The sequence below is a fragment of the Candidatus Competibacter denitrificans Run_A_D11 genome, from assembly GCF_001051235.1.
In the GTDB taxonomy this organism is placed as follows: Bacteria; Pseudomonadota; Gammaproteobacteria; order Competibacterales; family Competibacteraceae; genus Competibacter_A; species Competibacter_A denitrificans.
In genome coordinates this window covers 1-57,281 of the sequence record NZ_CBTJ020000071.1, presented here as the reverse complement: position 1 = coordinate 57,281, position 57,281 = coordinate 1, and the positions used below count along the sequence as shown (strand labels likewise).

Genomic DNA, 57,281 nt, shown 5'->3' with positions numbered 1-57,281 from the left:
CGATCTCCTGACCATCTTGCAGCAGGCTTACGATTATCCAGTTGATGTTGAATTTACGGCTAATTTTGTCGATGAGACACGCTATAAGATCGATTTAGTCCAATGTCGACCGTTCCAGGTGCGCGAGGCGGGCACTATCGCTAATCCACCGGCGCGGATCGAACCGGAGCGGCTGGTTTTGGAAGCGCATGGGGCGGTGATTGGCCATAGCCGGATCGGCACCATCGACCGGCTGATTTATGTAGCGCCAGCGGTTTATGGGCAATTACCGCTCAACGAGCGGCACCAGATTGCCCGGCTGATTGGGCAGATCACGCGCTTACGTGGACCCAACGCAGCGAAGTCCTTGATGCTGATCGGGCCGGGTCGCTGGGGAACGACTTCGCCGGAATTGGGCGTGCCGGTGCGGTTTGCAGAAATCAATAATGCAGCGGTGCTGTGCGAGCTGGTGGTGATGCACGAGGGCCTGGTGCCGGATGTATCGCTTGGCACGCATTTCTTCAGTGATTTGGTGGAAACCGATATTTTGTATCTGGCGGTTTTTCCGCAACGGCAGGATAACCGATTGAGCGAAGACTTTTTTGAGCAACAGCCCAATCGGTTGGCTGAATTGTTGCCGAACGCGGCGAACTGGGCTGAATGTGTGCGGGTGATTGATTTGCCGAATGATCAATGCCGGATGCTGTTGCGATTGAACGCCAACACGCTTAAACAGGCGGTGCTTTGTTATTTGGAAGCGCCTGGGGCGGTGGAATCCTAAATCTTCGATTTTCATCAGTTGCGATTCCCGCCATTTTGTTGATAGCTCATCGCAGAACGGCGGGTTTGGCAGCACTTTTAGGTCAATTTTTAGAGAAAATGCAATTCATGATTATGAGAATAATCTTGAATTTTTCTTTATTTTAGGTAAAAAAATACATGTTATGTAATGATTTATTAATGGTAAAATTACTAATCCAAAATAATCATTACGGATTTTTCTCTATGGCTCGTACCGGTATCACCTTCGAAGACGTTCACGCCGCTGCCGAATCTCTATTGGGTCGCGGTCTGAATCCCACCATCCAGCGCGTGCGCGAAGTCCTGGGTACAGGCAGCAACACCACCATCAGTGAACACTTAAAAAATTGGCAACAACAATTGGCCCAGGCGCCAAAGATCGTACTCCCACCGACCGTTCCCGAAGCCGTCGCGCTCGCCTTGGATACGTTCTGGAAAATTGCCGTGCAGCACGCCGAAGCAGCTTTTGATGAACAGCGCACGCGAGCCGCTCAAGCAGCAGCGGCAGCCGAACAGGCACGCGACGCCGCCATAAGCGAACAGCGGCAAATCCAAGCCGAAATCGAACAACTGCGCCGTCAACTTGAAACCGCTCAAACCACCGCCCGCGATTTCGCCGACCGTTTGTTGGTCGAACAAGAACGCCGTGCCAATGCTGAAATGGCTATCCAAGCAGCCGAACAACGGGTTCAAGCCGCCAACGATGCACTGGATCAAATCCGCGCCGAAACTGCCGCGCGCGTCGTCCAACTGGAGACTATGCTCCAACAAACCCGCACCGATGCCGAAAAACAACTAACCGATGCCCAGCAGCGTTTTGAAGCGGAAAAACAGCGCGCCGCTGCTAGCGAAGCGCGGTTGGCTAATCTATTGGACCAACTGCGTGCTGAACAGACGACCGAACGTCAGAACTTTGCCCATGAACGCCAGGCGTGGCGCCAGCATGAGGCGGACTGGCGCGAACAACAGAAATTACAATCTACTGAAAATATTCAACTAAAAGCCAATCTAGCAGTTTTCGAAGAGCAGCGAAATGCAATAGGCGTTGAACTAGAGCAAACTCGTCTTGCCCTCGAAAAAGCGCAAACTGACCATCTGGCAACGGTGCGCGAGGCCGAAGCGCTACGGGGCGAGTTAAAGGTTGTGCTGGCAGAGCGGGAACGACTGCAACCAGAACGTCAGATCAATCCATCACCCAACCTACCCGATGCCGATGCGCCGACTCATGCGCAGCGCTCCTCCTCACTGCGTAAGCCTCGCGCAAAACGCGCAAAACCTGTTGAGTAGTAAGGATAGCTGCTACCATTTATTTCATTAATCTCATTAGAAATGTCGTATCACTCACACCATGAGCCAGTAGCGGGTCGCGTTTAAAGCCCGCTGGCCACCGATCAGGATCAACGAGGTCTGCACTGATTATGAATGCCGTGGTTCAAGCCCAGGCCGAAAGCCGCCATCTCCTATCCGGTAATGAAGCGGTGGCTCGCGCCGCCTGGGAAGCCGGTGTCCGGGTTGCCGCTGCTTATCCCGGCACACCCGCCACCGAAATTCTCGAAAATATCGCGCTGTATCCTGATATTCATTCCGAATGGTCGGTCAACGAAAAAGTGGCGGTAGAAGTTGCTATCGGTGCTTCCCTGGCCGGATCGCGCGCGCTGGCGGCGATGAAACACGTCGGTATGAATGTCGCCTCCGATGCCTTCATGACCCAATCGCTGGCCGGTGTGGTCGGTGGCCTGGTCATCGTGGTGGCCGATGATGTCGGTTTGTCCTCCTCGCAAAACGAACAGGATTCCCGCTACTGGGGCCGCTTCGGCCACATGCCGGTGCTGGAACCGGCCGATTCTCAAGAAGCCTACGAGATGGTCAAGCGCGCTTTCGCCTTGTCCGAGGCATACGAAACGCCGGTGATCCTGCGCATGACCACCCGCGTTTGCCATGTCAAAGCCATGGTTACGGTCGAAGGCGACCGCATCGAACATCGCGCCGCCGGCTTTCAGAAAAACCCCCAGCGCTGGGTGATGACCCCGGCCAACGCCAAACCACGCCTGCCGGTGATGCACGAGCGCGACCAGCAACTGCGCACATTGAGCGAAACCAGCGATCTCAACATCGCGTTTTCCGGCAGTGACCGCCGGGTGGGCTTCATCACCTCCGGCCCCGCGTTCATGCACATCCGCGAGACCTTCCCCAACGCACCGGTGCTCAAGCTCGGCTTCAGCCACCCAGCCCCGCTCGACCAAATCCGTACCTTCGCCGCCGAAGTGGATACGCTGGTGGTGGTCGAGGAAACCGAACCGCTGCTGGAAACCGAAATCCGCGCCGCCGGTCTGGCGGTGCGTGGCAAGGATATTCTGCCGCGTTTTGGCGAGTTGGCCCCCAGCGTGTTGCGTCCCGCCATCAAAGCCCTGTTAGGCGAACCCTATGAAGTGGCGACGCGCGCCCCAAGCAAGGTGTTTCCACGCCCGCCGACCATGTGCGCCTCCTGCCCGCACCTTGGCCCCTACTTCGCCCTCTCCCACATTCGCAACCTCAACATCATTGGCGACATCGGTTGCTACACTCTCGGCGCGGGCCATCCGTGGAACGCGCTGGATACCTGTATCAGCATGGGCGCGTCGCTCAGCATGGCCCACGGCATGGACAAAGGCCGGGGCGAGTCCGATGAGAAGAAAAGCATCGTCGCGGTCATCGGCGATTCGACCTTCCTGCACATGGGAATGCAGGGCCTACTCAATATGATCTACAACCGGGGTAACGTTACCGTGTTGCTGCTGGATAATCGCTCGGTCGGCATGACCGGCGGTCAGGAAAATCCCGGCACCGGCCAGGATTTACACGGCTTGCCCGCGCCACGGCTGGATTTTGCCAAGCTGGTCGAAGCCTTGGGCGTGCGTCCCGAACGCATCCGCATGGTTGATCCCTACCAACTGCCGGTCATGGTCAAGCTGGTGCGGGAAGAAACCAAGATGGAAGAGCCGTCGGTCATCATCACCAACCGCCCCTGCTCGCTCACCGACCGCTTTGAACACCTGAAGCCCTATACCGTCATTGACGATAAATGCACCGGTTGCGGTAACTGCATCGACCTCGGCTGCCCGGCGATCTCCGTCGCCCGCCGCGAAACCGTCACCGCCAAAAGCGGCAAGAGCAAGGAATTAGTTTTCGCCAGTATCGATAGCAATGCCTGCACCGGTTGCCACATGTGCGTCGAGACCTGCGCGCCCGATGCCATCATCCAACCGCAGCCGACCATAAAAGATCGCGTCATTCGGATTCAGCCCCATGCTTGAAGGCGTCACCAACATTCTCGTAGTCGGCATCGGCGGCCAAGGCGTGATGACGGCCGCTGAAATGCTGGCCCGCACCGCGCTCAGTCAAGGCTACGATGTCAAGAAAACCGAAGTCGCCGGTATGGCCCAGCGCGGCGGCGTCGTCTCCTCCCATGTCCGTTTCGGCCCCAAAGTCTACTCGCCACAGATCGACCCCGGCGAAGCCGATTTGCTGATCGGTTTTGAAGTCGCCGAAAGCCTGCGCTGGCTCTCGTACTTGCGGCCTACGGGCGTGGCCATGGTGAACACCTTGCGCATCGCCCCACCAGTCGTTTCGGTGGGCCTCTACGACTATCCCGCCGATCCCATCGGCGAACTGGCCGCGACTGGCATTGAAGTCCATGCCTTCGACGCCGGCGCAATTGCCGAGCAACTAGGCAATCTCAAATTAGTGAACACCATCATGCTCGGCGCCATCAGCGAGCACTTACCCTTCCCCGCTGATGTGCTCAAAACCAACATCGTCGATGGCTTCCGCGCCTATAAACCCAAACTGGCGGATGTGAATGCTAAAGCGTTCGATGCCGGGCGTGAGGCGGGCCATATCAAGGCGGTTTCCTAAACTATTGAGTGGCTTAACCCTTGTTGGACAGATAAGCCCAAAGGAGAAGAGACAATGAAGGCTAGTTGGTGGAAAACCTTTTTAGTATCAACCTTGCTATGGGCAGGCGTAAACCTCGCCCAAGCCGCCGATCCGATCAAAATCGGCTCGTTCCTCACCGTCACCGGCCCCGCCTCGTTCCTGGGCGATCCTGAATTGAAGACCTTGCAGATGTATGTTGAGGAAATCAACGCCAAGGGTGGCGTCAAAGGCCGCAAAATCGAACTGATCCACTACGACACCGGCGGCGACGCCAAGGATGCCGTCAGCTTCGTCAAGCGGCTGATCAAAAGTGACAAGGTGGACCTCCTGATCGGTGGCACCACCACGGGCGATACCATGGCGGTCGTTCCCGACGTTGAAAAGGAAGGCATTCCCTTCATTTCGCTGGCGGGTGCGGTGGAAATCATTGAACCGGTTAAAAAATGGGCCTTCAAAACCCCGCACACCGACCGCATGGCTGCCGCCAAAATCTTTACAGATTTACGCAAGCGCGGGTTGAGTAAAATCGCGCTGATCACTGGCGATGGCGGCTTCGATAAATCTGGCCGCACCCAGATTCTCAAGCTGGCCCCTGAATACGGCATGACGCTGGTCGCCGATGAATCCTACGGCAACAAAGACACCGATATGACCGCGCAGTTGGCCAAGATTCGCGCAGCGGGTGCGGAAGCCATCATCAACTTCGGCCTCGGCCAGGCCCCGGCCATCGTGACTAAGAACATCAAGCAACTGGGGATCACCTTGCCGGTTTATCAATCGCACGGCGTCGCCTCCAAAACCTTCATTGATCTGGCCGGCGATGCGGCGGAAGGCATCCGCCTACCAGCGGCGGCCCTGGTGGTGGCCGAACAGCTACCGGATACCGACCCTCAAAAACCGGTATTACTCGCTTATAAAACCAAATACGAAGCCAAGCATGGCCCCGTTTCGACCTTTGGCGGCCATGCCTACGACGGCTTGCTGATCGCCGTCGCCGCGTTGGAACGAGCAGGCAGCGCCGATAAAACCAAGGTGCGCGATGCCATCGAGCAAACCAAAGGGCTGATCGGCACCGCTGGCGTCTTCAACATGACGCCTGAAGACCACATGGGCTTGAACGTGGACGCTTTCAAATTGCTGGAAGTCCACAACGGCGCTTGGCGGATCGTCGAATAAGCGCCCGCGCCGCTCATGCCTGAGCTGTTATTGCAGTTTCTGGTCACCGGCATCACGGTCGGTTCGCTTTACGCCTTGGTCGGCTTGGGCTTTGCCCTGATTTACAACGCCTCCGATGTCGTAAATTTCGCCCAGGGTGAATTCGTGATGCTGGGGGCAATGACCGCCATCGCCCTGCTCAACGCTGGAATGCCGCTACTGCTGGCGGCGATCATTGCTACCAGTCTGACCGTTCTGGTCGGGCTGCTGCTGGAGCGTTTCGCCATCGAACCGGCCGCCGGCGCCTCGGTGGTGACCACCATCATCATCACCATTGGCGCGGCGATTTTCCTGCGCGGCGTCGCCTTGTTGCTCTGGGGCAAGGATTTCCACGCCCTCCCCCCCTTTAGCGGCGAGGCGCCCATCCGGCTGGGCGGTGCTACCGTGTTGCCGCAAAGTCTCTGGGTACTCGGCGTCACCGTGGCATTGGTGCTACTGGTCCGCGTTTTCCTCAACCGCACCTTGCTCGGTAAGGCGCTGTTGGCCTGCTCTTTCAATCGCACTGCGGCCCAAGCGGTCGGCATCAACGTCAAGGCCATGCTGCGGTTGGCCTACGGCCTGTCCGCCGGGCTGGGCGCGCTGGCCGGTATCCTCATCGCACCTATCACCTTCAGCTCCTACGAAGCCGGTGTCATGCTTGGCCTCAAGGGCTTTTCCGCCGCTATCGTCGGCGGTATTGGCAACCCGATGGGCGCGGTTGCTGGCGGTTTGTTGCTGGGCGTCTTGGAAGCCTTGGGCGCGGGGCTGGTGTCCTCCGGCTACAAGGATGCCATCGCCTTTCTATTCGTGCTGATGGTGCTATTTTTTGAGCCGACCGGCCTGTTCGGCCATAAAGCGGCGGAGCGGGTCTGACTCATGCGGCTGGCTGGTTTTTATCTGTTTGCGCTCGGCGTGGCGTTGCTCCCGATTCTGTTTCCCGATAACTATTTCGTTATCGTGGTCGGCGCATCGGCTGGCCTGCACGTCATTCTGGCGGTTGGCCTCAATTTGCTGATGGGCTACGCGGGCCAAATTTCTCTGGGTCATGCCGCCTTTTTCGGCATGGGCGCTTACGCCTCGGCGATTTTGACCACCCGCTTCGGCTGGCCTTCTTTGCTGGCTCTCGCTGCCGGTCTTTTGGCGACTGGTGCGCTCGCTTGGTTATTCGCTCGGCCGATTTTGCGTCTACGTGGTCACTATCTGGCGATGGCAACCCTCGGTTTCGGCGTCATCGTCCACGTCATCCTGGTGCAGGCCACCCAGTGGACCGGCGGCCCAGATGGCCTATCCGGCATTCCTGCACTGAATCTGCTGGGCTGGCGGGTAGACGGCGACGAACAATGGTACGGCGTCATCATGGCCGCCATGCTGCTGGTGGTCTGGTTGACGCTGAATCTCGTCGATTCCCAAGTGGGCCGCGCTCTGCGCGCCGTGCACGGTTCCGAATTCGCCGCGCAAATGATGGGGGTCGATACCGGTCGCGCCAAAACTCAGGTGTTCGTCATCTCCGCCCTGTTCGCTGCCTTCGCCGGTAGTTTGTTCGCCCATCAGCAAGCCTTTGTCAGCCCAGATTCCTTCAATCTGACGGTTTCAGTCGAACTGGTCACCATGGTGGTGCTGGGCGGTCTGGCTTCGACCTTCGGCGCAGTCTGCGGCGCCATCGCCCTAACCCTGCTGCAACAGGGCTTGGTGGTGTTTGAAGATTACGAGATGCTGATTCACGGTGCCTTACTAATGGCGGTGATGATTTTTATGCCGCAGGGGCTATTTGTCGGCTTGAGTCAAGCAGCCCGCCGTGTGAGGCATAGGCTGAAGCGCCGTCAACCTCTACCGTCCACTTGATGCAGCCATGACCGCCCTCTCCTCAGCCCTGCTGCCTTCACCTTTGCTGGCCGTGACGGGGCTGGAACAAAGCTTTGGCGGCGTGATGGCCTTAGCCGGCGTCAGTTTCCAAGTGGCGGAAGGGTTGATCTACGCTGTCATTGGCCCCAACGGCGCCGGTAAAACCACGCTATTCAACGCCCTATGTGGTTTTTACCAACCTTCGGCCGGGTCGATTCGCTTCGCTGATCAGGAATTGCTGGGCCTGCCGCCGCACCGCATCGCCGCGCGCGGCATCGCCCGCACCTTCCAAAACCTGCAATTATTTTTCAACATGACCGTGGTCGAAAATGTCATGGTCGGCTGCCATTTGCGCGCTCGCACCCACCTGTTGGCCGCTGCGTTACGCTTGCCTTGGGTACAGCGACAGGAGCAGCAGTTACGGGAGTGGGCCATTGCAGCACTGGAATTATGCGAGTTGGCCGACCGCGCTGGCCAGCCAGCCGGCTCCCTGCCCTATGGTCTGATGAAGCGGGTCGAAATCGCCCGCGCGCTGGCCGCCAAACCCCGACTGTTGCTGCTCGATGAACCTGCTGCGGGCCTCAACGACACCGAAACCATGGCCTTGCGCGATTTGATCGGCCGCATCCGCGCCAACGGCGTTACCGTGCTACTGGTCGAACACCACATGCCACTCGTGATGGGCGTTTCCGACCGCTTGCTGGTGCTGGATTACGGCAGCGTGCTGGCTGAAGGTGCGCCAGCCGATATTCAAGCCGACCCGCGTGTGGTCGCTGCTTATTTAGGTGGAGCGGTCAATTATGCCGTCTGATCCGCCCCTTACCTCTGACCCCACGCCGGCTCCGGGCGCGGCAAGTTTGCTTGAAGTCACCGGACTGAGTAGCTACTACGGGCCGGTGCGCGCCATCCAGCAGATTGACTTGCGCGTCAGCGCGGGTGAATTGGTCGCCATCGTTGGCGGCAACGGCGCGGGTAAAACCACCCTGCTTCATGCTCTGTCTGGCCTGCAATCCGCCAGCGCCGGGCAAATTCGGTTCGATGGCCAAGACATCACCCGCTGGTCACCGCATCGCATCGTTGCTGCGGGTATCTGTCAAGTGCTAGAAGGCCGTCAGGTGTTCGCCCCGCTCAGCGTCGCGGATAATCTACGGCTAGGCGCTTACCGTCAGCACGGCGATCCGGTTTGGCTACGAGAAACGCAAGAGTGGGTCTATACATTGTTCCCGATTCTTGCCGAACGTCGCCGCCAACCCGCCGGCACCCTATCCGGCGGCCAGCAGCAAATGCTCGCCATTGGCCGCGCCCTGCTCGGCCGTCCGCGCCTGTTGCTGCTCGACGAACCCTCGATGGGCCTGGCGCCGCTGCTGGTCGAGGAAATCTTCCGGGTCATCGTCGAATTAAACGGTCGCGGTGTCACCATTCTACTCGTTGAACAGAACGCCCGTGCGGCTCTGGCTATCGCCGGGCGTGGTTATATTCTCGAAACCGGCCGCATCGCCAAAACCGCCCCAGCGGCGGAACTACTGGCTGATGACGACGTGCGGCGGGCTTATCTGGGTTACTAACGGAGGCAAATCATGTACGTGGATCGGATCATGACCCGTGAGGTGGTACAGGTCGCCGAGGACGCCCGCGTCACCCAACTGGCGGCGCTGATGCGGGATCGCCATATCCGCCATCTGCCGGTGGTGCGCGAGGGTCATTTGATCGGACTCATCACGTCCCACGATCTCGAACGAGTGGGGCCTTCACCGGTCACTACGCTCTCGGTGGGTGAAGCCAACTATCTGTTAGGCAAGCTGACCGCTGCCAAGGTGATGCGCCCCAAGGTCATTACCTGCACTCCCGATACGCTGGTCGAAGAAGCCGCCCGCCTGCTGCGGCAGGAAAAAATCGGCTGCCTGCCAGTGGTCGAAGGCGGCGGAAAACTGGTGGGCATCCTCACCCACGAGGATTTGCTGGATTTCTTCCTCGACATCACCGGTTGCCTAGCGGAAGACACCACCCGAATCGCCGTCCATTTGCCAGACACCATTGGCCAACTGGGGCGGTTTCTGACCGCGATCAACGACGCGGGTGGCTATATCGCCACGGTTGTCTCACCGGTGCATCCCGATCAAACCGGCCTGCGGATCGTGGTCGTGCGCTATCGGGCCGCCGATCCCCATGCCCTGAACCGACACTTACGCGATCTCGGCTACGACCTGCTAACGGAAACCTTCCCGGCCACCGGCCCCATGGTCTGATCTTTTTTCTTAATCACGAACCTGAGACCCACCATGATCCTCGACACCGAACAAGAAACCCTGCCCCGTGAGGAATTGCAGGCGTTACAAGTACGCCGACTGCGTGCAACCGTTGAGCGTTGCTATCAAACGATCAAATACTACCGGGACGCCATGGATGAATTGGGTGTTAAACCCCATCACTTGAAATCTGTGGCCGATGTTCAACTACTCCCGTTCACCAAAAAAGAAAACCTGCGTGAGAACTATCCGTTCGGCATGTTCGCGGTGCCGACCGATCAGGTGGTGCGCATCCATGCCTCCAGCGGCACCACCGGCAAGCCCACCGTGGTCGGCTACACCCGTCGCGATATCCGCACTTGGGCGCGGGTCATGGCGCGCAGCCTAGCCGCCGCCGGCTTGCGGGCTGGGGATCGGTTACACAACGCCTACGGCTATGGCCTATTTACCGGTGGTTTGGGCTTCCATTACGGTGCGGAAGAACTGGGCGTCATGGTTACACCGATCTCCGGTGGCCAGACTCAGCGCCAGATCATGCTGATCCAGGATTTCGAGCCAACGGGCCTGTCCTGCACGCCCTCCTATGCCCTCAACCTCGCCGAAGCAGCGGCGGACATGAATATCGATTTGCGCAAGCTGCCGCTCAAAGTCGGTGTTTTTGGTGCGGAGCCATGGACCGAGGAAATGCGCTACGAATTGGAATCACGCCTTGGCATTGACGCTGTGGATATTTACGGCCTGTCCGAGGTCATCGGCCCCGGCGTCGCCACCGAGTGCATTGAAGCCAAAAATGGCCTGCATGTTTTCGAGGATCATTTTTTAGTCGAAGCCGTCGATGTGGACACCGGCCAACCGATTCCTTACGGCGAACCTGGCGAGATCGTCATTACCTCGCTCACCAAGGAAGCGTTTCCCGTTCTTCGCTACCGCACCCGCGATGTATCAATCCTTGACCCCGCACCTTGCCGCTGTGGCCGCACCCATGTCCGCATGAAGCGCGTTACCGGCCGCACTGACGATATGTTGATCATTCGCGGCGTTAATGTCTTCCCGTCCCAAGTTGAAGCGATTCTTATGCAAACGGAAACGCTGACTCCGTTTTATCAGCTTGAAATCACCCGGGAAGGCAATCTCGATCTATTGACGGTCAACGTCGAAGGCAGCCCGCCGCTGGTCGCGCAAGGCCCGGTCGCCATGGAGCGAGTTGGGCATAAGGCTCAGAAAGATATCAAAGATTTTATCGGTGTAACCGCTCAGGTTGTGGTCAAGCGTACTGGCGAATTGCCCCGCTCTGAGGGGAAAGCGGTGCGAGTGGTTGATCATCGCAAAAAACAGAAATAACCAGGATTATCGTTTGATGCTAATCCGTGGCGTACTGGTGATTCTTATATTGATCGGTGGCTACTTTTTTATCCGCCGTTTGCGCCGTGTGCCTGGAACTAAGCTATGGCCGCGTGGCGTTGCGGTGCTGGGGGGAATATGCGGTTTGCTAATCTTGATACCTGGGGGCATGGAAATGGCCGTGCCGCTGTTCATTGTCCTTGTACCCTTCTTATTGAAGCGGTTCGGTGCTAAAACCCTTTTCCCACTCGCTGGGAACGCCGATCAGGCTCATTCTTTAATGAGCACCCGCTTTCTCCAGATCAGGGTCGAGCAGGGAACTGGTGCGATCTCTGGGATAGTCCGTGAAGGGCGATTTGTGGGATGCCAACTGCAAAATCTTACTCTTCAGCAGAACCTGGATTTATGGCGCCAGTGCCAAGCGGATCTGCGATCTCTTGCAGTGCTGGAGGCGTATTTAGACCAACGGATGGGCCTGTCATGGCGCGAGCAGTTGCAAGAAAGTGAGCGGCGACAGTCCGCTTCGGACAGGCAACCCAGCAACATGACGCCGGCGGAAGCTTACGAAATTCTGGGTTTGGCGGCTGGGGCAAAACGCGATGAAATCCAAGCCGCCTATCGGCGATTAATCCAGCGATTACATCCAGATCAGGGTGGTAGTGCCTATCTGGCGGCTTGTTTGAATCGAGCGCGTGATGTGTTGCTGGGCTGATGGGTGTTTATAATCAAAGAAGATGGTATAAATGGCCTGATGAAACCATCATAAACCGTACCGTTCTGCCAAGGCTTGGCGTTTTTCGTAGCACACTCGCGCAGCCGCAACGTCGTCCAGAAACCAACTCAACTCGCTCAGCAGCATAGCCTGGGGGCCATCGACCAGCGCTTTCGCCGGTGCTGGGTGAAAATCGACCAACACAAGATTGGCACCGGCCACTACCCCTTGCGCCGTGGCGTGCATCAAGTCGTAAAGACCATCCGGCGCCCGTTCCCGCGAACCGACCGAATGCGACGGATCGACACACACCGGCATTCGGGTTAGCCGCTTGAGAACGGGTACATGGCTGAAATCCACCAGATTACGATGTGGATCGCCCATATTGGTTTTCACCCCACGCAGACAGAACACCACTTTGGAATTGCCTTCACTGGCCAAATATTCCGCAGCGTTCAGCGATTCGTTCAAGGTGATGCCGAAACCGCGTTTGAACAAGACTGGAAACGCCTGCTGCTGCCCAACCGCTTTCAGCAACTCGAAATTCTGCGTATTACGGGTACCGATTTGCAGCATCACGCCGGTGGGTTGGCCGGTTTGCTCCAAACATTCCTGAATCTCCTCCACATGGCGTTCGTGGGTCACTTCCATAGCGATGACCTTGATGCCGTATTTTCCAGCCAACTCGAAAACATAAGGCAAACAAGTTTTCTCATGACCCTGGAATGAATAGGGATTGGTGCGGGGCTTGTAAGCACCCATTCGAGTACAAACCTGGCCATGCTCACGCAAGGCTTTCATCATCAATTCCACATGTTCAGGCGTATCCACCGCGCATAAGCCAGCGAACACGTTCAGGTTATCCTGGCTGAACACAACGCCGTTGTAATCGAAGCCGCTGATACGTTGCTCGTCCCGGTGGCGCCCGAGAATGCGGTACTCTTCTGAAATGCGCACGACGCGCTCCACGCCCGGTAGCGCGCCGATCTCTTCAGCAGAGAGCGTTTTGGTATCACCGATCAGGTAAATCTCGGTCAATGCCTGTTGCGCCCCTTCCACCTTGTGGACGCGGGTGCTGATTCCCGGCAAGCGCGACAGATAAGCGAGCGCGTGCTGATACTCTTGGGAATGCTCCGTAATATTGGAATCCAAAATGACAATCATGGCCTTACCTGTTCCCGGACGTGAAAGTGAAAGTGAAAGAAATGTGCGATTGACCGTTGCGCCGGTTTTTCAAAGGAGGGTCATACTACCATTCTCTGTCCGGGAAACCAGCCTTGCAAAGGTGGGCCGTCGTTCATGACTGAGCTTTCCCTCGTGCCCCGCCTACGCACCGAGATCGCTGCATTTCTGCGCGTCGGTGGACCCCTCATCGCGGCGCAGGTGGCGCAAATGGCGATGGGATTTTTCGATACGCTGATGGTGGGTCGCGTCGGGCCGGTTGAATTGGCGGCGGTCGCTATCGGCACCGGTTTATGGCATACCCTGTTCTTGTTTGCGCTGGGTATCCTGATGGCGCTTAGCCCATCGGTGGCCCATTTGCACGGCGCCGGGCAAAGCGGCCGGATTGCGCCATTGGTCCGACAAGCGCTTTGGCTCGCTCTTCTGTTGGGAATTATATGTTTCATAGCTCTGCGTCATTTGGAACCACTGCTGGTAACTTTTGGGATCGAACCGACCATCATCCCCATCACCAGCGAGTATCTCCACGCCCTGTCGTGGGGGATGTTTCCTGTATTCGTATTCATGGCCCTGCGACTCTTCAGCGAAGGCATTGCCAGAACCCGTCCTATTCTGCTGGTTAGCGTATTGGCGCTGGCTGTCAACATCGTTGCCAATTACGCCCTGATCTTCGGGCATTGGGGTTTTCCGGCCTGGGGGGCTTTCGGCTGTGGCGTGGCTACCGCACTCGGCATGTGGGCCGGCTTGGTGACGATGCTCGTCATTTTAAGGGTTGATGATCGCTATCGATTTTATGCCCTGTTTCAACAATGGGATTGGCCGAACTGGCGAGAGCTGCGGCCATTACTGATCTTGGGTTTGCCGATAGGCATAGGCTTGTTTTTGGAAACCGGTGTTTTTGCCGCAGTCGCACTGCTGTTGGGAACTCTGGGCGCGACCGCCGCCGCCGCCCATCAGGTTGCCCTCAATGTCGCGGCGATGACCTTTATGGTGCCTTTGGGCTTGAGCATGGCCACGACGGTGCGGGTGGGACAAGCCCTCGGCCGCAATGATCCGCGTGCCGCGCGTTTTAGCGGCTTGACCGGTATTGGGCTGTGTGGCTTATTTATGGCGCTGATGGCGCTGGCGATGGCCCTGATTCGCCATGAGATTGCCGGCTGGTATACCCGCGATACGGCGGTAGCAATGTTAGCGGCCAGCTTGCTACAACTGGCCGCGCTGTTTCAGATATCCGACGGGTTACAGGTCGGTGCGCTAGGCGCGTTACGCGGCTTGAAGGATACTCGTCTGCCGATGCTGATCGTGTTGGTCGCCTATTGGGTGCTCGCCTTCCCGCTCGGCTGGCTATTCGGAATCCGGTGGCAGCTAGGGCCAGCCGGACCCTGGATCGGTTTGATCATCGGCTTATCTTCGGCGGCACTCCTATTGAATCTGCGGTTTTGGCAGCTTAGCGCCCGTCTGGTACGAGATAATCCAGGCCACCCAAATAAGGTTTAAGGGCTTCAGGAACCCGAATTCGACCACGCTCATCCTGATAGTTTTCCATCACCGCGACCAACGTCCGCCCCACCGCAAGCCCGGAACCGTTCAATGTGTGGGCCAACTCTGGTTTACCGCTGGCCGGATTGCGCCAACGCGCTTGCAGGCGCCGTGCTTGAAAATCCTCGAAGTTGCTGCACGATGAAATTTCTCGATATTTCTGCTGGCCTGGCAACCACACTTCCAGATCGTAGGTTTTCGCTGAGGAAAAACCCAAGTCGCCCGCGCACAATGCCACGACGCGATAAGGTAATTCGAGCCGTTGCAGGACCTTTTCCGCATGGCCGGTCAGTTCCTCCAGCGCCGCGTAAGAATCCGCCGGCCGCACGATTTGGACGAGTTCCACCTTCTCAAATTGGTGCTGGCGGATCATGCCTCGAACGTCCTTGCCATAAGAACCGGCTTCGCTGCGAAAGCACGGCGTGTGCGCGACATAGCGCAACGGCAACCGCTCGGTTTCCAGAATGGCGCCACGTACCAGGTTGGTGACCGGCACCTCGGCAGTGGGAATCAGGTAGTAATTGGCCTCTCCGCTCAGCTTGAACAGATCGGCCTCGAATTTCGGCAGTTGGCCGGTGCCGCGCAAGCTGTCGGCATTGACTAAATAAGGCACGTAGACTTCCCGATAGCCATGTTCTTGCGTATGCAGATCCAGCATGAACTGGATCAGTGCGCGGTGCAGACGCGCCAACTGACCTTGGATCACTACAAAGCGAGCACCGGTTAGCTGAGAACCTAGCTCAAAATCCAGCCCGCCTTCCGCCCCCAGATCGACATGATCGCGCGCTACGAACTCAAGCGGACGTGGTTCACCCCAGCGGCGAATTTCAGCGTTGTCAGCATCGCTGGTGCCATCTGGGACGCTTGAGTGCGGTAGGTTTGGAATGCTCAGTTGTAGCACATTCAGTTGTGTCTGCACGTTCTCTAAAGCGCTTTCTGCTTGCTTCAGTTCGTCACCAAGAGAAGCGACATCATCCAGTAGCGGCTGAATCGGCTGCCCAGCGGCTTTGGCTTGGCCGATGGCTTTCGAGCGGGTGTTGCGCGTGTTTTGCAATTCTTGTGCGCGAATCTGCAAAGCTTTCCGCTGCCCTTCCAAGGCGTTGATCGATCCAGTGTCTAGTGCATAGCCACGTCGGGCTAACACGGTGGCGGTCTGCTCTAGCTCGCCTCGCAGCAGTTTTGGGTCCAGCATGTCGGGTATTCTCGGTCCAGGGTAACGAATTGTGCGGTGGCGGATTATAGCGGATCGTGGGGTTTGAGAGTGGGGTCTTGAAGGAGAGATGATGATATAAAACAGGCTAAATAATAAGGCGGCCCGTAGGCCGCCAAATTTACATACCAGCGCTAAATTAGATCGCGCGTGTCCAGAGTGACGCCATGGCGGGACCGGTACCGACGCACAGCGAAGCGCCGCCGGTGGTCTTGCCTTGCCGCTCCAGCTCGTAGTACAGGCTAACCACGATGCGTAAGCCGGTAGAACCCACCGGATGACCCAGCGCAATACCCGAACCGTTGAAATTGCAATTATCTGGAGTCAGATTCATGCCGTGATCTTGCTTCAGCATCCGGCCGACGCCCAGCCATTGCGCTGCAAAGGCCTCATTGACTTCCCAATAATCGATATCCTCGAACTTCATATTGGCTTGCTTGAGCGCCTTGGGAATCGCCACAGCCGGGCCAAGCCCCATGATGACAGGATCGATACCGGCGTTGCAGATACTTACCAGTTTCATCAACGGCTTGATGCCCATGGCCTTGGCCTTGTCCAGAGACATGATCACCACCGCACTGGCACCATCATTGATGCTGGAGGCATTAGCAGCTGTTACCACACCGTCTTTTTTGAAAGGCGTGGGCAACTTGGCCATCTTATCCATACTGGCATCAGGAATGAAATTCTCGTCGTTTTCAAAGAAGGTCGAGCCTTTCTTGGACTTCATTTCTACTGGAGCAATTTCACGCTTGAACACACCATCCGCAGTCGCCTTGGTGCAACGGCTATGGCTGATCAGCGCCAGTTCATCGCATTCCTGCCGGGTGATTCCGTACTTGGCGGCGACATTTTCAGCGGTAATCGCCATATGGCCGTTTGCCAGTTCGTCAAACAGGCCGTCATGAATCATGCTGTCTTCAATATTACCCTGCCCCATCCGATAACCCATACGGGCCTTGGGCAGAAGGTAAGGAGCATTGGTCATACTCTCGACACCGACCACCAGGCCGATTTCGGTTTGGCCCAACATGATGTTATGGCAGGCGATTTCCAGAGCGCGCATCCCAGAGGTACAATTCTGGTTGACGGAAACAGCACTGCTGTAATGCGGCAAGCCGACGCGCATACTGACCTGACGAGCCGGCAAGGAACCCTGCATTCCGGTATAAAGCTGGCCCATGCAAATCTCATCGATCTGGTCAGCAGGCACCCCAGACCGCTCGATGGCACTCTTGGCGGCCGTTATCGCCAGTTCACGCGCCGGCACATCCTTCAGAGTACCCATAAATTTGCCAATCGCCGTCCGGGCGCCGCTAACAATTACGACTTCTTTGAGTGCCATCTGTTACTCCTCGAGAGATTTATGTGGTTTGGTTTGACTTGATCCGTCCCGGACCCTGGTATTGGAGTTCCTTGTTGATGCTCCGATGCCGTCCTGGCTAGCGTCGCATGAGTGTGTTTGAAAAGTAAAGCCTATCTTTAGCGTATGTCAATTGTTCTTCCCACATTTCAGGATGCCGAGCGCTAATAACACACCGGCTCTAGGCAGGCATTTTAGACACAATCCAAGAATTATGATGATATAAAAAGGTGATCAATACAATCTTTCCGCCTGGCAATTTTACCCGCTTTATTGAGCAAAACCGCATAGTGTTACATCGTAATTTCCGGTATGTTGGAGCACTTCAAGCTCAAGCGGCGGAGTAACGCTGTGCTGCGTCACGAATTTCAATCGACTAAGGACCACCCGGCAAGCCACACCACCCCGGTCCTCATCGATAATGAGCAGTTTATTGTCCTGATCACCGAGCGTGCCGCCAAGCTGCTATGGATCGCTCGCCTGCTGGCAGAGCGCAGTCCACAACCGATTTCGCTCTCTCGTCCGCTGATTATCGATGTCCTGTCCCAAGCTTTGCAAACTGAAGAATTGCTGGATGCCTACGGGGCACGGAACAACCGCCAGTGGTGTCGCTTTCGGTCGCTGGTGGCGGCCATCAAGCTGTTTGCCAATGTCACTTACGAACTGTTCCATATCCACCATTGCCTACCTTCCTATCGTTTATTACCCATTGAGCGGGATTTTCCCGGAGCCACTGCGCGTTGCCTTAAGATCACCCACAAGGTTTTGGTCAGGACGGCGAAGTGGCTACTACTACACGCGACAGATTTAGGACTCGCCATTCCCGCCACAACAGGTTGGACGGAAAATTATACCGAGCATCTACCCGCCGGCCGCCTACCCCGCGACCGTTCAGCCCGAAGAATCAAAAGTGCGGCGGAAACAGCCACTCATCTCGCCACCGCTTATCTGAATCTGGCGGCTAAAAGCGAATTGTTGAACAGCGTCGAGAAAATTCAACCCAAGGACTATCCGACCTGTTTCCCCGACCCGATCAGCGAAGAAAGTCTTCGCTATTTGAAAGTGGGATTTCACTGTCTTCAGTCCCTTTACGACACCTATGTTTCTGAAACTGAAATCGAATATCTGGACGACGATCTCCCCACCCTGCGTGGCCACATCAGCGTCGTCTTCCGTTTGTTGGAAATCGCAACCTATTTGATCCACTACTACGAGCGCCATCTCAACGTGCATACCGGGGATTCCACGTTGCGACGCAAACCGGTCATTGCGCTCAAAACGCTGTTATCCATCCTAATGAACTACGCCATCGCATTCGCCGGGCTGTATCTGACATGTGGCCGCTGTCTTTGCCACACCATGCTCAAGCATTATGCGGAAACCGGCCGAATCGACGTACCTGTCCCGTCTTACCGGGGGTTCCACGTTCGCCCCTCAACCCTCGTCGCGCGCATCGTGCGGCACTATGGGAGTGAGGTCATCATGGAGTTGGATGGTCAACCTTACGATGCCGGAACACCGATGGACATTTTTCGAGCCAACGAAAAGATCAACGCACATAAGCGGCATTGGTTGGTGTCGGAGATTGCCCGCCTGCCGCTGCCTCAGACCCCGCTCAGCGACAACGAAACCCGTGCCGCCGTACTCGATATCATTGTCAGGCTGGCACAGCAAAGCAAGCTCATCGTTTATCAACAACCTCTGCAACTATCCGAGGAGTTCAACAAAGACGGCATCCTGCTCGAAACCGTGGTCAAGGAAATCGCCAGATTGCAGGCGACCGGCCAGTTGGATATCAAGACGGACCTGAATATTGCCTTCGTCGGCGACAAGCGGGTCTTGAAAGATCTTGAACTGCTGGCCAACTCCGGCTATGGCGAAGATTACTTCGGCAACAACATCGCTCTGCCGAAGGAACTGGCTTATCTGCGCAGATAGTGCTCGGTCCAACAGCGACGCCAGACCCCTTGGAAGACCGCCGACCCAGATTTTTTCAGGCTAGCGATAGCGCCGCCGACCGCTCTGGCGATCCAACTCCCGCAACCGTTCCAATTTCTCGCCGATCCGCCCTTCCAGCCCGCTAGCCGTTGGTCGATAGTAACGAGCCTCGCGCAACACCTCTGGAAAGTAACATTCGCCGGCGGCGTAAGTACCCGGCTCATCGTGAGGATAACGATAATCTTCGCCGTGTCCTAGCTCGCGGGCCAACGGCGTAGGGGCATTGCGCAAGTGAGCCGGCACCTCCAAAGTACCATGACGCGCTACATCGCGGCGGGCGGCGGCGAAAGCGGTATAGACCGCGTTGCTTTTCGGCGCTACCGCCAGATAGACCACCGCCTGAGCAATGGCCAGTTCGCCTTCCGGGCTACCCATCCGCTCCTGCGCCGCCCAGGCATTCAAGGCCAGTTGCAAAGCGCGCGGGTCGGCATTGCCGATGTCTTCACTGGCCATGCGGGCGACTCGGCGGGCGATGTAGAGCGGATCACAACCACCATCCAGCATCCGGGCCAGCCAATAGAGCGCCGCATCCGGGCTGCTGCCGCGCACCGCCTTGTGCAAGGCCGAGATCTGATCGTAGAACAAATCACCGCCCCGGTCGAAGAGCCGCCCGGCCCCATCACTCATCACCTCGGTTAACGCGGACTCCAGCGTGATATCCCGCGCCTGGGCCAGCTCCGCTGCCAGTTCCAGCCAAATCAAGGCACGCCGGGCATCGCCATCGGCCGCGTGCGCAAGTTGGGCCTGCGCAATCTCGGTCAGCGACCAGCGGTCGGCCAATCCCCGCTGCGGATCGTGTAGCGCCCGCACGATCACCTGTTGGATGGCAACGGCGTCCAAGCTGCCAAGTGCATACACGCGCACCCGCGACAGCAGCGCGTTATTGAGAGCAAACCCAGGATTTTCCGTGGTTGCTCCAATGAAGGTCAGGGTGCCATCCTCGACGTAGGGGAGAAAGGCATCTTGTTGGGCTTTGTTAAAGCGATACACCTCATCGACGAACAGCACGGTACGCCGCGCTTCGGCACGCCAAAGCGCTTGCGCCTGCTCCACCGCCATCCGAATCTCGCGGACACCGGCCATCACCGCCGAGAGACGGATGAATTCGGCCTGACAGGCGTTGGCCAACAGCTCCGCCAGCGTCGTTTTGCCGGTACCGGGTGGCCCCCACAGGACCATGGAATGCGGTTGGCCCCGCTCAATGGCCACCCGCAACGGTTTACCCGGCGCCAACAGATGATCTTGGCCAACAAATTCATTGAGATGGCGCGGCCGCAACCGGTCGGCTAGCGGCCGCAAGGAGTCGGTGCTGACCCCCTTATCCGGCATCGCCGACCACATCCACGCCGGGAGGTGGCGTAAATTTCAACAGCGCCGGATCGAGCGGCGGGTTGCGCTCCAACTTCTGGAAATCCAGCCGGGTGCGCTGCCCGAAACCGTCCTCCATTTCCAAACTGACCAACAACTCGCCCTTGAAGCCAACGCGCAACAACCGAAATTCCGGTTGCGGCTGTTTGGGCGTCAGGTCGTACCAGGTCAGTCCTTCGGCCTGGCGTGCCATGCCGATGTCAAACGTCTCTTCAAGCGGCACCTCGCCGGTCAACAGCGCCAGTGGCGTAGAGCTTAAGGCTTTATCCAATTTGCGTACTGTGACTTGCGCTAAGCCGACATCGTAAGCCCACAAGCGCGCGCCATCAGCAACGATGATCTGTTCAGCAGGCGCGCGATAATCCCAGCGAAACTTACCGGGCTTTTGCATTAACATCCGGCCGCTGGCGCTCTGCATCACCCGCGCCCGGTCGTCGTAGACCGACTGGCTGAAATCGGCCCGCAGCGAACGGAGTTCTTGGAAGTAGCGCTGTACCTGCGACGGGGCTGCCCAAGCCGGCGACACCAACAACAGGCCCAGCACCAGCGATAACAATTGGCGGATCAAGGGACGCTCCCAAAGTTAAAGTTGCCAAACATAGACCACGCCGCGCCGAGTCGTTCCATTGGGCCTTTCCAAACAACGCAGATCACCACAGATGGCATTATTCAGTCTCAGCCAGCCATTGTTGTGCCGCCGCCGCCGCCGCTCGCACCCGCGCCGGGGCGGTGCCGCCCAACACATTGCGGGCCGCCACCGAACCTTCCAAAGACAGAACGTCGAATACATCGTTCTCGATCAATGGCGAAAAATGCTGCAATTCCGCCAGGCTCATCTCAGCCAGATCGCGCCCGGTCTCGACCCCCAACCGCACCGCCTTACCCACCACCTCATGCGCATCACGAAACGGCAGCCCTTTGCACACCAGATAATCGGCCAAATCAGTTGCGGTAGCGAAGCCGCGCCGGGCCGCTTGCAGCATAATTTCACGCTTCGGCCGCAGCGCTGGCACCATATCGGCGAACACGCGCAGACAGCCGAGCACAGTATCCACCGTATCGAACAGCGGCTCCTTGTCTTCCTGATTGTCTTTGTTGTAAGCCAAGGGCTGACTCTTCATCAAGGTCAACAAAGCAATCAAATGCCCATTGACTCGCCCCACCTTGCCGCGCACTAATTCGGGCACATCCGGGTTTTTCTTCTGCGGCATAATCGACGAGCCGGTACAAAATCGATCCGGCAAATCAATGAAGTCGAATTGCGCCGAAGACCATAGCACCAGTTCCTCAGACATCCGCGACAGATGCGTGAGGAGAATGGCCGCAGCAGCGGCGAATTCGATGGCGAAATCGCGGTCGCTCACCGCGTCCAGCGAATTGGCGGTCGGCGCGTCAAAGCCCAACAACTGAGCGGTATAGTCCCGATCCAACGGATAGCTGGTTCCTGCCAGCGCCGCCGCACCCAGTGGCATGATATTGACCCGTTTCCGGCAATCGGCCAAGCGGGCGCCATCACGTTTCAGCATCTCAAACCAGGCCAGCAGGTGATGGCCGAAAGTGACCGGCTGGGCGACTTGCAAATGTGTAAAACCCGGCATGATGGTCGCCGCCTCTTGGGCTGCCAACGCGACCAGGCCACCTTGCAACCGTTTGAGTTCCATTCCAATGGCGTCAATCGCATCGCGCAGATACAGGCGAATATCGGTGGCAACCTGATCGTTGCGCGAGCGTCCGGTGTGCAAGCGCTTGCCGGCGGCACCGATCCGCTCGGTCAGCCGCGCCTCAATGTTCATGTGGACATCTTCCAGCGCCACGGACCACTCAAAGTCGCTGCGCTCGATTTCAGCGCGAATCTCCGTTAGGCCGGCAATAATCGCCGCACAATCCGCCTCGGTCAGCACCCCGATCCGCGTCAACATGCGGGCGTGGGCGATGGAACCCGCGATGTCCTGCCGGTACATTCGGCGGTCGAACTCGACCGAGGCGGTAAACGCCGCAACGAAGGCATCGGTGCTTTCGGTGAATCGCCCGCCCCAGCTCTTATTGGTTTGCTGATCGTTCATCAGTTATTCTTTGAATTATCATCGTGAAAATTTAAGGAACGGCATAGTTTAGCAAAACCATGGATTCCGATACCCTACGCATCGCCACTCGCAAAAGCGCCCTCGCCCTCTGGCAAGCCGAACACGTCGCCGAACGCCTGCGGCAGGCCCATCCCGGTTTGCGCGTCGAATTACTCGGCATGGTTACGCGCGGTGACCGCATTCTCGATAGCCCACTCGCCAAAATCGGCGGCAAAGGCTTATTCGTTAAGGAACTGGAGGAGGGTCTGCTGGAAGGTCGCGCCGATCTGGCCGTTCATTCCATGAAAGATGTACCGATGGCCTTTCCCGATGGCCTGGGTTTGGCCGCTATTTTAGCGCGCGAAGACCCACGGGATGCCTTTGTCGCTAACCGCTATGCCAATCCAGGCAGCTTGCCCACCAATGCGCGAGTCGGCACCTCCAGCCTACGCCGACAATGCCAGTTGGCGGCCCATTATCCCCATTGGCGAATCACCAGCTTGCGCGGTAACGTCAACAGCCGGTTGGCTAAACTGGATGCCGGGGAATTCGATGCCATCATTCTGGCCGCCGCCGGCCTCCAACGATTGGGGCTGGCCGACCGTATCGCCCAGATTTTGCAACCGGACTTCAGCCTACCTGCCATCGGCCAAGGCGCCATCGGCGTGGAATGCCGCAGCAACGATGCCAAGGTCCATAACCTGCTCGCTGTGCTCGACGATCCGCCCACCCGATTACGCTTAACCGCAGAAAGAGCGTTCAATACCCGCTTACAAGGCGGCTGTCAGGTGCCTATCGCCGGTTATGCCGTCCTGGAAGGTGACGAATTATGGCTGCGTGGTCTGGTCGGTGAGCCAGACGGTACCCAGATCATCGCCGGTGAGGTGCGTGGACCAACCCTGGCGGCCTCCGCGTTGGGGATAACCTTGGCGGAAGATCTGCTGGATCGCGGTGCGGACGCGATTCTGCAACGAGTTTTTGCTCTTTCTTGACGGTCATCGCGCAATGACCTCTTCGCTGCACGGCTTGGGCGTGTTAGTGACCCGACCGGAACACCAAGCAGAACCGCTTTGCCAGTTGATCGAGCACCATGGAGGCACGGCCATTCGCTGCCCTGCCCTCTCCATCCAGGAACCGCACGACTGGAATCTGGCGCTGACTGCGTTTGGCCGGCTGGCACACTACCGGCTGGCGATCTTCACCAGCCCCAATGCCGTAGAACGCGCCTTGCCGCTCATCCAGACATACGGTGGCTGGCCTCCCACCCTAGAAATCGCCGCCATCGGTCGAGCAACTGCCCGCAGATTGACCCAAGCAGGGATCGACCAGTGCCTGCAACCGACGGCCGATTTCACCAGCGAAGGGCTTTTGGCGCTGTTGGGTCCTGAGCAAGTGGCCGAACAGGCCATCCTCATCGTCTGTGGCGAAGGGGGTCGGCCGCTGCTGGGTGATGTCCTGACCGAGCGGGGCGCTCGCGTGGATCGGGCCACGGTGTATCGACGTGAGCGGCCGGTAGCGGATGCCGGATTGCTTCTGGAACATTGGCGGTGTGGTGCAATCGGCGCCGTGGTCATCACCAGCACCGAGAGTTTATTGAATCTGTTTGATATGCTAGGCAAAGCCGGGCAAGATGCTCTCCAGGAAACCTCATTAATCGTGCTCAGCGCCCGTACCCGACAGACTGCGGCGGAACTCGGTTGCCGCCACCTTCTGGTCGCCGACGAGGCCAGTGACGAAGCGATCATCGCCGCGCTGCTCAAGCTCGCGGCTACCTCTTCTCCAGCTCAGCTTGGTAACGCGATATGACAGAGACAACATCGGATAATGTCACCACGAAGGCTGCGCCGATAGCGGCGGCCACCACCGCTCCCCCCACCCGTACCGCAACAAGCCCTCCACCCAAGGGCGGTCGCGGTTTGGCGAGCTTCGCACTGCTCTTGGCGTTGGGCGCTTTCGGCGGCAGCGGCTACCTTTGGTACCTATGGCAACAAGAACGCGCCAGCCATCCCGCCCGCTTGGAGGCTGCCGTCAAGCAAGCGACTGCCCAAATCAATCCAGAACTGCAAGCGCTGAAAACCCAGTTGCAACAGGTCCAGGGTTTGAAGACGACACTCGATCAAGCCCGCGCCGAAAGCCAGGATCTCAAAGGCCAAGCGCTTGGCCTGGCGGGTGATTTGCAGCCACTCAAAAACGCCATGGAGTTACAGAAAGGCGAGAATGAGGTTCTCAAGGGCGAGATTAAACTGCTGCGTGAAAACTCCGACATCCAAAAAGCGGAGGCTCAAAAGCAGCGCCAGGCACTCGAAGCGCAAGTGCAGGCACAGCAGACGCAGCTAGCCAAAGTGGACGATCAGTTAAAAAATGCCCGCTTGGCCGATACAGGGCTGGCCGAAAGCCTGGAAACCCTGCGAACCCTAGCCACTAAGGGTGGCGACATAAATGCTTTTCCGCTGGCTGAAGTCGATTACCTGCTACGGTTGGCGGATAGCAAGCTCAAGCTCGAACGTAACGTCCCCACAGCCCGCTTAGCGCTAGAGACCGCCCAACAGCGCCTGAAGGCCGTTGATGAGAGCGCCATGGCCCCCCTGCAAACCATGCTCGGTGAAGCGATCAGCAGCTTGCGTGGCGCGAAACTTCCCGACTTTTCTGGCTTAGCGCACAAGCTCATGGAAATGGGCGTTCAAGTCGCCAAGCTACCGATTAAGATCGATTCAGGCGTGCCGGATATTAAAGATCGGGTCAAGCCCTCTGCAAACGCGGCGATCAGCCCGGATACCGCTGGGCTGCCTTGGTGGGAACGAGCCGGCGAGGCAGTCTGGCAACAATTCAAGGATATCGTGGTGATCCGTCGGGTCCGTAGCGAAGCACCGCCGCTGGTTGCCATGGAGGAGGAGTTTTTCTTGCGGCAAAATCTGATGCTGGAACTGGAAAGTATGCGAGCAGCCTTGTTACGCAGTGACGCTCAAACCTATCAGGATTCTGCTGAACTGGCCAACAAATGGCTAAACACCTATTTCGACACGCGCGACTCGCGTGTCAGCACGCTCCTCGCCGAACTGAAGGCCGTGCGTGAGGTGGAATTTAACGTCTATCTGCCTGATCTGACCGGTATCCAACAGGCTTTTAATGAGGTGCTAAGCCGCCGGCAACCGATTCGTGCTGCGCGGGAAGCAGCTACGGTAAGCCAACCGGCCCTCGGTCGGGAGGGACGGCCATGAAAGTGCTGTTTGGCACCATCATCACGCTGTTCGTCTCGGTCTGGATCGCCCTTTTCCTTCGGCAAGATCCCGGTTATGCCATGGTCAGTATTGGTCAGTGGACCATTGAGACCAGCTTCGCCATTTTCATCATTACGCTGTTTCTGCTGTTTGGCGTTTTTTATTTCCTGGTTCGATTTGGCATCCGCTTTTGGCGGTCGCCTGCACTGACCTCAGCCGCGAGTCGTCGGTGGGAACAACAGAGAGCACGCCAGTTGTTTGATGAGGGCCTTCAAAAAATGGCGGCGGGCCATGCAGCGGCGGCCGAGAAAGTACTGTTGAAAGGGGCTAGCGGTAGCGAAATGCCCGCCCAGCATTATCTGACTGCCGCACGGGCCAGCCACCAAAGCAGCGAAGAAAAATGGCGGCGGGATCTTCATCTGCGCAAAGCCGAAGAGTGCCAGGGTGCTGATCCAGTGACGGTCCAACTCACTCGGGCAGAGTTTTTGCTGGATGACCAAAAACCTGAGCAAGCGCGCCCGCTCCTTGAATCATTGCACACCTCGCACCCGCGTCATCCGGGCGTATTGCACTGGCTGGCAAAAACCTACCGGCAAATGGCTGCCTGGGAACCCCTCGAACAACTGTTAGCCGAATTGAAAAAACAGAATGTGCTCAGCAACCAAACCTTTGTGGAATTGCAGCAACAAACCTATCACGGTCTGCTGGAAAGCGCGGCAGCCGGCAATTCGCTGGAACGTCTGCGTGCGTTGTGGAAGCGAGCACCAGCGGCCCTGCGCGAAGAAGATGAGGGATTTCTGGTTGATTATGCGACGGCACTGCGCGACTGCGAAGCAATCGATGATGCCGAGATCCTGCTACGTGAAGCAATCAACCGGCGCTGGAATGCCAAACTGGCCGTCGGTTACGGCCTGCTCGGTCGCGGCAACGCCACCGCCCAATTGGCTACGGCGGAAGGCTGGCTCGCTAAACACGGTGAAGACCCTTATCTGCTACTCACCCTGGGTCGGCTGGCCAAACGCTGCCAACAAAATGACAAAGCTCGGGACTATTTGGAGCGAAGCATCAAGCGATTACCCACCCCGGATGCTTATCAAGAATTGGGGGAACTGGCGACCTCGCTGCACGAGCTGACCTACGCCAGCCAATGCTTCCGTTCCGGGCTGCAACTGCTGGTCGGCAACCCGCCGGAGAAACAGGGAGCAATGCTGTCAGCCACCGATGCGGCCCAATTACAAGGCCCCGTGTCACCCCCTGCCCCAGCGGCGACCTGATCAGCTAACCCGTAACCCCAAGCCGACCGCCTCGTTCAATCGCTCGATTCACCCCCGACAGGTGAAATCCTGTGAACATCTGATAAATTTAAGAGACAGCCGGCCAGCGCTTTAGCTGGCCGGAACGTTGTCAAAAAAATCGTGTGGAGGAAGACATGCAACGTCGTGAGTTTATGAAAAAAACGGGTTTGGGTTTAGCGGCTGTCGCGGCCGGCGGAACCATACCCGCACTGGCCCAGACCCCTGCCGCAGCCCCGGCCCCGGCGCCGGCGCCAACCCCCGCTACTGCGGTGCAAGGAACTCCGACTATTGAATGGCGGATTGCATCAAGCTTCCCCAAGAGCCTTGATACCATTTACGGCGGCGCCGAGGTGTTGGCGAAACGCATCGCCGAGCTGACCGACGGCAAGTTTAAGATGCGCGTTTTCGCGGGCGGCGAGATCGTCCCACCGTTTGGGGTGCTGGATGCTGTGCAGCAGAATACGGTGGAATGCTGCCATACCTGCGGTTATTACTTTCACGGCAAAAACAAAGCCTTTTCCATCGATACCGCCATTCCGTTCGGCCTAAATGCGCGGCAAATGAACGGTTGGTATTATTACGGGGAAGGGCTAACCCTGGCGCGCGAATTCTTCGCAAAATACAACGTCGTCAATTTCCCCGGTGGCAACACCGGCACCCAGATGGGTGGCTGGTTCCGCAAAGAAGTCAAATCGCTGGAAGATCTTAAGGGCTTGAAAATGCGGATTCCAGGCTTTGGCGCTGAGGTATTTTCGGCGTTGGGTGCGGTTCCGCAAGCCTTGCCGGGCGGTGAGATTTATCCGGCGCTGGAGCGCGGCGCTATTGATGCCGCCGAGTGGGTAGGACCCTACGACGATGAAAAATTGGGGTTTTATAAAGTCGCCAAGTTCTACTACTACCCCGGTTGGTGGGAACCAGGTCCACAAATCAGTTTTTTGATCAACAAGGAACAATGGGAAAAACTGCCCAGAGCCTATCAAGCGGCCTTTGAAGTCGCCGCTACCGAGGCCAATCTTGGCATGATGGCGGCCTACGATGCCAAAAACCCGCCAGCCATCCAACGCTTGGTGCAAAACGGCACCCAACTGCGGCGCTATCCGGACGACGTATTAAAAGCGGCTTACGATGCGGCGCAAAAGATTTACGCTGAAGAATCGGCCAAGAATCCGGATTTCAAAAAGCTGTTTGATTCCCTGCGAGCCTTCCAACAGACCTCTGATATTTGGTTAGGGTTGCCAGAAGGCGCGCTATCGGGCTTCATGCAGGCTCAATTGCGCGCTAAGAAATAGCCAATCTCGGCCATTGTTACGTAAAACCCGGACGCCATTGCGGCATCCGGGTTTTTTGTTGCCCTCTACTGAGCCGGTTTCTGCAACCGGTTAAACAAATCGGCGGTATCGTCCGGTTGTTGGTCGGTTCTACCGCCAGCCTGTCCCTCTTCAGGCGCCAGAATCTGCACCGGTGTCGCCCCCCCCGAATGCACCGGACGATCCAAACCCACCGTGACCAGGGATGGAAAAATAATGATCAGCGCGACCATGATGACCTGAATGACCACAAATGGCACCGCTCCCCAATAGATATCGCCAGTCCGCACCTCCGGCGGAGCAACGCTGCGCAGGTAGAACAGGGCGAAACCAAACGGCGGGTGCATGAACGAGGTTTGCATATTCACGCCTATCAGCACGCCAAACCAGACCAGATCAATGCCCAACTTCTCGGCGACCGGTGCCAGCAGCGGCAAGATGATGAAGCTGATCTCAAAGAAATCGAGAAAGAACGCCAGTAAGAACACCATGGTGTTGACGACGATCAGGAACCCCAGTTGACCACCGGGCAAATCCAGCAACAGGTGCTCAACCCACAGATCGCCATTGACGCCGCGAAAAACCAGGCTGAAGACGCTGGCACCGATCAAGATGAAAATCACAAAGCTGGTGATCTTGGCGGTGCTGTGCATGGCCTCCACCAGCATAGTCCGGTTAAACTTACCTTTGGCCAAGGCCAGCCCCAAGGCGCCGACCGCCCCCAGGGCACCGCCCTCGGTTGGGGTAGCCCAACCGATGAAAATGCTGCCGAGCACCAGAAAAATCAGCAGCAACGGCGGAACCATGGCTACCGCCACCCGCCGGAGCAGCGCCCAACCGCGCACGGTGCGCGCCTCCGGTGGTAAAGCCGGCGCCAGCTGCGGTCGAAATACCGTGTTGAGAAACACCCATATCACATACAGGCTGGTCAGGATCAAACCGGGAATAAATGCCCCCTTGTACATGTCGCCCACCGAGCGGCCCAGCACATCAGCCATGACGATCAGCACCAGAGAGGGCGGGATAATCTGGGCCAGCGTACCGGAGGCGGCGATCACGCCGGAGGCAAGCGCCCGGTCATAGCCATAACGCAGCATGATCGGCAGGGAAATCAATCCCATAGCGATCACTGAAGCGGCGACCACACCGGTAGTGGCGGCTAGCAGTGCGCCGACAAAAATCACTGCATAAGCCAATCCGCCCCGTATGCCACCGAATAGCTGGCCGATAGTATCGAGTAATTCCTCAGCCATGCCGCTGCGTTCAAGCACCAGCCCCATGAAGGTGAAAAACGGGATGGCCAGTAGAATCTCGTTTTTCATGATCCCGAACACCCGGTCGGGAAATGCTTGCAGCAAGTTTGGGGTCAGCAGGCCGAGCTCGATGCCGAGCAGCCCGAAGGCTATGCCCACGGCCGCTAACGAAAAAGCAACTGGATAGCCGATCAGTAAGAACACCACCAGCGCCGAAAACATGATCGGCGCCATGTTGGCGATAAGAAATGCAGCCATCTCAGTGCCCTCCCCGAAACTCAGGGAGCGCCCGATGCCCTGTCAACGCCGCGACATTTTTAATGATCTCAGAAATGCCTTGCAGGCTCAGCAGAGAGAACGCCACCGGAATCGCCAATTTGAGCGGCCACCACAGCAAACCGCCAGGGTTTGGTGAACCCTCACCCGTGCGATAGGCGATTAAAAAGAAATTCCAGGAGTCAAAGGCAATCAACAGGCAAACCGGCAACAGGAACAGCAAGCTGCCCAGAATGTCGATCCATAACCGGACCACCGGCCTGAGCCGGGCATACAGGATATCAATGCGGACATGACCACCGACTTGCAGGGTCCAGGCCGCGCAGAAGAGAAACACCAGCCCAAACATGAACCATTGTGCTTCTAACAAGGCATTGGAACCCCAATCAAACCCATAACGCAGTGTAGCCGCCAAGGCGCTGATCAAGGTGCAGCACAGGATCAGCCAAGTCATCCAGCGGCCAATGGCCGCGTTGAGCACATCAATGGCTGCCGCCAAGCGGAGCAAAAACTTCATGGTGTCTCCCAAGATCAGGCGAGGCGTGAATGGTATGACGAGTACGTTTATGCTCCGCAAGTCTAGCGTGTGAAAGCGAGCGTATCACCCTGGTTCGCTGGTAGAATTTTTGTTCCACGATCTGAACGGGCCTTTTTACGGCCTGATGAGAACTGACGAATGCAATATAAGGATCTGCGGGACTTCATCGCCCAACTGGAACGGTTGGGTGAACTCCGGCGTATCGCGGTAACGGTAGACCCGAATCTGGAGATGACTGAGATCTGTGACCGGGTGCTGCGCGGCGGCGGCCCGGCGCTGTTATTTGAGCATCCCAAAGGCCATACCACCCCGGTATTGGCTAATCTATTTGGGACACCAAGGCGGGTGGCCTTAGGCATGGGAGCGGACGAGGTTGCAGCGCTGCGGGAAGTCGGCAAATTGTTGGCTTTTCTTAAGGAGCCTGAACCACCTAAAGGGCTGCGCGATGCCTGGGAGAAACTGCCAGTTTTCAAGAAGGTGCTCGACATGGCGCCGAAAAACGTCAGTCGGCCCGCATGTCAGGAATGCGTCCGTGAAGGACCGGCGGTCGATCTGCCCCAGCTACCGATCCAAACCTGCTGGCCGGAAGACGCGGGGCCGCTGATCACCTGGGGGCTGGTGACCACCCGTGGCCCACACAAGCCACGCCAGAATCTTGGTATTTATCGCCAGCAAGTGATCGGTCGAAACAAGGTAATCATGCGCTGGTTGTCACACCGGGGCGGGGCGCTGGATTTTCGTGAATGGCAACAGGCCCATCCCGGTGAGCCGTTTCCGGTCGCTGTGGCGCTGGGCGCCGATCCGGCCACGATTCTGGCGGCGGTCACCCCCGTACCGGATACGCTGTCCGAATATGCATTTGCCGGTTTGCTGCGCGGTTCTCGCACCGAACTGGCGCACTGCCTGGGGAGCGAATTACAGGTACCGGCCTCGGCGGAGTTTGTCCTGGAAGGCCATATCGCACCGGGTGAAACCGCTTTGGAAGGCCCTTTTGGCGATCACACCGGTTACTACAACGAAACCGATCACTTTCCGGTCTTCACTGTCGAGCGCATCACCCACCGAGAAAACCCGATCTACCACAGCACTTATACCGGCCGACCACCGGATGAACCGGCGATTTTAGGCGTGGCGCTGAACGAGGTCTTCGTACCCATTCTGCAAAAACAATTTCCTGAAATTATGGATTTTTATCTGCCACCGGAGGGCTGTTCCTACCGATTGGCGGTAGTATCACTGCGCAAGCAGTATCCCGGTCACGCCAAACGGGTGATGCTGGGCATTTGGTCCTTTCTGCGTCAGTTCATGTACACCAAGTTTGTCATCGTCGTAGATGATGATATCAATGCCCGCGATTGGAAAGACGTAATCTGGGCAATGACTACTCGCATGGACCCAGCGCGGGATACCGTTACCATTGAAAATACGCCGATTGATTATCTCGATTTCGCCTCGCCGGTATCCGGTCTCGGTTCAAAGATCGGCTTCGATGCCACCAACAAGTGGCCAGGTGAAACCACTCGCCCCTGGGGACGACCCATCGCCATGACCGAGGCGGTTAAGCAACGGGTGGATGCCCTTTGGGGAGAGCTAGGTCTATAGGGCCAGCGAACCGCTCACCACCTATTGACTCTAACAGCCCGCACCCATTGCCTCACGAGTCCAAGCCATCATGCCTTATCGCGTTACGCTACAACCCAGTGGCCGCCTGCTGCAAGTCGCCGAAAATGAGCCGATTTTGGATGCGGCCCTGCGAGAGAAAGGGGTCATGCTACCTTACGGCTGCCGGGCCGGTACCTGTTCCGCCTGTATGGCCAAGTTGGTCACGGGCGAGATCGCGTATCCAGATGGACGGCCACCCGGCCTTAGCGAACGTGAGGCGAGCGAAGGTAAAGTTTTACTCTGCCAGGCCAGACCACGCTCAGATCTGGTGATCGAAGCGCGCGAGATCAAAACCAGCGGCGATATCCCCATTAAAACCATGCCCTGCCGGGTGGAACAGCGAGAGTTACTGGCCCCAGACGTACTGCGACTTTACCTGCGCTTACCGAGCACCGAACGCCTCCAGTTTCTGGCCGGGCAGTATGTGGATATCCTGCTTTCGGACGGTCGGCGGCGTAGCTTCTCGCTGGCTAATCCGCCACATGCCGATACTTTGCTGGAATTGCACGCACGGCAGGTGCCCGGCGGTTTTTTCACTGGCTATCTGTTCGAGAGGATGAAAGAGAAAGCGTTGTTCCGCTTTCAAGGGCCGCTGGGAACCTTTTTTTTGCGGGAGGAGTTAGCGTTTCCCATCATTCTGATCGGTGGCGGCACCGGATTTGCGCCACTCAAAGGCATCTTGGAGCACGCTTTTCATATCGGGCTGGATCAACCCTTGCACTTCTACTGGGGTGTCCGGGCAAAAGTTGATCTCTATTTGGACGAGCTGCCGCGTCAATGGATGCGAGATCACCCGAACTTTCGCTATACCCCAGTGCTGTCGGAACCCCGCTTGGAAGATGACTGGCAAGGTCGCACGGGCTGGGTACACGAAGCGGTGGCCGCCGACTATCCGGCGTTGGATGGGCATACGGTTTATATGAGTGGCCCACCACCGATGATCAAAGCTGCCAAGGCAGTGTTCGCTGCACAAGGCTTACCCGAAGACCGCTTGTTCTACGATTCCTTCGAATTCGCAGCGCCGGTTCCGTAATCTGCTCTGTAGCGCACCATCAGAGAATCCGACGGCCCCCATCAGGCCGCCACACCGAACACCCCGGCCCGCGCCAGCACGCCTGTTGCCCACCGCCAGTGGGTGGCAGGCTCGCAAAACGAATCATTACGCCGAAACACCGCCGCCGCATCGGGGGCCAGCACCGCTTTTGCCGTCTCGTAGTCATCCAACGCGACCCGATACAGGGCCTCAATCACTGGAATTTGCGCTGGATGAATCGCGGTTTTGCCGACCAAGCCATGTTGCAAATCGGCGGCTACCTCGCGCGCCAGCACCTCTGGCGTGTCGAGATAATCGAAGACCGGTGCGCTCAAATGATAACCCGCCGGATGGAAAATCCGCACCAGATCGGCGATGGTATCGCGCAAGGGTGTGTCGTAAACCGTCGCGCCCCGGCCCCGCCGAATACCGAGCAGGTTTAGCAGATCGTTGCCCCCGATCCGCAGACACAAAATCTGCTCGTGCAACTCGTTATCCGCTAACCGATCCCGCACTAACTCCATCTTGCGATGATCGAAAGTTTCGACCGTCTCCAGGATCGGCAACAAATAATGCTGGCTCTTGCGATGCTCCCAGACTCGCAACCAGTCATCCAGATTGTGCGGCCCGAATTTGGGCAAGGCGAACCCTTGAATTCGCTCGATCCCCTCCAACTGCAACAAGCGCCACAGCACCATCGGATTGCGCGGCCGAATAAAGCGCAGCAACGCAGACGGCTCCAAGACCGGCAACAAAGCCGCCACATTGGCAAGTGCACGTTCCAGATCCCGACCATGCACTGAATCTTCGGTGCAAAAAACCACCGAGCGCAAGCCAGGTAACTTGATGCCGTTAGCGATAGCCGCCAAATCCGGTCGGGTCGCTGGGATATACAGAGAGGCGCCCAACCGCATGGCCATCAAGCCACGCGGTGCAACGAGCGGTTCGGTGCAAGCCTGCTGGAGAGTATCCGGCAGATTCATGCACAAATCCGGTGAAACCGTACTCATCGGCTTAGGGTTCCGCCAGTCTCAAAACCGACCCGTGAGGTTCGGTTACCACACCTTCCCGACAGATGCCTGGCATGTCACACCTCACTGTTTTCTGGTGCTCGCTATCGATGCAAGATTAAATAGCCGATTATCTACCCGTATTATGCCGAATGCGTTACGCGCTAAATCCACCGTCGGCTTATCCTGCCCCCTCATCTATTTTATACAAAGGTGCGCCATGCCCACATTTACGATCACTGGTGATATCGACCCTTTCTTGCACGTTTCGCTGCGTAAGGGCGAAAAGCTTATCTGTGAATCCGGTGCGATGGTTATGATGGAAACGCCACTCGACCTACAAGGCAAGATGAGCGGCGGCTTTGGCCGCGCACTGATGCGGCGTCTGACCACCGGCGAATCGTTCTTCCAACAACATATCGAAGCGACGCGCGGCGATGGTGATTGCTTGCTCTCGCCCATGCTGCCGGGTGCTATCCAGATGCTGGAGGTTGGCCCACAACGCTACACCCTCAACGACGGGGCCTTCGTCGCCGCGACCGCCGGCATTGATCTGACCACCCGCACCCAACAGCTCGGCAATGCCCTATTCGCCCAAAGTGGGGGCCTGTTCGTGCTGGAAGCCAGCGGCAAGGGTCAACTGGCCGTCTCCGGTTTCGGCTCCATCTTCGTGCTGGATGTGGAACCAGGCAAGGACGTAATCATTGATAACGCCCATGTCATTGCCTGGGACAGTGGCCTGCATTACGAGATTTCGGTGACAACTGCCAAAACCGGCGCCGGCTTGCTCGGCAATTTATTGAACAGCGCGACCAGCGGCGAGGGCGTGGTGTTGCGTTTTGCCGGCGCTGGCAAGGTGCTGATCTGTTCACGCAACCGTGAGAGCTTCCTGGCCTGGGCGCGCGGGGCCGCCGCCGGATAAAAAGCGCTTTCTATCACGACAAATCCCTGATCAGCGCGGTGGCCTGAATCGGTATGTGTGGATCGACGACCACAGTCACCCCCTTTTGCGCTGCCAGCAACCGCAAATGCGCGACATCGGGCTGGTCGGGATCACGCAACAACAGCAGATCGGGCAGGCGCCGCAGCAGCACGCGCGTCGCTTCAGCGACGCCCGGTTTAATAAAGTTGCGATCACCGATACGATAGCGGGCATGTACTTGCTTTAAGAAAGCAACCATCGCCTGCCGACGCTCCTGGCGTTGCTCGGCGCCATGCTGGATCGGCAGCGACGTAACGCTGGGAAAATGTCGGCTCACTTGATCAAGAAACCACGTTGAGCGGTCGTCAGCGGTAAATTCGGCGTAATACACGCACCCATGGAAATCGGTTGGTTCGATGGCCGCGTTCAGAATAGAGCGGCTGGTCAGCCCCGAAACCGTCGCATTCAAAATACCGCTGGGAATGGCGTAATCATCAGCGGTCGCCGCCACCTCGGCGACACCACCGATATCGGATACCACATGCAATGCCTCAGGCACCTGTTCCGGCTGATGTGCGTTCCACGCTGCCAGCGCCCGGCTCAGTTCATCGGCAATAACGCCTTTGGCAGTCCAGCCATCCACGAACACTAAACCAGCCACGTTGCGCTCTTGCTCTCGTAAGATGAACTTCAGCGCGTTTTCGTCGATACCCCGGTCACGAATGATAGAAATTGAATAATGCCGGGCATTGGGCTGCTCCAGCCAGCGCAGCGCCCGCACCAGCAATGCACCGATGGGTGTCCCCGCCCGTGCCAGCGAAACAATAGTCAGAGGCCCAGGCCGGGTATCCCGCAGATAGCACGCCAACGCCAGAACCTCGCCCGCCAATCGCCGGGCGTAACGCGCAGTGAGCGCTTCAAATAACTCCAGATAACTGGAATCGGGCACCTGCTCCGGCGCCAGCAACTCACTGTAATGACGCCGACCGGACTGAATCAGTCGCTCCTTACTCGCCACATCGACCATCGCCATGGCTATCGGCTTGAGCAGAAAAACCGTGTCCTCCGCCCGGTAGCTCCCGGTGAACGGCATCATGGCTGATACGCGCCCCAGGTCTCGCGCTGGATTTGGCTGTCCTTAGGGACTAGAGCAAAATCGCAGAGTCGCAAAAACGGCAAGTCGGTCAAACTGTCACCGGCACCGATACTGAGCACCGGCCCATCTTTGGCCAATTCCTGGATCACCCGCTGCACCGCATGGTGCTTTTGCGCAGCACGCACCATGAGCGCTAAATTGCTGCCGTTATGGTGTAAGGCCACGGTTGGCGGCAATCCTTCCGCCTCCAGTCGCTTACGCACGCGAGTCAGCGCGTCACCATCACCGTCGGCTTTAATCGAGAGATAGGTTAATTGCTGCTCGATACGATGCTGGCTCACTCGATAACCACCTGCGACTGCATCGACGCCAAGCTGCTCGGCCAGTTGTTGCAGCAACGGTTGTGCCGCACTGAGGCACGGCGCTATCTCCTCGTGCCACCACGGCGGCAACTGGCCATCGGGTTGGCGAATCACCGCACCGTGATGGGTGATGCGCCAGGATGTGAAAGGGATCAGGACGCGGGCCAGGGCATCGTCAGTGCGGCCTGTAACGGGAATGATCGTCGCCTGCTCTGCCCACCAATCGAATAATCGCTGCTGGCCCTGACTCATGAATGACAGCGCTCGGCCCGCACGATCCACCGCAGCCGGGATCAGCGGTTCACCCGGTGGGCACTTCGGCGCCGTTTGCAAAATCGTATCGTCGAGATCGAGAAACAGAATCAGTCGCGACATGCAGGCTCCGTGACCCAACTTAACCCACTGATTTGAGCAGCCAGAGAGTGTTCGAGCAACATCGCCGGATGCTCATAACAGATGACCGGCAGCCGATCTGGGTCCAGGTTGTAGAGGTAATTTGGGATGGCATCCCCATAATTGTCCCAAAATTCGCGCCGGCTGGTGATCGCATCGCCCAACAAAATCGGTGAACGGGTGGTCGATTGGAACCGCACATCGCACCCCCGCTCTTCCCACGCCAGGGCAACCCGAAACGGCGTGTAGGCATATTCGCCGGTGCCGATCACGGCCAGTGGGCGATCCAGCGGCAGATCGGGGAGCGGCGGTAAACGCCAGTGGCCGGCCAGCACGCCAGTACGTGCTGGATCGGCGGTGATGTGATCATGCCGACGATCCGGCTGAGCGATCACCAACGGCAATTCGGGTGGTGGAAAATCTGGCTTAGGATCGAAGCAGAACTCCCCTTCGATCAAGGCCGGAAACCGCACTGGCCGTCCCAGCACTTCACCGATTTTCCGCTGTCGCTCCAGGCTCAACCAATTGGTGATGCAAACCAACGCCACCTGCTCGATATCCAAATTTGCCCGTAAATAGGCCCTCGCCAACTCAAGCAACGTCCTGCCAGTCGATATTTCATCGTCCACCAATACCAAGCTCTTTGCCGCGTTAAAGAGCGGTCGCAAAGTTGGATCGGGTCGATAAACGGCATGATCCGGCGCATGACTGTGGGATTCATCGAAGCTGAATGCAAGATGATGCGATAAGAGATAACGAGTGGTTTGCAAATACAAGACATCATCACGGCCAGTTTGCAGCGCGGCCTCTTCGGCAACCCCACGGCCCAACGCGGTAGCGGTTTCGGCGAGTCCAATCACCAGCAACGGTCCCGGTAAATCGGCGATTTTTTCGGCAAGCGACCGATGAACGGCGCGCATAAGGCTCGGTTTAACCGGCCAATGCTTGCCCAACACCTTACTGACGAAGAGATAAAGACGGCGGGGATTTTGCCGGGTGGCACAGGCCAAGCACGCCTCCAGCGGCCATTCCTCGCGCCGGGTACGGATCTGTAAGGTTCCTGCCTGAATGGGAATAAAGAGGGTTCGCGGCGCGGCTTCGACCGTCGGTAACGGGGTCGATGTTTCTATCACAAAATCACAGCCTGTTCGATTTTGGCTACCTTTAGCCCGCTCGCTGGTTGCGGAATAGCCGCTGCTTGCACTGTGCCACCGAGCAAACGCAACATCCAATACGGCAGGTTTAACCCTGCCTGACAGGACAGATAAATTCCGCCCGACATCCGTGGATTCACTTCCAGGAAGCATTGCTGTCGGGTGCCATCGGCGCCGATCCGTTCGCGCGTTTGCACGTTGATCAACCCGTTGAGCTGGAAAGCGGCGACGGCGCATTCCGCGATTCCCCATGCTTCAGGATCATTCTCGATCACCTGCCAGCGCCAATTGGAATTCGCGGGCTTGCGTCGAACCACGGCACGCACCAGCCGACCATCCTGAGCCAGGCAGTCGATGGAACGCTCATCGCCCGCCAAATACTCCATGGCTAGAAAAGGCGGATGGCCCACCGAGGCATCCAGGAGCCGACTGAATTCAGCGGCGCTGATCGCGAAGTTATCATTGGCCAGAAAGCGTTCCAACGGCGACTTGCCATCATCGATCAAGCGAAAACCCAGACCGTAGATCGACCGCACCGGTTTAACACAGGTGCGCCGCCCGCTGGCACTCAAAGTCGCCAGTGCTTCGTTAAACTCTGCACCGGTGGTCATCAGCATGGTTTGCGGTAGTGGCACCCCGACGGTAGCCAGCCGGGCATTGGCCCGCGCCTTGTCCTGAATCTCCGCCAGCGTTTCCGTAGCTGGACAGGGTAAAATCAGGCTGACGCCGGCGGCGGCGAACCGGGCTTGCTGCTCGATCAACAGCGACCAGCGGTTTTGCGGCCAGACGATGCGAAATCGCTCATCCCGACACAACGCCAGTAACCATTCGATATAGGCGTCCGGCGTGGCCTGCGAAGGTTCCAGATAAAACGAATCGGCGGTGCGGCGCAACGGGGTTTGCTCGGTGACATAGCTGGCGCCCACATGGAATTCATCGGACAGCATCGCTTCGTGAATCAGCGCGATGGCGGCCTGAACTGTGGCAAGGCCGCGCGTTATTAAAACCCGTTCCGTCATAAAAGCTCTACTTTGCGGAAAATCACCCTATATTTTTCCTATGATTGAGACCAATACTAATTATGCCTTAAACCTCTAACGCCTTAACCCACCCTTTCGGGAGATAGCCCATGAAAAGCTGGAAACCTTTGGCTGCTGTCACCATTCTGTCACTTAGCGCTATCAGTGTCGCCCACGCCGGGACAACCTTGGAAGCCATCAAGAAAAACGGCTTCATCAAATGCGGCATCAGCGACGGCTTGCCCGGCTTCTCCTTCGCCGATGAGAAAGGCAACTACAGCGGCATCGATGTCGATGTCTGCCGCGCGATTGCCGCTGCTCTGTTTGGCGATGCCACCAAGCTTAAGTACACCCCATTGACCGCCAAGGAGCGCCTGACCGCCCTGCAATCGGGTGAGATCGATGTGCTCTCGCGCAACACCACCTGGACTTCCAGCCGCGATTCGGCCCAGGGTCTGAATTTCGCCGGAGTCACCTACTACGACGGCCAGGGCTTTCTGGTCAACAAGAAACTGGGAGTAAATAGCGCCAAGAAATTGGACGGCGCTACGGTTTGCGTCCAGGCTGGCACCACCACCGAGCTGAACTTAAGTGACTATTTCCGCGCCAGCAAGATGAAATTCACACCCATCACCTACGATAAATCCGATGAGAGCGCCAAATCCCTGGAGGCCGGCCGTTGCGATGTGCTGACCTCCGACCAGTCGCAGCTCTATGCCCAGCGCATCAAGCTGGCCAAACCGGATGAGTATGTGGTGTTACCGGAAGTCATCTCCAAGGAACCGTTAGGGCCGGTGGTCCGCCACGGCGACGATGACTGGTTTGACCTGGTTAAATGGACCCTTTATGTGATGGTGAATGCCGAGGAATTAGGCGTTAACTCCAAGAATGTCGAGGAGATGAAGAAATCCACCAACCCGGACGTGAAGCGTTTGCTTGGCGTCGAAGGCGACAAAGGCAAGGATTTCGGCTTGGCCAACGACTGGATGGCGACCGTCATCAAGCAAGTTGGTAACTATGGGGAAATCTTTGACCGCAACGTCGGCAAGGGCAGTCCGCTGAAAATCGAACGTGGTTTGAACGCTTTATGGAATCAGGGCGGTTTGCAATATGCCCCGCCGGTGCGCTGAAGGCGCTAGGTCTCTGTAATTAAACTCAACCCCTTCCCTCGCCTCGCTAGGAAGGGGTTTTTTCGTGCAGTCTTTGCTGGATTTTCGAGAACGACCATGAGCGAACCCGCTCTTATCCCGGCCAAACCGCCGTTTTGGAACAACCCGCAAACGCGCGCCATTGCCTTTCAGATCATCGCTCTTACTGCCACTGTGGTGTTTGGCTGGTATATCTTCGACAACGCCCAATCAAACCTGCGCCGCCTCGGCATCGCCTCCGGCTTCGGTTTCCTCGATTCATCGTCTGGCTTCGATATCGTCCAAACCCTAATTCCCTACTCCTCGTCATCCAGTTACGGCCAGGTGTTTTGGGTAGCTTTGCTCAACACGTTGCTGGTATCGGCACTGGGCATCGTGCTGGCGACGCTGATCGGCTTTCTGGTGGGCATTGCCCGCTTATCGAAGAATTGGCTGATTTCCCGGTTGGCCCTGGCCTATATCGAAACCTTTCGCAATATTCCGTTGTTGCTACAGATTTTCTTCTGGTATTTCGCCGTGCTGCGGGCGATGCCGGCCCCACGGCAGAGCCTGCACCTGGGTGAGGCGATTTATCTGAACATTCGCGGGTTGTATGTGCCCCACCCATACCTGCAAGCGGGTTTTAGCTGGGTGCTGGTTGCGCTGGTGCTTGCGGTTGTCCTGGCATGGCGGATCGCCCGCTGGGCACATCGGCGTCAACAAGCCACCGGCCAGCAATTCCCGATTTTTTCCGTAACGCTGGCTTTGCTGATCGGTTTGCCGCTGCTGACGTTCTGGCTGGCCGGATCACCGTTGGTCTGGGAATACCCGCAACTGCAAGGGTTTAATTTTCGCGGCGGTTGGGTAGTGATCCCAGAAATGGCCTCGCTGCTGCTGGCACTTTCGATCTATACCGCCACCTTCATCGCCGAAATCGTGCGCTCCGGCATCCAGGCGGTCAGCCATGGCCAGACCGAGGCGGCATTTTCGCTGGGCCTCAATTCGGGCCAAACCTTGCGGCTGGTCGTGTTGCCGCAGGCATTGCGCGTGATCATTCCGCCGCTCACCAATCAATATTTGAATCTGACGAAAAATTCGTCGCTCGCCGCCGCTATCGGTTATCCCGATCTGGTTTCCTCATTCGCCGGCACGGTGCTTAATCAGACTGGCCAGGCCATTGAATGTATTGCGATTACCATGGCGGTTTATCTAACCATCAGTTTGCTGATCTCGTTGCTGATGAACTGGTATAACCGCCGGGCGTTGCTGGTGGAACGCTAAACTATGACCCAGCCCCATATCCCTCATCCCGATTTGCCGCCCCCAGCCAACGCGGTCGGTGCTATCGGCTGGCTGCGCCGACATCTATTTTCCTCGCCAGCCAATATTGCACTGACGGCGCTGGCCCTCTATCTGCTCTATGCCCTGCTGCCACCCGTATTGAATTGGGCTTTTTTCGATGCCACCTGGCGCGGTGATAGCCGCGAGGCGTGTAGCGGTCAGGGGGGTGCTTGCTGGATTTTCATTCGCACCCACTTCGCGCAGTTCATGTACGGATTTTATCCAGAAGCACAGCGCTGGCGGGTCGATATGCTGGTTTTGCTGCTGATTTTCGGCGTGGCGCCCCTGTTTATCCGCACCGTACCGGCCAAATTGAAAAGGCGGCTGGGGCTAGGCTTGCTGATCGCGTTTCCCATTTTCGCCTTCGTTTTGATGCGGGGCGGTATTCTGGGCTTAGCAGCGGTCGAAACCAGCAGTTGGGGCGGGCTGCTCCTGACGCTGGTCATTGCCGGAGTCGGCATGACCGGCGCCTTGCCTCTGGGCGTGCTATTGGCCTTGGGCCGCCGCTCCACTATGCCGACGATTCAGGCATTATGCGTGACGTTTATCGAACTCTGGCGCGGCGTTCCGCTGATTACCGTGCTGTTTATGTCCTCAGTGATGTTGCCGCTGTTCCTGCCGGCTGGCCTGAATTTCGATAAGCTGCTGCGGGCACTGATCGGCGTCACCCTGTTTCAGGCCGCTTATATGGCCGAGGTGGTGCGCGGTGGGCTACAAGCGATTCCCAAGGGGCAGTTGGAAGCCGCCGCCGCGCTTGGTCTGGGCTACTGGAAATCCATGGGCCTGATCGTGTTGCCCCAAGCCCTGAAACTGGTGATCCCCGGCATCGTCAACACCTTCATCGCCCTGTTCAAGGATACCTCTTTGGTGCTCATCATCGGCTTGTTCGATTTGATGAATATCGTTCATAACGCCACCACCAACCCAGCGTGGCTCGGCTTTTCCACCGAGGGCTACGTCTTCGCCGCTGCCGTTTACTGGTTATTTTGTTTTGGCATGTCGCGCTATAGCCGTAATTTGGAAAAACGCCTACACACCGGCCATCAGCGCTAGGAACCCACTCGATGCCTGAGTCACAATCTCCCGCCATCTCCACCCCGGTATCCGATCAGATCATGATCGATATCCAAAGCCTCCATAAATGGTACGGCGCTTTTCATGTGCTGAAAGACATCAATTTAACCGTGCATAAGGGTGAACGGATCGTCATCTGCGGGCCATCCGGCTCCGGCAAATCGACTACGATCCGCTGCATTAATCGCTTGGAGGAATACCAGCGCGGCCGCATCGTAGTGGATGGCGAGGAACTGAGTAACGACGTGCAACGCATCGAGCATATCCGCCGCGAGGTCGGCATGGTGTTCCAGCATTTCAATTTATTCCCGCATTTGACGGTGCTGGAGAATTGCACGCTAGCTCCCATCTGGGTACGCAAACTGCCCCGCCAGGAAGCCGAAGAGATCGCCATGCGCTATCTCACGCGGGTCAAGATCCCCGAACAAGCCAGCAAGTATCCGGGCCAACTGTCCGGCGGCCAGCAACAGCGGGTCGCTATCGCTCGCAGTCTGTGCATGAATCCGAAGATCATGCTCTTCGACGAGCCGACTTCAGCACTCGATCCAGAAATGATTAAGGAAGTGCTGGATACCATGGTGGCGCTGGCCGAGGATGGCATGACCATGCTCTGTGTGACCCACGAGATGGGGTTTGCCAAAACCGTCGCCCATCGGGTGATTTTTATGGACGGCGGGGAAATCATTGAGCAAAACCGGCCTCACGAATTTTTCACTCACCCGCAATCGGAGCGAACCAAACTTTTCTTAAGTCAAATCTTGCATCATTAAAATGACAAAAATCGGTTTTGAACACCAGAATTATATCCGGGTTAGCCAACATGCCGTTAATGGAACTATTCCGTGAATTTGTCATTACTATGATAGTATACACAGTATTCATATTTTTTTAATATATTAATTTTTATAAATAAAATTTATTATTAGATGACCTTGGTCGGCAGAAAGCTTATCATCTGCGCTCAAATTACCTGGTAAGCCTTAGAGAGAATGCCGATTGTGTTTCTAAAAAGTTACGGTTTTTTGAGGTTTTTAGAGAATGCTTTTTTGCTTGGTGAAGGAACAGCGACAGCCAGTAGATTATTGGCTAGTGATGAGCAAAAGGGGCGACACAGAACCCAATATTTACGGGCTATGCGATTTCTTATCAACACCATTAGCCCAGTATTTTTGCTCGCCATCCTACTGAGTGGGCTTTTTCTGCCCTCTCCAGCCGTTGCGGCTCGAATCACGCTTGCCTGGAACGCCAGCTCAGGCCCGGTAGAGGGTTATCGTATCTACTACGGTTCTACGACCCAGCATTACATGACGATCCTTCCCGCTCCGCCTAGCCTGATTACCTCGACGACGTACACGACCCCTGATCTCCCTGCCGGAACTTATTATTTTGCCGTTAAAGCGTTTGGGAAAAGTAATAATCAGAGCGGCTTTTCCAATGAGGTTGCCGCAACCATCTCGGCTCAGGCAACAACACAAGGCACCAACAGTCCGGCCCCTTCCTCCAGCGGTTCCACGACAACCACATCACCCCCGGTCACTACTGCACCCCCTAAAACTGACACATCAACCGAGGGCAGTACGTCCCATCAAGCGTCTCTGCCGTCGCGCTTACCGCTCACCAATATTTATACCCGTGGCTGGGTTGGAACTGGCGATAATGCAATGATTGCCGGTTTCGGCATTACTGGAAACAGCCCTAAACAGGTGTTGATCCGCGCCACAGGTCCTTCGCTGGCCAGCGCTAGAACTTCCAATCTTCTCTACGACCCAACCCTGACGCTTTACAGAGGTCAAAGTGTGCTAGCACATAACGATAACTGGCAAGACCACCAGGCTGCGAGTATTACAGCCACCGGTAAAGCCCCTCGAAGTCTGCAAGAGCCAGCTCTTCTCATCACGCTTAATCCTGGTTTTTATACAGCGATTGTACGTGGTGTCAGTGATACAACCGGTAATGCGGTAATTGAAATGTACGAAACCGGGCAAACGGCAAGCACTTTAACGAATCTCTCCGCTCGTGGCCGGGTTGAACGCGACAATGCGATGCTGGTTAGTTTCAGTATCGGCGGCACGGGGGAAAAATGGGTTCTGATTCGGGCCAATGGTCCGACGCTGAGCGCTGCCGGCATTCCCAACGCTCTGGTCGATCCCACGTTGACGCTGTACAGCGGCCAAGCCACTTTGGCGAGCAACAACAATTGGCGTGATAGCCAAGCAGCGGAGATTGCAGCAACTGGCAGAGCGCCAACTGATCCCCGCGAATCAGCCATAGTCGTTCGTCTTAAACCCGGCTTTTATACGGCCATCGTGCGCGGGGTCAATAACACAGTTGGCAACACGCTGATCGACATCCAAGACCTCACTGAGTGAGTGATAGCCATCCAAAACAAATAGCCATCATACCCCTCTCAGTGGCGATTTTCCTGCGTCAACGGAGATCGTAAGCGCTCTGCAAAATCAGGGGGCGAGACGTATTGCAATAACGCCTCGCCGTTCTCACCGAGCAAGAGATCTAAGCCGAATTGGGGATAAAGCCAATGGGTGCCGTCTTTGGTCGAGATCCTCTCGGACGGCTCGCCAAAGCGAGTACGAACCAAATCAGGGTTCAATTTGGCAACTGGCATAAAGGTGATCACCGCGATGGGCGCTGATAACACCAAGTCCTGATCGGCTTTGGCAACTGGATAGTGCCGACCACCATCGGCGCTGGGTTTACTCGTACCGGCGCGACTCCGTATCGCTTGCAGGGCATCGTCCGGCAACCGGGCCAATAAAACCAAACGTGCGTTTAGGCCCCCCACGACTGCATCACGAAAATAGATTTCCAGGCTCAATTGGCCCACTTTGTCCTGGAACAGGCCAAAGTCGTAGCGGCGTCCCAGCTTGTTCGTCGCGTCTCGCACGGTGCTCTGGCTCAATGTCAGGCTGAATACGCTGATCGTGGTGCCGTCTGGACTGCGGGTGATTTGCCAGGGTAAATCCTGGCCGAATCTGGAGGCTTGGCCACCAGGCGGGCGCATGACGGCTAAAAAGAAGCCACTCAGCACCACCGTGGCGGTTCCCGCTAGCAGCCAAACCCGCCAGCGTTTCATACCCCTTTTCGCAACCAGCCAGCCACTCGCCCGGCGAAATACGTCAAAATTGCATCCGCCCCAGCCCGCTTAATGCTCAAGAGGGACTCTAAGATCACCGCCCGCTCGTCCAGCCAACCCTTTTGCGCCGCCGCCATCAACATGGCGTATTCGCCGCTAACCTGATAGACGAAGGTGGGAACGGCGAATTGCTCCTTAACTCGGCGCACGATATCCAAGTATGGCAGACCGGGTTTCACCATGACGATATCGGCCCCCTCCTCCAAATCCAAGGCTACTTCGCGCAGCGCTTCGTCGCTGTTGGCAGGGTCCATCTGATAACTGTATTTGTTACCCTTGCCGAGCGCGCCCGCCGAGCCGACAGCATCGCGAAACGGCCCATAAAAACTGGAAGCGTACTTGGCGGAATAGGCCAAGATGCGCGTATGGATAAAGTCGTTGCTTTCCAACGCTTCCCGAATGGCACCGATCCGGCCATCCATCATGTCCGAAGGAGCCACGATGTCAGCCCCTGATTCGGCATGCGATAGGGCCTGGCGCACCAGTACCGAGACCGTTTCATCGTTCAACACATAACCGGTTTCGTCTACCAACCCATCCTGACCATGGCTGGTGAACGGGTCTAACGCCACATCAGTGATCACGCCGAGTTCGGGAATATGAGCCTTCAGGGCGCGCACCGCGCGTTGCGCCAAACCTTCAGGGTTATAAGCCTCGGCCGCATCCAGCGACTTGGCTTCCAAAGCAGTCACCGGAAACAGGGCTACCGCCGGAACACCCGCGCCAACCAGAGCTTCGGCTTCGCGCACCAATTCATCAATGGTCAGCCGTTCGACACCTGGCATGGATGCGACCGGCTCACGTCGTCGCTCTCCTTCGATGACGAACAGAGGCTGGATGAGATCGGCTACCGTTAACACGGTCTCTCGCACCAACCGCCGGGAAAAATCATCGCGGCGCAGACGACGCGGGCGAGCACCAGGAAATTGGCCAATCATGATGTGCGGTAATCTGGACACGCGAATCTCCTCCGCGATGGATGATCAACTGCCGAGAGATGGGGTCAAAACGACATGGGCACGAGATTATAGTCCAAGCGAGATCGGAGGCTCCTGGATAGAGCCACTCTACTGCGCCGACAGGAGATGGTTTCAATGAGTGATTGGTTATTACACCACGAGACTAGCATCCGACTGGGCTTTTTCCTGATCGTACTGCTGGCGATGATGGCCTGGGAATGGCGCCGGCCGCGTCGGTCGCTGAGTTTGCTCCGTGTCCGCCGTTGGCCGGCAAATTTTGGCCTGATCGCGGTGGACACTGTGGTGCTGCGGTTGTTGTTTCCGCTGTTGGCGGTCGGTACAGCACAAGTCACGGCCGATAAGAGTTGGGGCTTGTTAAATCGCTTGGACGTTCCTTGGGCACTAGCGGTTATCACAGCCTTGCTGGTGCTGGACTTGACGGTTTATGCCCAACATGTGGCCTTTCACAAAATCGCGCTGCTGTGGCGCTTGCACCGCACCCATCACACCGACTTGGATTTGGATGTGACTACCGCGTTGCGTTTTCATCCCTTGGAAATCGTCCTATCCATGCTGATCAAACTGGCCATGGTCACCGCGTTGGGTGCACCACCCGTCGCAGTCTTGCTATTTGAAATGCTGCTGAATGCGACCGCGATGTTCAATCACAGCAACATCGACTTCTCTCCAGGACTGGATCGGATTCTGCGGTGCTTCGTCGTCACGCCCGATATGCACCGCGTCCATCACTCGATTCACCGAGTGGAAACCGATAGCAACTTTGGTTTCAATCTACCCTGGTGGGACCGGCTCTTTGGTACTTACCGAGACCAGCCGCAAGATGGTCATATTGGAATGAAGATTGGGCTGAAGGCGTTTCGTGACTGGCGTGCAACTCGCATGGATGGGCTGTTGCTGCAACCATTCCTAAAATCCAATTCCAACGGTGGCGCGCAGCCGACTTGAAACAAAATCACGCGAAATCAAGCCGGAACCCTGCCTTGCGCAGGAAGCGTGCTTCTTCCGTCAGATCGGTTCGGGTCAGCGGGTGTGCGTCCAACCAACCTGCCGGAAAGCGCAATTCGAGCCGCTGTTCAGCAACCGCCAACTGGGGAATCGGCGGCGGCTGACGGCTACGAGCGCGATTGAGCACGACAGCCAGTCGCAACAATAGACACAGTCGCCGCGCCAAGGGCGCGACATCGCGTGGCAAATGGGCGAATGCATCGGCTGGAAATGAGCGGCGATGGTATTGAATCAAGGCCGCCAACAAAGTCTGGTCGGTTTGCGAAAAACCCGGCAAATCCGCGTTTTGCAGAATGTAGGCCCCATGTCGGTTATATTGGTGATAGGCCAGCAACAGGCCGATCTCGTGCCAGCGCGCTGCCCATTCCAAGGCGTGGGCGAATTCCTCGCGCTCCAAACCCCATCCGGCAGCCACCTGCACCAGCAAATCGTGCGCGGTTGCGTTCACCCGCTCCGCCTGTGCTCGATCCAGGCCATAACGCTCGGTCACGGCCGCGATGGTCCGATCCCGTACATCCTCGTGGCGAATACGACCCAGTAAATCGTAGATCACGCCTTCTCGCAGCGCCCCGTCCGAGACAGCCACCTTGTCGATTTTGAGCGCTTCGCACAAACCATGCAGCACGACGAAACCACCGGCGAACACCTTGGCCCGCGCAGGCTCCAACTGCCAGCGCGATGCCACCGTTGCCACATTCCCAGCATCCAGCAGGGCAGCGCGCAAACGCCGCAATCCCTCCAAGGTAATCCCCTCCCTGCCCCAGCCTTCGCGTGCCACCACATCCTGAATCGCCTTGATCGAACCCGACGCACCGGTGACGACCTGCCAGCCAAGATCGACATACTCCTCACGAACCGGCTCCAACCGCAACTGCACCCGCAACTCAGCTTCGCGCAGCCGGTTTTCAGTGATCTTACCATCGGCGAAACAGGCACGGCTCAAGCTGACGCAACCCATCTTGAGGCTGGTCAGATGCAGTGGCTCGAATTTTTCACCGATGATCAATTCCGTGCTACCACCACCAATATCGACGACCAGCCGCCGACCGGGTATGTCGGCAACGCTGTGCGCGACGCCGAGATAGATCAAGCGCGCCTCTTCCTGGCCGCTAATGATCTCGACGGTGTGGCCGAGCACATCCTCGGCACGGACCAGAAAATCTGCGCTGTTGCGCGCTTGCCGCAAGGTGTTGGTGCCGACGATCCGCAAACGCTGGGGCGAAATATGGCGCAAACGCTGACCAAAACGCGCCAAACACTCCAGCGCTCGCTGCTGCGATTCCTCCGATAATCGATTTTTATCGTCAAGGCCCGCCGCTAATTGCACCATTTCACGTAGCCGGTCGAGCACCTGTACATGCTCATTGGCGATTCGGGCGACGATCATATGGAAGCTGTTAGAGCCGAGATCAATCGCGGCCACATCTTCGGGTGCCATGCAATCCCCTTTCAATCCTGCTTCAAGCTACGCAACTGTCCAGGGGTCAAGGCCCAGCTCAGCACGCCACCACCGGCCACCGGCCGTCCCGAAAACTCCAGCAAGGCCATCCCGCCCTTGCGGAACACGATCAGCGAACGGGCTACATCAGCCAACAGCAAGCCGGACAGAAAACCCAGTTGCGGTTCGTGACCCACGGCTACCACAGTAGCGGCCGGACACTGCGCCAACCACGCGATGACCGCCTCAGGCGGGTAGCTGTAATCAAGTTCAGGACGCTCCACAACCGGGATATCGCCATAGGCCCGTGCGATGATTTCGGCGGTTTCGCGGGCGCGTAGCAGCGGGCTACAGGCCAGAACATCAATCTGGCCGATTTGGGAACGCAGGCGATTAGCCCCCTTGCGCATCTTTTTCCGCCCGATTTCGCTCAAGGGCCGCCGAGCGTCGGAACCGCCGGCCGTCAGGAAGGTTTCCGCGTCCTCGGCAATGGCATGACGAACCAGCAACAATTTCATCGATGGTGTCTCACTTTTTTCTTCCAATGTTATCGGCGATCAAATCGACAACTCTCCAGCCTCATTTTCTTGCGGAGGCGGCTCAACCAACCCAGCGCCGGCTGAATCGGCGCCTACGGCGCCTACGCTTCGCTGGGATTACAAGGGAAAATCCTTGGCGTACTTGGCCACCCATTCCAGCGCCGCTTCCGCGCTGGAAAGCTCACGGCCCTCTTTTTCCAGCACATCTTTCTGATATTGGTGAATCCGGCAAATCTGTTCAACCATGCGCACCGAAAACTCGGTGTTGGCATCGGCGAATTGTACGCCCACGTCATAATGGCCGTTGACGCGACGGCACCACGCAATGGTACCCGTCGTCTCGAAGGCCGGCTCTCTGACTGGGATCGTGATCTGAATCCGCGTCCCTCGTCGCAGGGCTTGGCCACTCTGAAAACATAACCCCCCCTGGCTGACGTTCTTCAAACGTGCGCGTCGGTGTGGCTCGCGCTCAGCGACACGGCACTCAATGGGAATGTTGCTGGGATGGCGAATGAATTCTCGCATGAGGGCGATCCTCCAAACCGGGGAACGCGGCCAACACCGCGCTAGTGAATGGCTAGTGCGCGGCGATCAACTGCCCTATCGTCGTCGGATAGCCAGATGACCGGCACATCGTTGCAAGTGCAAGACGATGAAATTATTTTAACATGCGAGATACAATCTTGTGGTGGTTTTGTCATCACCGTCGGTAAAACGGTGTGCTTGGCCAGCGACATTGAGACTCCCTATTTCAGCAACTCCCCCAAACTTCACAGTGTATCCAGCGGGAAACTGGGTGCGGGTCCGATCACCGGTAAAGCGGCCGAAGGTCCAGCCCGTAATTCGCGCGGAAAATCGCAAGCGAAGCTACTGCCTTTGCCTAACTCGCTATCGATGTGCAAATGGCCACCGTGATTGGTCAACACATGCTTGACGATTGACAGGCCCAAGCCAGTGCCACCACTGCCGCGCGACCGGTCACGGTCGGCCCGATAGAAGCGCTCGGTTAGCCGCGGGATGTGCTGCGGCGCGATCCCTTCGCCGTTATCAGTCACCACCAAATGAATGCCACCTTGATCGGCGAACCAATGAATTTCAATCACCCCGCCCGCTGGGGTGTAGCGCACGGCATTGAACACAAGGTTGGAAAAAGCGCTACGGAGTTCTTTTTCGCAACCGAGCAACCATAGATCAGGCTCAGCGGTCAACTCAATCCGATGATTTTGCTCACCGCTCAAGGCGCCGGCGTCGTCGGTGATATCAGCCAGCAGATTAGGCACCGCGACCGGCTTACCCGGCGCTCGGTCCCTCTGCGTTTCCAAACGAGCCAGCATCAGCAAGTCTTCGATGATATGCAGCATCCGGCCGGCCTGTTGGCGCATTCCTCGCAAGGGTTGTCGCCAAGCCTCCAGATCTGGGCTGTCGCTGTCGAGCAATGCCTCTAAATAACCGACGACGACTGTTAATGGTGTACGAAGTTCGTGGGATACGTTGGCGATGAAATCACGCCGCATCTGCTCCAAGCGGCGCACTCGACTGATATCGGCGACCAGGAGCAATCGCTGTTTCTTGCCGTAGGGTACGATCCGGGCGTTCAGAGTCTGCCCGCTATCCAGCGGCGACGGAAAATCCACGCTCTCAACCGGGCGTCGCTGCACCAGAAATGCCACGAATGTTGGATTGCGCAGTAGATTGGCCACCGGCAAACCAGTGTCACGCCCTTGCGCCAGCCCAAGCAACGCTTGCGATGCCCCGTTGCACCAGACCACATGATCGTTCTCATCAAGGATCACCGCCGCATCGGGCAACGCAGCCGTCGCCTGCTGAAACCGTTCCAACATACGGCTAAATTTCCGCTTGCGCTTACGGTTTTGGCGGCGCAGAGCACCGATCCGTGCGCCGATCTCTTCCCAAACCGGGCCGATGGGTGGCACATCAATGCTTTTGTTATCCCGCGACCAGCGCTCTAGCCGATACAGCCCCCACAACTGCCAGAGCAAACATCCCGAAACCGCAACCAATAACACCAAAAGGATTTGACCGCTCAGCACCCCCAAAAACGCGGCTAGAAAAATGATGAAGCCCAAGCGCTGGCTTAGCCTTCGCCAGGCGGTTAATCTGCTCATAGCCTGGTCGAAAACCGATAGCCGGCACCGCGCACAGTTTGGATCAGGGCGTCGTAGCCATGCGGCTCCAACACTTTCCGCAAGCGACGGATATGGACATCGACGGTGCGTTCTTCCACGTAGACGTTGCTGCCCCAAACCCGATCCAGCAACTGACCGCGACTGTAGACCCGCTCCGGGTGGGCCATAAAAAACTCCAATAATCGGTATTCGGTAGGCCCCACATCCAGCAAGGTTTCACCCGCGCTGATCCGGTGGCTAGCCACATCCAGTGTCAACCCATTCGCGCGCAAGATGTCATCATCAGCCGCCGGGCCGCCCCGGCGCAGGACCGCCCGGATGCGTGCTACCAGCTCACGCGGTGAGAACGGTTTAGTAATATAGTCATCCGAACCGCTTTCCAGCCCCTGCACCTTATCCTCCTCCTCGGCACGGGCGGTCAGCATGATGATCGGCAACTCACGGGTCAGATCCTCTCGTTTCAGGCGGCGGGCAAAATCGATACCGCTGATTCCCGGCAACATCCAATCCAGCAAGACGAGATCCGGCAGACGTTCCGCGATACAGGATTGGGCCTGCCGGGCATCGGCAGCTTCCCGCACCTCAAAACCGGCCCCGGCCAAGGAAAATACGACCATCTCCCGAATCGGCTGCTCGTCCTCCACAATCAAAATAGATTTTGCGTTCATAGGCCCTCGCGAAGCGGTTCTACATCATCCTAAAAATTAAGCCCAAATATTCACTGAGCAACTCTATTTAAGGCAATTTAATGACAGGAGCGTTACAGCGCACACAGGTTGGCCCGATAGCTCATCACTATCGACAGGTTTGTTCGATTGAATTTCCGCCGCCAAGGGAAACCGCTTAAACTGCGCCATATTCACCACAATGCTTTTTTAATACCATCGCTGCCCACTTCAAGAAACGAGGCGTGGCAAGGATCAGCGTCCATTAATTCACAGTTCAGCCACTGCATGGCTGGCGAGAAACTCCGGTTGAGCAGGATGGAATCGGCTGGATCGTTTTTCCACTGCATTGATCCCCGCTTTTAAAAATCAGGAGATAGTTTATGAGCAGCAAACACGCCCGCCTATTGATTCTTGGCTCCGGCCCGGCCGGTTATACCGCTGCCGTTTATGCCGCTCGCGCCAACCTGAAACCCCTCTTAATCACTGGCTTGCAGATGGGCGGCCAATTGACCACCACCACCGAGGTCGATAACTGGCCCGGTGACGTGGAAGGGTTGATGGGACCGGATTTGATGGAGCGGATGCGCAAACATGCCGAGCGCTTTCACACTGAAATCGTGTTCGACCATATTCATACGGCTAAGCTACAAGAGCGGCCTTTTCGGCTGCTGGGCGATTCCGGGGACTATACTTGCGATGCGCTGATCATCGCGACGGGCGCCAGCGCCCAATATCTAGGATTGCCGTCCGAGCAAGCATTCATGGGCAAAGGCGTGTCCGGCTGTGCAACCTGCGATGGGTTTTTCTACCGCAACCAAAAGGTGGCCGTCATCGGTGGCGGCAACACAGCCGTTGAGGAAGCGCTCTACTTGGCCAACATTGCCAGTGAGGTCACGCTGGTACACCGGCGCCAGCAATTCCGTGCCGAGAAAATCATGGTCGATAAGCTGATGGCGAAAGTTACCAGCGGCAAGATCCGGCTAGAGCTTGATACGGTGCTTGATGAGGTTTTGGGTGATGAGAGCGGCGTCACCGGCATCCGCGTGCGCAATCTCCAAAGCGAGGCCCGCAAGGATATCGCGCTGCAAGGGGTGTTCATCGCCATCGGTCACAAGCCGAACACGGATATCTTTGCCGGTCAGGTAGAGATGAAAAACGGTTATATTCAGGTCAAGGGCGGCAGTGAAGGCGGGGCTACAGCCACCAGCGTGGCCGGGGTATTCACCGCTGGTGATGTGGCTGATCATGTCTATCGGCAGGCTGTGACTTCAGCCGGTACTGGCTGCATGGCAGCCCTAGACGCCGACAAGTATTTGGAAACTGCCCACTAAGGCCGCTGCGATCAAATGCTTCGGCCTTGGGGATTGATGAGGCTAGCGATCTAGCCGAAAGCCTGCAAATTGGCGGAGAGGGTGGGATTCGAACCCACGTGGGGTGGTTAGACCCCCATCCGATTTCGAGCGCTGGAAATGCCGTTTAACATCAACGACCTACAAGTCAACTACAACAAAATCCCACAGTTATCGATTAAGCACGAATCGGCGCTACGATGGCCTGACACAATTTCTGGCACAGCCAGATAGGCCATGCGTGGGCGCTTGTGAAGGTTTAATTCGGTGGAATTCCACCCAATTAGATTCCGCCCCGCTCCCCCTTGACCCGCTATGGCGGGATTCTTCGCCACCCTCTTTACCGCCGAACCCTACCGCTACACCGGGCCGATGCGCTATTCAGCCGACCTGGGCCATAACACGCAGACCGAGCGCTCGAAAAATTTTGGAGATATCCCAAAAATTCAAGGGCTTGCTTGTTTGAAGGGTCTCCAGCGATTGCCTGTGCTCTGTCTTGAGTTTTCCCAACTCAACAGCACGCAAGACGGTACGCATCGCCTCGGCGAACGCTTCGCTGTCGTTTTCTTCCATCACGATGTTCAGGTAATCCGCAACCGCCTGAGGGGAGTCCAGATAGTTTGCCATCTCGAATTCGAGGCGTGCAGTCTTTTTTTTGGCAGGAGTCACAGTTCAATCCTCCAAGCGAGCGCACTGAATGGCTCTGGCTATATCGGCGGCCTGGGTGGATTTATTGCCGCCACCCAGCATGATGATCAGCACCTCGCCGCGCTGGATATAGTACATCCGCCAGCCCGGCCCGAAGTGCTCGCGCATCTCAAATACGCCTTCGCCCACGGGTTTGACATCGCCCAGGTGGCCGTGTTGCGCCCGTTGCAGACGGCGGCCCAGCCTCAGCTTGGCCACACGGTCTTTGAGACCATTCAGCCAGGCGTCAAATTCCGGGGTCAGCTCAAGCGTGTACATGCCCCCATTGTAGCCAACCGGCCACAGGCAAGCCATGACCCCTTGACCCGCATCCCAGCCCGGAGTAGGCTTTCTACGCTCTCGCAAAAAACGAGAGTCGGGATTGGAACCCCGGAAAACGGAGCGCATCAGCGCCCTCTACGCGATACCAGGCGCTATTTTTGTGCCTGCTCGTCTATGGCGGGCTGTGCGAGGCACCCTCACGGGTGGCCGGTCACTCCGTCCGGTAGTTCCAACCTCGTACAGTCCGCCACCATCGTCTGGAACTTGATGTTGGCGGTCTCCAATCTTTATTACGGAGTCCGTTCATGTCTACTCAAGTCATTCGCATCACCAACGAAGTCGAAATCCCCTACCTGACCTACCAAGGTCAAGCCGTCCTCACTTTCGCGCTGATTGATAAGGTGCATAACCGGGTTGAAGGAACGGCTAGCCGGAACTTCCGCAGTAACCGCCAGCGATTCATTGATGGCGAAGATTACTTCTACATTACTGATTCTAAAAGCTTGGACGAATTTCGTCGAAGCCACTCCGGCATCCTGAAAGACGCCGCCAACGAAATCACCCTCATCACCGAATCCGGCTACTTGATGCTGGTGAAATCTTTCACGGATGATCTGTCCTGGCAGATTCAACGGCAACTGGTAAAGCTCTACTTCCGGGTTAAAGAAGTCGCAGAGAAAACCCAGCCCGATGCCACCCCCACCCTCAGCCCCCAACAATGGTCAGTTATTGACCAGCTGATCCGCGATATCAGCCTCTATTGCCGACGCCGGGAAGGGGCCAGTCACGCCGCCCATGAGCGGATTCGTTTTTCCTTCGGGCTTCGCCATAGCAGCGATTTGTTGCCGCAAAACTTCGAGGAGGCGAGAGCCGACCTGGAAGGGCTTCGAGCGTTGGCCGAACAGCATATGCACCGCCTCATTACGCTGGACGAAGAATTCATCACCGCCGTCATTCGCCCGCCCGTGTCGATTCGCAAGGTGCGGGCAATGGCCAAGAAAGCGGTTTCGCAACCGTTAAGTTTTTAAGAAGAACAGCGCCAGGGATGGCGCAATGAAATGTTGGGTCACTCTGAGGAGGAAATTCATGCAGTTAATGTGGAGAACACTCCGTGAAAGCATTGATTCCGTTTTCGTTTGAAAACCGTGAAATCCGCGTCGTCACCATCGACGGTGAACCGTGGTTTGTTGCTAAAGACATAGTGGAGGCACTGGAGTACTCAGACGCCACGCTAAGCAATATAGGCGATGCTGTTAAGCATGTTCCAGAGGAATGGAAGGGTCGGTTTCCAATCCCGACCCCTGGCGGGACACAAGAGATGCTGACGCTCTCAGAATCGGGCTTCTATTTCTTCTGCGGACGCAGTGACAAGTCGAAGGCCCTACCATTCCAGAAGTGGGCGGCTGGTGAGGTATTCCCCGCCATCCGTAAGACGGGCAGCTATACCGCTCAAGGGGGCGGCTTTTCTGCACCCCCATCGGTGATCCAGCCGACCAAGGAATTCCGCGCTCTGTTTGGTGTGGCGCGGTTGGTTGGGATGGACAAAAACGCCGCAGCAATTAGCGCGAACCAGGCAGTAACGAAGATCACCGGCACCAATGTCTTGCAGCTACTCGGTCACGTTCACCTAACCGCAGAAAATCAAAAAGTCCTGTTCTTCACTCCGACCGAATTGGGGGAACGGCTCGGCATCAGCGGTCGCAAGTTCAACATGCTGCTGGCTGAAGCCGGGTTGCAAGCCAAGAAGGGGGAGCACTGGGTTCCGCTGATCGCAGCAGAAGGCTTCTGTCGGATTATGGACACCGGCAAGCGCCATGGCGATGGAACGATGGTGCAGCAAATCAAGTGGGCCGATAACGTCCTAGCCATTATCCAGCCCCAAGCCGCCTAACCCAACGCGCGCCAGGGATGGCCCCTACCCTAAACCACTTGCTGAGTCTCGCTAATTCAGCAAATCCAACCCGCTCCGGCGGGTTTTTGGTTGGCGCCTACGTCTCAAACGCCTGCGCCTGACTGACCAGCACGACAGTCGGCGCCGCCCCGGCGGGCGCTTGAGCGGTCACGCTGATTTTCCCGCTCCCATAGCCAGGGTCCAGGTCGGTCAGCACATAGCGGCCCGACTGCGGAAGCCTTGGATGCTGGAGCATCACCCACGCGGCCGGTTGCAAGCGGTACCGTGGGAGGTCGGACGTAAAGCGCACG

General features: G+C 57.2%; 55 protein-coding genes (1 of these 55 running past the window's edge). 31 read left to right on the top strand and 24 right to left on the bottom strand.

Going from position 1 to position 57,281, the window contains the following annotated elements:
• The 12 genes from BN873_RS13490 to BN873_RS13435 form a co-directional block, all read left to right on the top strand.
• Positions 1-760: the end of a PEP/pyruvate-binding domain-containing protein gene (locus BN873_RS13490; protein WP_048674542.1), read on the top strand. The gene continues 1,874 nt to the left of window position 1, outside the view; 760 of the gene's 2,634 nt are visible here — the last part of the coding sequence; its start codon lies off the left edge, out of view; the stop codon is at positions 758-760.
• A gap of 224 nt (positions 761-984) precedes the next feature.
• The gene (locus BN873_RS13485) at positions 985-2,067 is read left to right on the top strand and encodes a DNA-binding protein (RefSeq protein ID WP_048674540.1); all 1,083 of its coding nucleotides are present in this window, start codon (positions 985-987) and stop codon (positions 2,065-2,067) included.
• Between the two features lie 131 nt (positions 2,068-2,198).
• Positions 2,199-4,073, top strand: coding sequence for a thiamine pyrophosphate-dependent enzyme (locus BN873_RS13480; RefSeq protein WP_048674538.1), 1,875 nt, complete (start codon positions 2,199-2,201; stop codon positions 4,071-4,073).
• Positions 4,066-4,674 carry an indolepyruvate oxidoreductase subunit beta gene (locus BN873_RS13475; RefSeq protein ID WP_048674536.1) on the top strand — a complete coding sequence of 203 codons (609 nt, stop codon included), beginning with the start codon at positions 4,066-4,068 and terminating at the stop codon, positions 4,672-4,674. Before BN873_RS13480 ends, BN873_RS13475 begins: the two co-directional genes overlap by 8 nt.
• Positions 4,675-4,728: 54 nt before the next feature.
• Positions 4,729-5,871, top strand: a complete 1,143-nt coding sequence (locus BN873_RS13470; RefSeq protein WP_053085363.1) for an ABC transporter substrate-binding protein — start codon at positions 4,729-4,731, stop codon at positions 5,869-5,871.
• Positions 5,872-5,886: 15 nt separating this feature from the next.
• Entirely contained in the window at positions 5,887-6,762 is an 876-nt protein-coding gene (locus BN873_RS19935; protein WP_048674534.1) for a branched-chain amino acid ABC transporter permease, read from the top strand.
• Between the two features lie 3 nt (positions 6,763-6,765).
• The gene (locus BN873_RS19930; RefSeq protein ID WP_048674531.1) at positions 6,766-7,731 is read left to right on the top strand and encodes a branched-chain amino acid ABC transporter permease; all 966 of its coding nucleotides are present in this window, start codon (positions 6,766-6,768) and stop codon (positions 7,729-7,731) included.
• Between the two features lie 7 nt (positions 7,732-7,738).
• A complete protein-coding gene (locus tag BN873_RS13455; RefSeq protein WP_048674529.1) occupies positions 7,739-8,542 on the top strand; it encodes an ABC transporter ATP-binding protein in 804 nt (267 codons plus the stop codon).
• Positions 8,532-9,296: an ABC transporter ATP-binding protein gene (locus BN873_RS13450; protein ID WP_082161289.1), complete on the top strand. Its 765-nt coding sequence runs from the start codon at positions 8,532-8,534 to the stop codon at positions 9,294-9,296. Before BN873_RS13455 ends, BN873_RS13450 begins: the two co-directional genes overlap by 11 nt.
• 12 nt (positions 9,297-9,308) lie before the next feature.
• Entirely contained in the window at positions 9,309-9,977 is a 669-nt protein-coding gene (locus BN873_RS18865) for a CBS domain-containing protein (RefSeq protein ID WP_053085362.1), read from the top strand.
• A gap of 33 nt (positions 9,978-10,010) precedes the next feature.
• Complete coding sequence (locus BN873_RS13440) at positions 10,011-11,318, top strand: phenylacetate--CoA ligase family protein (protein ID WP_048674526.1); 1,308 nt, start codon at positions 10,011-10,013, stop codon at positions 11,316-11,318.
• A gap of 16 nt (positions 11,319-11,334) precedes the next feature.
• Complete coding sequence (locus BN873_RS13435) at positions 11,335-12,030, top strand: DnaJ domain-containing protein (RefSeq protein ID WP_048674523.1); 696 nt, start codon at positions 11,335-11,337, stop codon at positions 12,028-12,030.
• Between the two features lie 48 nt (positions 12,031-12,078).
• Here BN873_RS13435 and BN873_RS13430 read toward each other — a convergent pair whose 3' ends face one another.
• Positions 12,079-13,194 (bottom strand): 3-deoxy-7-phosphoheptulonate synthase, encoded by a 1,116-nt coding sequence (locus BN873_RS13430; protein WP_048674520.1) that lies wholly within the window; start codon positions 13,192-13,194, stop codon positions 12,079-12,081.
• A 135-nt stretch (positions 13,195-13,329) separates the two neighbouring features.
• On the opposite strand from BN873_RS13430, the gene BN873_RS13425 reads away from it, so the two are divergent.
• A complete protein-coding gene (locus tag BN873_RS13425; RefSeq protein ID WP_048674517.1) occupies positions 13,330-14,709 on the top strand; it encodes an MATE family efflux transporter in 1,380 nt (459 codons plus the stop codon).
• On the opposite strand, the gene serS is transcribed toward BN873_RS13425, so the two are convergent.
• Positions 14,660-15,943 carry a serine--tRNA ligase gene (gene serS, locus BN873_RS13420; protein ID WP_048674514.1) on the bottom strand — a complete coding sequence of 428 codons (1,284 nt, stop codon included), beginning with the start codon at positions 15,941-15,943 and terminating at the stop codon, positions 14,660-14,662. The two genes, BN873_RS13425 and serS, sit on opposite strands and share 50 nt — an antisense overlap.
• A gap of 157 nt (positions 15,944-16,100) precedes the next feature.
• A complete protein-coding gene (locus BN873_RS13415; protein WP_048674511.1) occupies positions 16,101-17,306 on the bottom strand; it encodes a thiolase family protein in 1,206 nt (401 codons plus the stop codon).
• A 369-nt stretch (positions 17,307-17,675) separates the two neighbouring features.
• On the opposite strand from BN873_RS13415, the gene BN873_RS13410 reads away from it, so the two are divergent.
• On the top strand, positions 17,676-19,262 hold the full coding sequence (locus tag BN873_RS13410; protein ID WP_139031727.1) for an HPr family phosphocarrier protein: 1,587 nt from the start codon (positions 17,676-17,678) through the stop codon (positions 19,260-19,262).
• Positions 19,263-19,322: 60 nt separating this feature from the next.
• Here BN873_RS13410 and BN873_RS13405 read toward each other — a convergent pair whose 3' ends face one another.
• From BN873_RS13405 to argH, 3 genes are all read right to left on the bottom strand, one after another.
• Entirely contained in the window at positions 19,323-20,651 is a 1,329-nt protein-coding gene (locus BN873_RS13405) for a replication-associated recombination protein A (RefSeq protein ID WP_171820482.1), read from the bottom strand.
• On the bottom strand, positions 20,641-21,258 hold the full coding sequence (lolA, locus tag BN873_RS13400) for an outer membrane lipoprotein periplasmic chaperone LolA (protein WP_048674500.1): 618 nt from the start codon (positions 21,256-21,258) through the stop codon (positions 20,641-20,643). The genes BN873_RS13405 and lolA overlap by 11 nt, the downstream gene beginning before the upstream one ends.
• 97 nt (positions 21,259-21,355) lie before the next feature.
• On the bottom strand, positions 21,356-22,753 hold the full coding sequence (argH, locus tag BN873_RS13395; protein ID WP_048674497.1) for an argininosuccinate lyase: 1,398 nt from the start codon (positions 22,751-22,753) through the stop codon (positions 21,356-21,358).
• A gap of 59 nt (positions 22,754-22,812) precedes the next feature.
• Here argH and hemC point away from each other — a divergent pair, with 59 nt between their 5' ends.
• The 5 genes from hemC (at position 22,813) to BN873_RS13370 (ending at position 28,555) form a co-directional block, all read left to right on the top strand.
• Positions 22,813-23,745: a hydroxymethylbilane synthase gene (hemC, locus tag BN873_RS13390; RefSeq protein WP_048674495.1), complete on the top strand. Its 933-nt coding sequence runs from the start codon at positions 22,813-22,815 to the stop codon at positions 23,743-23,745.
• 13 nt (positions 23,746-23,758) lie between these two features.
• Entirely contained in the window at positions 23,759-24,559 is an 801-nt protein-coding gene (locus BN873_RS13385) for a uroporphyrinogen-III synthase (RefSeq protein WP_048674492.1), read from the top strand.
• Complete coding sequence (locus BN873_RS13380) at positions 24,556-25,971, top strand: uroporphyrinogen-III C-methyltransferase (protein WP_082161288.1); 1,416 nt, start codon at positions 24,556-24,558, stop codon at positions 25,969-25,971. Before BN873_RS13385 ends, BN873_RS13380 begins: the two co-directional genes overlap by 4 nt.
• The gene (locus tag BN873_RS13375) at positions 25,968-27,245 is read left to right on the top strand and encodes a heme biosynthesis HemY N-terminal domain-containing protein (RefSeq protein WP_048674484.1); all 1,278 of its coding nucleotides are present in this window, start codon (positions 25,968-25,970) and stop codon (positions 27,243-27,245) included. The genes BN873_RS13380 and BN873_RS13375 overlap by 4 nt, the downstream gene beginning before the upstream one ends.
• Before the next feature lie 155 nt (positions 27,246-27,400).
• Positions 27,401-28,555: a TRAP transporter substrate-binding protein gene (locus tag BN873_RS13370; protein WP_048674481.1), complete on the top strand. Its 1,155-nt coding sequence runs from the start codon at positions 27,401-27,403 to the stop codon at positions 28,553-28,555.
• A gap of 65 nt (positions 28,556-28,620) precedes the next feature.
• Here BN873_RS13370 and BN873_RS13365 read toward each other — a convergent pair whose 3' ends face one another.
• Together BN873_RS13365 and BN873_RS13360 are read right to left on the bottom strand one after the other, a co-directional pair.
• On the bottom strand, positions 28,621-30,084 hold the full coding sequence (locus BN873_RS13365; protein WP_048674478.1) for a TRAP transporter large permease: 1,464 nt from the start codon (positions 30,082-30,084) through the stop codon (positions 28,621-28,623).
• A 1-nt stretch (position 30,085) separates the two neighbouring features.
• Positions 30,086-30,619: a TRAP transporter small permease subunit gene (locus BN873_RS13360; RefSeq protein ID WP_048674475.1), complete on the bottom strand. Its 534-nt coding sequence runs from the start codon at positions 30,617-30,619 to the stop codon at positions 30,086-30,088.
• A gap of 159 nt (positions 30,620-30,778) precedes the next feature.
• Between BN873_RS13360 and ubiD the strand changes: the two genes are divergently transcribed.
• Both ubiD and BN873_RS13350 read left to right on the top strand, forming a co-directional pair.
• The gene (ubiD, locus tag BN873_RS13355) at positions 30,779-32,242 is read left to right on the top strand and encodes a 4-hydroxy-3-polyprenylbenzoate decarboxylase (RefSeq protein WP_048674473.1); all 1,464 of its coding nucleotides are present in this window, start codon (positions 30,779-30,781) and stop codon (positions 32,240-32,242) included.
• Positions 32,243-32,312: 70 nt separating this feature from the next.
• Positions 32,313-33,335 carry a CDP-6-deoxy-delta-3,4-glucoseen reductase gene (locus tag BN873_RS13350; protein ID WP_048674470.1) on the top strand — a complete coding sequence of 341 codons (1,023 nt, stop codon included), beginning with the start codon at positions 32,313-32,315 and terminating at the stop codon, positions 33,333-33,335.
• A gap of 41 nt (positions 33,336-33,376) precedes the next feature.
• Here BN873_RS13350 and BN873_RS13345 read toward each other — a convergent pair whose 3' ends face one another.
• A complete protein-coding gene (locus BN873_RS13345) occupies positions 33,377-34,345 on the bottom strand; it encodes an HpcH/HpaI aldolase/citrate lyase family protein (RefSeq protein WP_242434437.1) in 969 nt (322 codons plus the stop codon).
• Between the two features lie 220 nt (positions 34,346-34,565).
• On the opposite strand from BN873_RS13345, the gene BN873_RS13340 reads away from it, so the two are divergent.
• Complete coding sequence (locus tag BN873_RS13340) at positions 34,566-35,267, top strand: TIGR00266 family protein (RefSeq protein WP_048674469.1); 702 nt, start codon at positions 34,566-34,568, stop codon at positions 35,265-35,267.
• Positions 35,268-35,280: 13 nt separating this feature from the next.
• On the opposite strand, the gene BN873_RS13335 is transcribed toward BN873_RS13340, so the two are convergent.
• Genes BN873_RS13335 through BN873_RS13320 form a run of 4 tightly spaced genes read right to left on the bottom strand, consistent with a single transcriptional unit; the run spans position 35,281 to position 39,291 of the window.
• On the bottom strand, positions 35,281-36,363 hold the full coding sequence (locus BN873_RS13335) for a cysteine protease StiP domain-containing protein (protein WP_320411711.1): 1,083 nt from the start codon (positions 36,361-36,363) through the stop codon (positions 35,281-35,283).
• Complete coding sequence (locus BN873_RS13330) at positions 36,360-37,100, bottom strand: HAD family hydrolase (protein WP_048674466.1); 741 nt, start codon at positions 37,098-37,100, stop codon at positions 36,360-36,362. Before BN873_RS13330 ends, BN873_RS13335 begins: the two co-directional genes overlap by 4 nt.
• The gene (locus tag BN873_RS13325; protein ID WP_048674463.1) at positions 37,088-38,251 is read right to left on the bottom strand and encodes a phosphoribosyltransferase domain-containing protein; all 1,164 of its coding nucleotides are present in this window, start codon (positions 38,249-38,251) and stop codon (positions 37,088-37,090) included. Before BN873_RS13325 ends, BN873_RS13330 begins: the two co-directional genes overlap by 13 nt.
• Positions 38,248-39,291, bottom strand: a complete 1,044-nt coding sequence (locus BN873_RS13320; protein WP_048674460.1) for an ATP-grasp domain-containing protein — start codon at positions 39,289-39,291, stop codon at positions 38,248-38,250. Before BN873_RS13320 ends, BN873_RS13325 begins: the two co-directional genes overlap by 4 nt.
• Positions 39,292-39,401: 110 nt before the next feature.
• On the opposite strand from BN873_RS13320, the gene BN873_RS13315 reads away from it, so the two are divergent.
• The 5 genes from BN873_RS13315 (at position 39,402) to BN873_RS20135 (ending at position 45,202) form a co-directional block, all read left to right on the top strand.
• Entirely contained in the window at positions 39,402-40,421 is a 1,020-nt protein-coding gene (locus BN873_RS13315) for an amino acid ABC transporter substrate-binding protein (protein WP_048674458.1), read from the top strand.
• A 96-nt stretch (positions 40,422-40,517) separates the two neighbouring features.
• Positions 40,518-41,699 carry an amino acid ABC transporter permease gene (locus BN873_RS13310; protein ID WP_048674457.1) on the top strand — a complete coding sequence of 394 codons (1,182 nt, stop codon included), beginning with the start codon at positions 40,518-40,520 and terminating at the stop codon, positions 41,697-41,699.
• Between the two features lie 3 nt (positions 41,700-41,702).
• Entirely contained in the window at positions 41,703-42,812 is a 1,110-nt protein-coding gene (locus tag BN873_RS13305; protein ID WP_048674455.1) for an amino acid ABC transporter permease, read from the top strand.
• Positions 42,813-42,874: 62 nt separating this feature from the next.
• Positions 42,875-43,603, top strand: coding sequence for an amino acid ABC transporter ATP-binding protein (locus tag BN873_RS13300; protein ID WP_171820484.1), 729 nt, complete (start codon positions 42,875-42,877; stop codon positions 43,601-43,603).
• A 219-nt stretch (positions 43,604-43,822) separates the two neighbouring features.
• A complete protein-coding gene (locus tag BN873_RS20135; protein WP_139031725.1) occupies positions 43,823-45,202 on the top strand; it encodes a fibronectin type III domain-containing protein in 1,380 nt (459 codons plus the stop codon).
• Between the two features lie 38 nt (positions 45,203-45,240).
• On the opposite strand, the gene BN873_RS13290 is transcribed toward BN873_RS20135, so the two are convergent.
• Together BN873_RS13290 and hemB are read right to left on the bottom strand one after the other, a co-directional pair.
• Complete coding sequence (locus BN873_RS13290) at positions 45,241-45,924, bottom strand: hypothetical protein (protein WP_048674450.1); 684 nt, start codon at positions 45,922-45,924, stop codon at positions 45,241-45,243.
• Positions 45,921-46,922 (bottom strand): porphobilinogen synthase, encoded by a 1,002-nt coding sequence (gene hemB, locus BN873_RS13285; RefSeq protein ID WP_048674449.1) that lies wholly within the window; start codon positions 46,920-46,922, stop codon positions 45,921-45,923. Before hemB ends, BN873_RS13290 begins: the two co-directional genes overlap by 4 nt.
• 156 nt (positions 46,923-47,078) lie before the next feature.
• Here hemB and BN873_RS13280 point away from each other — a divergent pair, with 156 nt between their 5' ends.
• Complete coding sequence (locus tag BN873_RS13280) at positions 47,079-47,909, top strand: sterol desaturase family protein (protein ID WP_048674448.1); 831 nt, start codon at positions 47,079-47,081, stop codon at positions 47,907-47,909.
• Positions 47,910-47,916: 7 nt separating this feature from the next.
• On the opposite strand, the gene ppx is transcribed toward BN873_RS13280, so the two are convergent.
• The 6 genes from ppx to BN873_RS20460 all read right to left on the bottom strand — a co-directional run bounded on the left by ppx (position 47,917) and on the right by BN873_RS20460 (position 53,108).
• The gene (ppx, locus tag BN873_RS13275) at positions 47,917-49,407 is read right to left on the bottom strand and encodes an exopolyphosphatase (protein WP_048674445.1); all 1,491 of its coding nucleotides are present in this window, start codon (positions 49,405-49,407) and stop codon (positions 47,917-47,919) included.
• Between the two features lie 11 nt (positions 49,408-49,418).
• A complete protein-coding gene (locus tag BN873_RS13270) occupies positions 49,419-49,925 on the bottom strand; it encodes a SixA phosphatase family protein (protein ID WP_048674444.1) in 507 nt (168 codons plus the stop codon).
• 138 nt (positions 49,926-50,063) lie between these two features.
• On the bottom strand, positions 50,064-50,471 hold the full coding sequence (locus BN873_RS13265; protein ID WP_048674442.1) for a PilZ domain-containing protein: 408 nt from the start codon (positions 50,469-50,471) through the stop codon (positions 50,064-50,066).
• A 245-nt stretch (positions 50,472-50,716) separates the two neighbouring features.
• Positions 50,717-52,072, bottom strand: a complete 1,356-nt coding sequence (gene phoR, locus BN873_RS13260; RefSeq protein WP_071244223.1) for a phosphate regulon sensor histidine kinase PhoR — start codon at positions 52,070-52,072, stop codon at positions 50,717-50,719.
• Positions 52,069-52,761 (bottom strand): phosphate regulon transcriptional regulator PhoB, encoded by a 693-nt coding sequence (gene phoB, locus BN873_RS13255; protein ID WP_048674439.1) that lies wholly within the window; start codon positions 52,759-52,761, stop codon positions 52,069-52,071. The genes phoR and phoB overlap by 4 nt, the downstream gene beginning before the upstream one ends.
• Before the next feature lie 191 nt (positions 52,762-52,952).
• Positions 52,953-53,108, bottom strand: coding sequence for a hypothetical protein (locus tag BN873_RS20460; protein ID WP_171820481.1), 156 nt, complete (start codon positions 53,106-53,108; stop codon positions 52,953-52,955).
• 33 nt (positions 53,109-53,141) lie between these two features.
• Between BN873_RS20460 and trxB the strand changes: the two genes are divergently transcribed.
• The gene (gene trxB, locus BN873_RS13250) at positions 53,142-54,092 is read left to right on the top strand and encodes a thioredoxin-disulfide reductase (RefSeq protein WP_048674437.1); all 951 of its coding nucleotides are present in this window, start codon (positions 53,142-53,144) and stop codon (positions 54,090-54,092) included.
• Between the two features lie 399 nt (positions 54,093-54,491).
• On the opposite strand, the gene BN873_RS13245 is transcribed toward trxB, so the two are convergent.
• Both BN873_RS13245 and BN873_RS13240 read right to left on the bottom strand, forming a co-directional pair.
• Positions 54,492-54,779: a helix-turn-helix domain-containing transcriptional regulator gene (locus tag BN873_RS13245; protein WP_082161286.1), complete on the bottom strand. Its 288-nt coding sequence runs from the start codon at positions 54,777-54,779 to the stop codon at positions 54,492-54,494.
• Positions 54,780-54,782: 3 nt separating this feature from the next.
• Complete coding sequence (locus BN873_RS13240; protein ID WP_048674733.1) at positions 54,783-55,076, bottom strand: type II toxin-antitoxin system RelE/ParE family toxin; 294 nt, start codon at positions 55,074-55,076, stop codon at positions 54,783-54,785.
• 308 nt (positions 55,077-55,384) lie between these two features.
• On the opposite strand from BN873_RS13240, the gene BN873_RS18860 reads away from it, so the two are divergent.
• Together BN873_RS18860 and BN873_RS18855 are read left to right on the top strand one after the other, a co-directional pair.
• Positions 55,385-56,107 (top strand): ORF6N domain-containing protein, encoded by a 723-nt coding sequence (locus BN873_RS18860; protein ID WP_053085360.1) that lies wholly within the window; start codon positions 55,385-55,387, stop codon positions 56,105-56,107.
• 83 nt (positions 56,108-56,190) lie between these two features.
• Positions 56,191-56,970: a BRO-N domain-containing protein gene (locus BN873_RS18855; protein ID WP_053085359.1), complete on the top strand. Its 780-nt coding sequence runs from the start codon at positions 56,191-56,193 to the stop codon at positions 56,968-56,970.
• Between the two features lie 97 nt (positions 56,971-57,067).
• On the opposite strand, the gene BN873_RS20455 is transcribed toward BN873_RS18855, so the two are convergent.
• A partial coding sequence (locus BN873_RS20455; RefSeq protein ID WP_048674435.1) for a hypothetical protein occupies positions 57,068-57,281 on the bottom strand: 214 nt, incomplete at its 5' end.

Excerpts from the sequence above, each read along its gene's own strand:
- BN873_RS13455 (WP_048674529.1), top strand. The coding sequence starts at position 7,739 with ATGACCGCCCTCTCCTCAGCCCTGCTGCCTTCACCTTTGCTGGCCGTG.
- BN873_RS13405 (WP_171820482.1), bottom strand. The coding sequence starts at position 20,651 with ATGCCGGATAAGGGGGTCAGCACCGACTCCTTGCGGCCGCTAGCCGAC.
- BN873_RS13310 (WP_048674457.1), top strand. The coding sequence starts at position 40,518 with ATGAGCGAACCCGCTCTTATCCCGGCCAAACCGCCGTTTTGGAACAAC.
- BN873_RS20135 (WP_139031725.1), top strand. The coding sequence starts at position 43,823 with ATGCCGATTGTGTTTCTAAAAAGTTACGGTTTTTTGAGGTTTTTAGAG.
- BN873_RS13415 (WP_048674511.1), bottom strand. The coding sequence starts at position 17,306 with ATGGCACTCAAAGAAGTCGTAATTGTTAGCGGCGCCCGGACGGCGATT.
- BN873_RS13320 (WP_048674460.1), bottom strand. The coding sequence starts at position 39,291 with ATGACGGAACGGGTTTTAATAACGCGCGGCCTTGCCACAGTTCAGGCC.
- BN873_RS13365 (WP_048674478.1), bottom strand. The coding sequence starts at position 30,084 with ATGGCTGCATTTCTTATCGCCAACATGGCGCCGATCATGTTTTCGGCG.
- BN873_RS13340 (WP_048674469.1), top strand. The coding sequence starts at position 34,566 with ATGCCCACATTTACGATCACTGGTGATATCGACCCTTTCTTGCACGTT.
- BN873_RS13380 (WP_082161288.1), top strand. The coding sequence starts at position 24,556 with ATGACAGAGACAACATCGGATAATGTCACCACGAAGGCTGCGCCGATA.
- BN873_RS13360 (WP_048674475.1), bottom strand. The coding sequence starts at position 30,619 with ATGAAGTTTTTGCTCCGCTTGGCGGCAGCCATTGATGTGCTCAACGCG.
- BN873_RS13370 (WP_048674481.1), top strand. The coding sequence starts at position 27,401 with ATGCAACGTCGTGAGTTTATGAAAAAAACGGGTTTGGGTTTAGCGGCT.
- BN873_RS13475 (WP_048674536.1), top strand. The coding sequence starts at position 4,066 with ATGCTTGAAGGCGTCACCAACATTCTCGTAGTCGGCATCGGCGGCCAA.
- BN873_RS13305 (WP_048674455.1), top strand. The coding sequence starts at position 41,703 with ATGACCCAGCCCCATATCCCTCATCCCGATTTGCCGCCCCCAGCCAAC.
- ubiD (WP_048674473.1), top strand. The coding sequence starts at position 30,779 with ATGCAATATAAGGATCTGCGGGACTTCATCGCCCAACTGGAACGGTTG.
- BN873_RS13330 (WP_048674466.1), bottom strand. The coding sequence starts at position 37,100 with ATGTCGCGACTGATTCTGTTTCTCGATCTCGACGATACGATTTTGCAA.
- BN873_RS13480 (WP_048674538.1), top strand. The coding sequence starts at position 2,199 with ATGAATGCCGTGGTTCAAGCCCAGGCCGAAAGCCGCCATCTCCTATCC.
- BN873_RS13265 (WP_048674442.1), bottom strand. The coding sequence starts at position 50,471 with ATGCGAGAATTCATTCGCCATCCCAGCAACATTCCCATTGAGTGCCGT.
- BN873_RS13450 (WP_082161289.1), top strand. The coding sequence starts at position 8,532 with ATGCCGTCTGATCCGCCCCTTACCTCTGACCCCACGCCGGCTCCGGGC.
- BN873_RS18860 (WP_053085360.1), top strand. The coding sequence starts at position 55,385 with ATGTCTACTCAAGTCATTCGCATCACCAACGAAGTCGAAATCCCCTAC.
- BN873_RS13375 (WP_048674484.1), top strand. The coding sequence starts at position 25,968 with ATGAAAGTGCTGTTTGGCACCATCATCACGCTGTTCGTCTCGGTCTGG.
- phoR (WP_071244223.1), bottom strand. The coding sequence starts at position 52,072 with ATGAGCAGATTAACCGCCTGGCGAAGGCTAAGCCAGCGCTTGGGCTTC.
- BN873_RS13240 (WP_048674733.1), bottom strand. The coding sequence starts at position 55,076 with ATGTACACGCTTGAGCTGACCCCGGAATTTGACGCCTGGCTGAATGGT.
- BN873_RS13470 (WP_053085363.1), top strand. The coding sequence starts at position 4,729 with ATGAAGGCTAGTTGGTGGAAAACCTTTTTAGTATCAACCTTGCTATGG.
- BN873_RS19935 (WP_048674534.1), top strand. The coding sequence starts at position 5,887 with ATGCCTGAGCTGTTATTGCAGTTTCTGGTCACCGGCATCACGGTCGGT.
- BN873_RS13425 (WP_048674517.1), top strand. The coding sequence starts at position 13,330 with ATGACTGAGCTTTCCCTCGTGCCCCGCCTACGCACCGAGATCGCTGCA.
- BN873_RS13485 (WP_048674540.1), top strand. The coding sequence starts at position 985 with ATGGCTCGTACCGGTATCACCTTCGAAGACGTTCACGCCGCTGCCGAA.
- BN873_RS13270 (WP_048674444.1), bottom strand. The coding sequence starts at position 49,925 with ATGAAATTGTTGCTGGTTCGTCATGCCATTGCCGAGGACGCGGAAACC.
- BN873_RS13385 (WP_048674492.1), top strand. The coding sequence starts at position 23,759 with ATGACCTCTTCGCTGCACGGCTTGGGCGTGTTAGTGACCCGACCGGAA.
- BN873_RS13290 (WP_048674450.1), bottom strand. The coding sequence starts at position 45,924 with ATGAAACGCTGGCGGGTTTGGCTGCTAGCGGGAACCGCCACGGTGGTG.
- trxB (WP_048674437.1), top strand. The coding sequence starts at position 53,142 with ATGAGCAGCAAACACGCCCGCCTATTGATTCTTGGCTCCGGCCCGGCC.
- BN873_RS13345 (WP_242434437.1), bottom strand. The coding sequence starts at position 34,345 with ATGAGTACGGTTTCACCGGATTTGTGCATGAATCTGCCGGATACTCTC.
- phoB (WP_048674439.1), bottom strand. The coding sequence starts at position 52,761 with ATGAACGCAAAATCTATTTTGATTGTGGAGGACGAGCAGCCGATTCGG.
- BN873_RS20460 (WP_171820481.1), bottom strand. The coding sequence starts at position 53,108 with ATGCAGTGGAAAAACGATCCAGCCGATTCCATCCTGCTCAACCGGAGT.
- hemC (WP_048674495.1), top strand. The coding sequence starts at position 22,813 with ATGGATTCCGATACCCTACGCATCGCCACTCGCAAAAGCGCCCTCGCC.
- BN873_RS13280 (WP_048674448.1), top strand. The coding sequence starts at position 47,079 with ATGAGTGATTGGTTATTACACCACGAGACTAGCATCCGACTGGGCTTT.
- BN873_RS18865 (WP_053085362.1), top strand. The coding sequence starts at position 9,309 with ATGTACGTGGATCGGATCATGACCCGTGAGGTGGTACAGGTCGCCGAG.
- BN873_RS13430 (WP_048674520.1), bottom strand. The coding sequence starts at position 13,194 with ATGATTGTCATTTTGGATTCCAATATTACGGAGCATTCCCAAGAGTAT.
- BN873_RS13350 (WP_048674470.1), top strand. The coding sequence starts at position 32,313 with ATGCCTTATCGCGTTACGCTACAACCCAGTGGCCGCCTGCTGCAAGTC.
- BN873_RS13300 (WP_171820484.1), top strand. The coding sequence starts at position 42,875 with ATGATCGATATCCAAAGCCTCCATAAATGGTACGGCGCTTTTCATGTG.
- BN873_RS13435 (WP_048674523.1), top strand. The coding sequence starts at position 11,335 with ATGCTAATCCGTGGCGTACTGGTGATTCTTATATTGATCGGTGGCTAC.
- BN873_RS13440 (WP_048674526.1), top strand. The coding sequence starts at position 10,011 with ATGATCCTCGACACCGAACAAGAAACCCTGCCCCGTGAGGAATTGCAG.
- hemB (WP_048674449.1), bottom strand. The coding sequence starts at position 46,922 with ATGATTGGCCAATTTCCTGGTGCTCGCCCGCGTCGTCTGCGCCGCGAT.
- serS (WP_048674514.1), bottom strand. The coding sequence starts at position 15,943 with ATGCTGGACCCAAAACTGCTGCGAGGCGAGCTAGAGCAGACCGCCACC.
- BN873_RS13335 (WP_320411711.1), bottom strand. The coding sequence starts at position 36,363 with ATGATGCCGTTCACCGGGAGCTACCGGGCGGAGGACACGGTTTTTCTG.
- BN873_RS19930 (WP_048674531.1), top strand. The coding sequence starts at position 6,766 with ATGCGGCTGGCTGGTTTTTATCTGTTTGCGCTCGGCGTGGCGTTGCTC.
- BN873_RS13315 (WP_048674458.1), top strand. The coding sequence starts at position 39,402 with ATGAAAAGCTGGAAACCTTTGGCTGCTGTCACCATTCTGTCACTTAGC.
- ppx (WP_048674445.1), bottom strand. The coding sequence starts at position 49,407 with ATGGCACCCGAAGATGTGGCCGCGATTGATCTCGGCTCTAACAGCTTC.
- argH (WP_048674497.1), bottom strand. The coding sequence starts at position 22,753 with ATGAACGATCAGCAAACCAATAAGAGCTGGGGCGGGCGATTCACCGAA.